Origin of the sequence: Nitrosopumilus maritimus SCM1, assembly GCF_000018465.1 — an archaeon.
Taxonomy (GTDB): Archaea; Thermoproteota; Nitrososphaeria; order Nitrososphaerales; family Nitrosopumilaceae; genus Nitrosopumilus; species Nitrosopumilus maritimus.
The window spans coordinates 396303-453842 of record NC_010085.1 but is presented as its reverse complement, the minus strand read 5'-3'; the positions used below and the strand labels follow the sequence as shown (position 1 = coordinate 453842).

63 protein-coding genes and 2 tRNA genes (2 of these 65 running past the window's edge) are annotated in these 57540 nt (G+C 34.5%); 19 read left to right on the top strand and 46 right to left on the bottom strand.

The genetic code is table 11. From position 1 onward, the window contains the following. Together NMAR_RS02695 and NMAR_RS02690 are read right to left on the bottom strand one after the other, a co-directional pair. Nucleotides 1-561, bottom strand: partial view of a hypothetical protein gene (locus NMAR_RS02695; RefSeq protein ID WP_012214887.1) — the 5' portion only. The gene continues 45 nt to the left of window position 1, outside the view; the window shows 561 of its 606 coding nt (coding positions 1-561); it begins with the start codon at nt 559-561; its stop codon lies beyond the left edge, outside the window. 62 nt (nt 562-623) lie between these two features. Further along, nucleotides 624-1565 carry a coiled-coil domain-containing protein gene (locus NMAR_RS02690; protein ID WP_238523192.1) on the bottom strand — a complete coding sequence of 314 codons (942 nt, stop codon included), beginning with the start codon at nt 1563-1565 and terminating at the stop codon, nt 624-626. A 137-nt stretch (nt 1566-1702) separates the two neighbouring features. Here NMAR_RS02690 and NMAR_RS02685 point away from each other — a divergent pair, with 137 nt between their 5' ends. Next, entirely contained in the window at nt 1703-2014 is a 312-nt protein-coding gene (locus NMAR_RS02685) for a hypothetical protein (protein WP_012214885.1), read from the top strand. Here NMAR_RS02685 and NMAR_RS02680 read toward each other — a convergent pair. After that, on the bottom strand, nt 2003-2671 hold the full coding sequence (locus NMAR_RS02680; protein WP_012214884.1) for a phosphatase PAP2 family protein: 669 nt from the start codon (nt 2669-2671) through the stop codon (nt 2003-2005). The genes NMAR_RS02685 and NMAR_RS02680 overlap by 12 nt on opposite strands. A 118-nt stretch (nt 2672-2789) precedes the next feature. Between NMAR_RS02680 and NMAR_RS02675 the strand changes: the two genes are divergently transcribed. Continuing rightward, complete coding sequence (locus tag NMAR_RS02675) at nt 2790-4016, top strand: phosphoglycerate kinase (protein ID WP_012214883.1); 1227 nt, start codon at nt 2790-2792, stop codon at nt 4014-4016. Here NMAR_RS02675 and NMAR_RS02670 read toward each other — a convergent pair. The 12 genes from NMAR_RS02670 to NMAR_RS02615 all read right to left on the bottom strand — a co-directional run bounded on the left by NMAR_RS02670 (nt 4009) and on the right by NMAR_RS02615 (nt 14045). Then, entirely contained in the window at nt 4009-4353 is a 345-nt protein-coding gene (locus NMAR_RS02670; RefSeq protein WP_012214882.1) for a hypothetical protein, read from the bottom strand. The two genes, NMAR_RS02675 and NMAR_RS02670, sit on opposite strands and share 8 nt — an antisense overlap. A 1-nt stretch (nt 4354) precedes the next feature. Further along, a complete protein-coding gene (locus NMAR_RS02665; RefSeq protein ID WP_012214881.1) occupies nt 4355-4798 on the bottom strand; it encodes an iron-sulfur cluster assembly scaffold protein in 444 nt (147 codons plus the stop codon). Beyond that, nucleotides 4795-6039 (bottom strand): cysteine desulfurase, encoded by a 1245-nt coding sequence (locus NMAR_RS02660; protein WP_012214880.1) that lies wholly within the window; start codon nt 6037-6039, stop codon nt 4795-4797. Before NMAR_RS02660 ends, NMAR_RS02665 begins: the two co-directional genes overlap by 4 nt. Nucleotides 6040-6052: 13 nt before the next feature. Beyond that, nucleotides 6053-7453: a Fe-S cluster assembly protein SufD gene (sufD, locus tag NMAR_RS02655; protein WP_012214879.1), complete on the bottom strand. Its 1401-nt coding sequence runs from the start codon at nt 7451-7453 to the stop codon at nt 6053-6055. Between the two features lie 19 nt (nt 7454-7472). Beyond that, nucleotides 7473-8873 (bottom strand): Fe-S cluster assembly protein SufB, encoded by a 1401-nt coding sequence (gene sufB / locus NMAR_RS02650; protein ID WP_012214878.1) that lies wholly within the window; start codon nt 8871-8873, stop codon nt 7473-7475. Nucleotides 8874-8958: 85 nt separating this feature from the next. Continuing rightward, a complete protein-coding gene (locus NMAR_RS02645) occupies nt 8959-9147 on the bottom strand; it encodes a hypothetical protein (RefSeq protein WP_012214877.1) in 189 nt (62 codons plus the stop codon). Between the two features lie 41 nt (nt 9148-9188). Then, a complete protein-coding gene (locus NMAR_RS02640; RefSeq protein ID WP_012214876.1) occupies nt 9189-9992 on the bottom strand; it encodes a uroporphyrinogen-III synthase in 804 nt (267 codons plus the stop codon). Further along, the gene (gene cobA, locus NMAR_RS02635; RefSeq protein ID WP_012214875.1) at nt 9992-10732 is read right to left on the bottom strand and encodes a uroporphyrinogen-III C-methyltransferase; all 741 of its coding nucleotides are present in this window, start codon (nt 10730-10732) and stop codon (nt 9992-9994) included. The genes NMAR_RS02640 and cobA overlap by 1 nt, the downstream gene beginning before the upstream one ends. Then, nucleotides 10729-11664 (bottom strand): hydroxymethylbilane synthase, encoded by a 936-nt coding sequence (gene hemC, locus NMAR_RS02630; protein ID WP_012214874.1) that lies wholly within the window; start codon nt 11662-11664, stop codon nt 10729-10731. The genes cobA and hemC overlap by 4 nt, the downstream gene beginning before the upstream one ends. Next, a complete protein-coding gene (hemL, locus tag NMAR_RS02625) occupies nt 11661-12938 on the bottom strand; it encodes a glutamate-1-semialdehyde 2,1-aminomutase (RefSeq protein WP_148680286.1) in 1278 nt (425 codons plus the stop codon). Before hemL ends, hemC begins: the two co-directional genes overlap by 4 nt. Nucleotides 12939-12960: 22 nt before the next feature. Next, nucleotides 12961-13644, bottom strand: a complete 684-nt coding sequence (locus NMAR_RS02620; protein ID WP_012214872.1) for an MIP/aquaporin family protein — start codon at nt 13642-13644, stop codon at nt 12961-12963. Between the two features lie 2 nt (nt 13645-13646). Next, nucleotides 13647-14045, bottom strand: a complete 399-nt coding sequence (locus tag NMAR_RS02615; RefSeq protein ID WP_012214871.1) for an arsenate reductase ArsC — start codon at nt 14043-14045, stop codon at nt 13647-13649. Nucleotides 14046-14085: 40 nt separating this feature from the next. Here NMAR_RS02615 and NMAR_RS02610 point away from each other — a divergent pair, with 40 nt between their 5' ends. Beyond that, nucleotides 14086-14385 carry an ArsR/SmtB family transcription factor gene (locus tag NMAR_RS02610; protein ID WP_012214870.1) on the top strand — a complete coding sequence of 100 codons (300 nt, stop codon included), beginning with the start codon at nt 14086-14088 and terminating at the stop codon, nt 14383-14385. On the opposite strand, the gene NMAR_RS02605 is transcribed toward NMAR_RS02610, so the two are convergent. Genes NMAR_RS02605 through pstC form a run of 6 tightly spaced genes read right to left on the bottom strand, consistent with a single transcriptional unit; the run spans nt 14382 to nt 19205 of the window. After that, nucleotides 14382-14684 carry a DUF3240 family protein gene (locus NMAR_RS02605; RefSeq protein WP_012214869.1) on the bottom strand — a complete coding sequence of 101 codons (303 nt, stop codon included), beginning with the start codon at nt 14682-14684 and terminating at the stop codon, nt 14382-14384. The two genes, NMAR_RS02610 and NMAR_RS02605, sit on opposite strands and share 4 nt — an antisense overlap. After that, nucleotides 14684-15763, bottom strand: coding sequence for a sodium-dependent bicarbonate transport family permease (locus tag NMAR_RS02600; RefSeq protein WP_012214868.1), 1080 nt, complete (start codon nt 15761-15763; stop codon nt 14684-14686). The genes NMAR_RS02605 and NMAR_RS02600 overlap by 1 nt, the downstream gene beginning before the upstream one ends. A 46-nt stretch (nt 15764-15809) precedes the next feature. Next, nucleotides 15810-16469 (bottom strand): phosphate signaling complex PhoU family protein, encoded by a 660-nt coding sequence (locus NMAR_RS02595; RefSeq protein WP_012214867.1) that lies wholly within the window; start codon nt 16467-16469, stop codon nt 15810-15812. Next, complete coding sequence (gene pstB / locus NMAR_RS02590; protein ID WP_012214866.1) at nt 16469-17302, bottom strand: phosphate ABC transporter ATP-binding protein PstB; 834 nt, start codon at nt 17300-17302, stop codon at nt 16469-16471. Before pstB ends, NMAR_RS02595 begins: the two co-directional genes overlap by 1 nt. Then, entirely contained in the window at nt 17299-18231 is a 933-nt protein-coding gene (pstA, locus tag NMAR_RS02585) for a phosphate ABC transporter permease PstA (protein WP_012214865.1), read from the bottom strand. The genes pstB and pstA overlap by 4 nt, the downstream gene beginning before the upstream one ends. Then, nucleotides 18228-19205, bottom strand: a complete 978-nt coding sequence (gene pstC / locus NMAR_RS02580) for a phosphate ABC transporter permease subunit PstC (protein ID WP_012214864.1) — start codon at nt 19203-19205, stop codon at nt 18228-18230. The genes pstA and pstC overlap by 4 nt, the downstream gene beginning before the upstream one ends. A gap of 145 nt (nt 19206-19350) precedes the next feature. Here pstC and NMAR_RS02575 point away from each other — a divergent pair, with 145 nt between their 5' ends. After that, entirely contained in the window at nt 19351-19611 is a 261-nt protein-coding gene (locus NMAR_RS02575) for a hypothetical protein (RefSeq protein ID WP_012214863.1), read from the top strand. An 18-nt stretch (nt 19612-19629) separates the two neighbouring features. Here NMAR_RS02575 and pstS read toward each other — a convergent pair whose 3' ends face one another. The 6 genes from pstS to NMAR_RS02545 all read right to left on the bottom strand — a co-directional run bounded on the left by pstS (nt 19630) and on the right by NMAR_RS02545 (nt 27117). Then, complete coding sequence (gene pstS / locus NMAR_RS02570) at nt 19630-20883, bottom strand: phosphate ABC transporter substrate-binding protein PstS (protein WP_012214862.1); 1254 nt, start codon at nt 20881-20883, stop codon at nt 19630-19632. Between the two features lie 402 nt (nt 20884-21285). Beyond that, on the bottom strand, nt 21286-22917 hold the full coding sequence (locus tag NMAR_RS02565) for a hypothetical protein (protein ID WP_012214861.1): 1632 nt from the start codon (nt 22915-22917) through the stop codon (nt 21286-21288). A gap of 97 nt (nt 22918-23014) precedes the next feature. Beyond that, nucleotides 23015-24592, bottom strand: a complete 1578-nt coding sequence (locus NMAR_RS02560) for a hypothetical protein (RefSeq protein WP_012214860.1) — start codon at nt 24590-24592, stop codon at nt 23015-23017. 71 nt (nt 24593-24663) lie between these two features. Beyond that, a complete protein-coding gene (locus NMAR_RS02555; RefSeq protein WP_012214859.1) occupies nt 24664-25449 on the bottom strand; it encodes an ABC transporter permease in 786 nt (261 codons plus the stop codon). Next, nucleotides 25446-26444 (bottom strand): ATP-binding cassette domain-containing protein, encoded by a 999-nt coding sequence (locus NMAR_RS02550; protein WP_148680051.1) that lies wholly within the window; start codon nt 26442-26444, stop codon nt 25446-25448. Before NMAR_RS02550 ends, NMAR_RS02555 begins: the two co-directional genes overlap by 4 nt. Before the next feature lie 220 nt (nt 26445-26664). Then, nucleotides 26665-27117 carry a PRC-barrel domain-containing protein gene (locus tag NMAR_RS02545; RefSeq protein ID WP_012214857.1) on the bottom strand — a complete coding sequence of 151 codons (453 nt, stop codon included), beginning with the start codon at nt 27115-27117 and terminating at the stop codon, nt 26665-26667. An 88-nt stretch (nt 27118-27205) separates the two neighbouring features. Between NMAR_RS02545 and NMAR_RS02540 the strand changes: the two genes are divergently transcribed. Then, a complete protein-coding gene (locus NMAR_RS02540; protein WP_012214856.1) occupies nt 27206-27523 on the top strand; it encodes a nitroreductase/quinone reductase family protein in 318 nt (105 codons plus the stop codon). On the opposite strand, the gene NMAR_RS02535 is transcribed toward NMAR_RS02540, so the two are convergent. Continuing rightward, the gene (locus NMAR_RS02535) at nt 27520-28239 is read right to left on the bottom strand and encodes an ArsR/SmtB family transcription factor (protein WP_012214855.1); all 720 of its coding nucleotides are present in this window, start codon (nt 28237-28239) and stop codon (nt 27520-27522) included. The two genes, NMAR_RS02540 and NMAR_RS02535, sit on opposite strands and share 4 nt — an antisense overlap. A 119-nt stretch (nt 28240-28358) precedes the next feature. Here NMAR_RS02535 and NMAR_RS02530 point away from each other — a divergent pair, with 119 nt between their 5' ends. After that, entirely contained in the window at nt 28359-30584 is a 2226-nt protein-coding gene (locus NMAR_RS02530) for a beta-propeller domain-containing protein (protein ID WP_012214854.1), read from the top strand. 8 nt (nt 30585-30592) lie between these two features. Here NMAR_RS02530 and NMAR_RS02525 read toward each other — a convergent pair whose 3' ends face one another. Then, nucleotides 30593-31234 (bottom strand): hypothetical protein, encoded by a 642-nt coding sequence (locus tag NMAR_RS02525; RefSeq protein WP_012214853.1) that lies wholly within the window; start codon nt 31232-31234, stop codon nt 30593-30595. Between the two features lie 82 nt (nt 31235-31316). Between NMAR_RS02525 and NMAR_RS02520 the strand changes: the two genes are divergently transcribed. Then, nucleotides 31317-31793 (top strand): hypothetical protein, encoded by a 477-nt coding sequence (locus tag NMAR_RS02520; RefSeq protein WP_012214852.1) that lies wholly within the window; start codon nt 31317-31319, stop codon nt 31791-31793. A gap of 2 nt (nt 31794-31795) precedes the next feature. Here NMAR_RS02520 and NMAR_RS02515 read toward each other — a convergent pair whose 3' ends face one another. Together NMAR_RS02515 and NMAR_RS02510 are read right to left on the bottom strand one after the other, a co-directional pair. Beyond that, nucleotides 31796-32155, bottom strand: a complete 360-nt coding sequence (locus NMAR_RS02515) for a tetratricopeptide repeat protein (protein ID WP_012214851.1) — start codon at nt 32153-32155, stop codon at nt 31796-31798. A gap of 46 nt (nt 32156-32201) precedes the next feature. Then, nucleotides 32202-33647 (bottom strand): peptidase, encoded by a 1446-nt coding sequence (locus NMAR_RS02510; protein ID WP_148680049.1) that lies wholly within the window; start codon nt 33645-33647, stop codon nt 32202-32204. 74 nt (nt 33648-33721) lie between these two features. Here NMAR_RS02510 and NMAR_RS02505 point away from each other — a divergent pair, with 74 nt between their 5' ends. Further along, nucleotides 33722-33937, top strand: coding sequence for a hypothetical protein (locus NMAR_RS02505; RefSeq protein WP_148680048.1), 216 nt, complete (start codon nt 33722-33724; stop codon nt 33935-33937). Between the two features lie 35 nt (nt 33938-33972). Here the strand turns inward: NMAR_RS02505 and NMAR_RS09665 are convergent, their stop codons facing one another. Both NMAR_RS09665 and NMAR_RS02500 read right to left on the bottom strand, forming a co-directional pair. Next, the gene (locus NMAR_RS09665) at nt 33973-34116 is read right to left on the bottom strand and encodes a hypothetical protein (protein WP_187146555.1); all 144 of its coding nucleotides are present in this window, start codon (nt 34114-34116) and stop codon (nt 33973-33975) included. A 53-nt stretch (nt 34117-34169) separates the two neighbouring features. Then, complete coding sequence (locus NMAR_RS02500) at nt 34170-35051, bottom strand: hypothetical protein (protein ID WP_012214849.1); 882 nt, start codon at nt 35049-35051, stop codon at nt 34170-34172. A gap of 110 nt (nt 35052-35161) precedes the next feature. Here NMAR_RS02500 and NMAR_RS02495 point away from each other — a divergent pair. After that, nucleotides 35162-35239: transfer RNA gene (locus NMAR_RS02495), tRNA-Glu, on the top strand. 33 nt (nt 35240-35272) lie between these two features. Here the strand turns inward: NMAR_RS02495 and NMAR_RS02490 are convergent. The 3 genes from NMAR_RS02490 to NMAR_RS02480 all read right to left on the bottom strand — a co-directional run bounded on the left by NMAR_RS02490 (nt 35273) and on the right by NMAR_RS02480 (nt 37499). After that, nucleotides 35273-35659, bottom strand: coding sequence for a response regulator (locus NMAR_RS02490; RefSeq protein ID WP_012214848.1), 387 nt, complete (start codon nt 35657-35659; stop codon nt 35273-35275). Between the two features lie 231 nt (nt 35660-35890). After that, nucleotides 35891-36490 carry a hypothetical protein gene (locus NMAR_RS02485; protein WP_012214847.1) on the bottom strand — a complete coding sequence of 200 codons (600 nt, stop codon included), beginning with the start codon at nt 36488-36490 and terminating at the stop codon, nt 35891-35893. 109 nt (nt 36491-36599) lie between these two features. Then, nucleotides 36600-37499: a DMT family transporter gene (locus NMAR_RS02480; RefSeq protein ID WP_187146554.1), complete on the bottom strand. Its 900-nt coding sequence runs from the start codon at nt 37497-37499 to the stop codon at nt 36600-36602. Nucleotides 37500-37707: 208 nt separating this feature from the next. On the opposite strand from NMAR_RS02480, the gene NMAR_RS02475 reads away from it, so the two are divergent. Continuing rightward, nucleotides 37708-38217 (top strand): HEAT repeat domain-containing protein, encoded by a 510-nt coding sequence (locus NMAR_RS02475; protein ID WP_148680047.1) that lies wholly within the window; start codon nt 37708-37710, stop codon nt 38215-38217. On the opposite strand, the gene NMAR_RS02470 is transcribed toward NMAR_RS02475, so the two are convergent. Further along, complete coding sequence (locus NMAR_RS02470; protein ID WP_012214844.1) at nt 38214-38990, bottom strand: hypothetical protein; 777 nt, start codon at nt 38988-38990, stop codon at nt 38214-38216. The two genes, NMAR_RS02475 and NMAR_RS02470, sit on opposite strands and share 4 nt — an antisense overlap. A 94-nt stretch (nt 38991-39084) precedes the next feature. Between NMAR_RS02470 and NMAR_RS02465 the strand changes: the two genes are divergently transcribed. After that, the gene (locus NMAR_RS02465) at nt 39085-39324 is read left to right on the top strand and encodes a hypothetical protein (protein ID WP_148680046.1); all 240 of its coding nucleotides are present in this window, start codon (nt 39085-39087) and stop codon (nt 39322-39324) included. Between the two features lie 96 nt (nt 39325-39420). Further along, entirely contained in the window at nt 39421-39654 is a 234-nt protein-coding gene (locus NMAR_RS02460) for a hypothetical protein (protein ID WP_148680045.1), read from the top strand. Between the two features lie 17 nt (nt 39655-39671). Here NMAR_RS02460 and NMAR_RS02455 read toward each other — a convergent pair whose 3' ends face one another. After that, the gene (locus tag NMAR_RS02455; protein ID WP_012214843.1) at nt 39672-41474 is read right to left on the bottom strand and encodes a CHASE3 domain-containing protein; all 1803 of its coding nucleotides are present in this window, start codon (nt 41472-41474) and stop codon (nt 39672-39674) included. A gap of 198 nt (nt 41475-41672) precedes the next feature. On the opposite strand from NMAR_RS02455, the gene NMAR_RS02450 reads away from it, so the two are divergent. Both NMAR_RS02450 and NMAR_RS02445 read left to right on the top strand, forming a co-directional pair. Next, complete coding sequence (locus tag NMAR_RS02450) at nt 41673-42308, top strand: hypothetical protein (protein WP_012214842.1); 636 nt, start codon at nt 41673-41675, stop codon at nt 42306-42308. A 53-nt stretch (nt 42309-42361) separates the two neighbouring features. Beyond that, a complete protein-coding gene (locus NMAR_RS02445; protein ID WP_012214841.1) occupies nt 42362-42808 on the top strand; it encodes a hypothetical protein in 447 nt (148 codons plus the stop codon). 14 nt (nt 42809-42822) lie between these two features. Here the strand turns inward: NMAR_RS02445 and NMAR_RS02440 are convergent, their stop codons facing one another. Both NMAR_RS02440 and NMAR_RS02435 read right to left on the bottom strand, forming a co-directional pair. Further along, the gene (locus NMAR_RS02440) at nt 42823-43083 is read right to left on the bottom strand and encodes a hypothetical protein (RefSeq protein ID WP_148680044.1); all 261 of its coding nucleotides are present in this window, start codon (nt 43081-43083) and stop codon (nt 42823-42825) included. 146 nt (nt 43084-43229) lie between these two features. Continuing rightward, a complete protein-coding gene (locus tag NMAR_RS02435) occupies nt 43230-51524 on the bottom strand; it encodes a beta strand repeat-containing protein (protein ID WP_012214839.1) in 8295 nt (2764 codons plus the stop codon). A 135-nt stretch (nt 51525-51659) separates the two neighbouring features. Here NMAR_RS02435 and NMAR_RS02430 point away from each other — a divergent pair, with 135 nt between their 5' ends. Further along, complete coding sequence (locus NMAR_RS02430; protein ID WP_148680043.1) at nt 51660-52283, top strand: hypothetical protein; 624 nt, start codon at nt 51660-51662, stop codon at nt 52281-52283. A 23-nt stretch (nt 52284-52306) separates the two neighbouring features. Here NMAR_RS02430 and NMAR_RS02425 read toward each other — a convergent pair whose 3' ends face one another. Continuing rightward, complete coding sequence (locus tag NMAR_RS02425) at nt 52307-52588, bottom strand: hypothetical protein (protein ID WP_012214837.1); 282 nt, start codon at nt 52586-52588, stop codon at nt 52307-52309. A gap of 57 nt (nt 52589-52645) precedes the next feature. Beyond that, the gene (locus NMAR_RS02420) at nt 52646-53251 is read right to left on the bottom strand and encodes a hypothetical protein (RefSeq protein WP_012214836.1); all 606 of its coding nucleotides are present in this window, start codon (nt 53249-53251) and stop codon (nt 52646-52648) included. Nucleotides 53252-53285: 34 nt separating this feature from the next. On the opposite strand from NMAR_RS02420, the gene NMAR_RS02415 reads away from it, so the two are divergent. Together NMAR_RS02415 and NMAR_RS02410 are read left to right on the top strand one after the other, a co-directional pair. Further along, the gene (locus NMAR_RS02415; RefSeq protein ID WP_012214835.1) at nt 53286-53678 is read left to right on the top strand and encodes a response regulator; all 393 of its coding nucleotides are present in this window, start codon (nt 53286-53288) and stop codon (nt 53676-53678) included. 69 nt (nt 53679-53747) lie between these two features. After that, nucleotides 53748-54404 carry a phospholipase D-like domain-containing protein gene (locus NMAR_RS02410; RefSeq protein WP_012214834.1) on the top strand — a complete coding sequence of 219 codons (657 nt, stop codon included), beginning with the start codon at nt 53748-53750 and terminating at the stop codon, nt 54402-54404. Here the strand turns inward: NMAR_RS02410 and endA are convergent. Continuing rightward, complete coding sequence (endA, locus tag NMAR_RS02405) at nt 54394-54957, bottom strand: tRNA-intron lyase (RefSeq protein ID WP_148680042.1); 564 nt, start codon at nt 54955-54957, stop codon at nt 54394-54396. The two genes, NMAR_RS02410 and endA, sit on opposite strands and share 11 nt — an antisense overlap. Nucleotides 54958-55055: 98 nt before the next feature. Between endA and NMAR_RS02400 the strand changes: the two genes are divergently transcribed. After that, nucleotides 55056-55565, top strand: coding sequence for a 50S ribosomal protein L16 (locus tag NMAR_RS02400; RefSeq protein WP_012214832.1), 510 nt, complete (start codon nt 55056-55058; stop codon nt 55563-55565). On the opposite strand, the gene NMAR_RS02395 is transcribed toward NMAR_RS02400, so the two are convergent. Continuing rightward, nucleotides 55557-55820, bottom strand: coding sequence for a hypothetical protein (locus NMAR_RS02395; RefSeq protein WP_012214831.1), 264 nt, complete (start codon nt 55818-55820; stop codon nt 55557-55559). The genes NMAR_RS02400 and NMAR_RS02395 overlap by 9 nt on opposite strands. A gap of 63 nt (nt 55821-55883) precedes the next feature. On the opposite strand from NMAR_RS02395, the gene NMAR_RS02390 reads away from it, so the two are divergent. Beyond that, nucleotides 55884-55960 (top strand) — tRNA-Gly (locus tag NMAR_RS02390). Between the two features lies 1 nt (nt 55961). Here the strand turns inward: NMAR_RS02390 and NMAR_RS02385 are convergent. Continuing rightward, nucleotides 55962-56390: a hypothetical protein gene (locus tag NMAR_RS02385; protein WP_012214830.1), complete on the bottom strand. Its 429-nt coding sequence runs from the start codon at nt 56388-56390 to the stop codon at nt 55962-55964. Next, a protein-coding gene (locus NMAR_RS02380) for a cation:proton antiporter (protein WP_012214829.1) crosses the window boundary here: on the bottom strand, nt 56383-57540 show its 3' portion. The gene runs 168 nt beyond the window's last position; only the last 1158 of its 1326 coding nucleotides appear in the window; its start codon lies off the right edge, out of view; it ends in the stop codon at nt 56383-56385. The genes NMAR_RS02385 and NMAR_RS02380 overlap by 8 nt, the downstream gene beginning before the upstream one ends.

The following is a 57540-nucleotide window of genomic DNA, read 5'->3' as shown; positions in this document are numbered from 1 at the left end:
CACTACAATTACACCAATTATTGAAACAGTGATCCCTAAAACAAGCAAAATACCAGAAACCATCAAGGGTACAACCATACTCATAACAGGAGAATCAGGATTTGTAAAGGATTCAGAGTTTTCTGGATCTTCAGAAAACATTGTGATGATAGTAACATCACGAGCACCTAAATTTTCGATTTCAAGATTTAATGTATCAGATTGAGATATTTGTAATACTTCAAAAAGAATAGGTTCATTTTGAATGAATGTTCCATAATCATCACCAAAAATATTTGAAATTGTTATGGATAATTCATCACCAGCCTGATAATCAATGATTTGAATTCCCCACAAAATTGGGACGTCGGAAGAATATGTTGTGTAAGAAAAATGTGCAGAATCTTGAGGCATAATGTGAATTTCATTAGAAATTTCATCAAACATTTCTTCAAATAATGAAGATACAAAGAAATCACCAGGGCCAGTAACATTAGTAGGAATTGCAGAAGCAGCAATTGAAAGAGAAATTATCACTAAAACTATTCCAGATATAGCAATGATTGGTCCTCGTTTTTTCATTGTAAAAATTCACATAAAACCTACTTTAATGTTATAGGAAAGTAAAGAGAAACTATTTTTCTTTAACGTCTAGTTTTCTTTTTAGCTGCTTTCTTCTTTGTTGTTTTCTTTTTAGTTGCAGTTTTTCTTGCTGGTTTCTTTTTAGCTGCTTTCTTCTTTGTTGCTTTCTTTTTAGTTGCAGTTTTTCTTGCTGGTTTCTTTTTAGCTGCTTTCTTCTTTGTTGCTTTCTTTTTAGTTGCAGTTTTTCTTGCTGGTTTCTTTTTAGCTGCTTTCTTCTTTGTTGCTTTCTTTTTAGTTGCAGTTTTTCTTGCTGGTTTCTTTTTAGCTGCTTTCTTCTTTGTTGCTTTCTTTTTAGTTGCAGTTTTTCTCTTAGCCAACAATTCTTTTAATTTTGAAGAAGCTTTTTCCAATGTTTTCTTTGCAGATTCTTCAGATTTTGTTCGTCTTTCTACTTCTTTGACAAATTTTTCTGCTGCTTTTTTACTAGAAATCATTGTTTCACGTAAGGATGGTTTTGATTGTGATTGTTTTTGTATTTTAGTTGAAATTTTGGATTTTATACTATCAAATTTAGTAACATCTTCAGCAATTTTTTTGGCAGTTTTTTGTCTACTTTTAATCTCATTAGTTAATTCTTCAACATGGTCTCGTAGTGAGCGTAATCTGGACTCTGCGTATTGTTTTTCCTCAGGATTTTCAGAAAACTCGATTTCCTGTTCAGTTTGTTCAATAGCTTCTTTTTCTCTAGATAAACGCTCTTCAGCAGCCTGAACTAATCTTTCAATACTTGCTAATTGGGAATTTTTTTGATTCAAAACACCTGAAACGTCTGAAACATCCTCTCTCTCAGATTCTATTTTTCGGTCAATAGAGTTAAGACCAGAAGTAGAACGTCTTTGAGCTGAAAGAACTTCTTTGAGTTGTTTTTCTGCTCTTTTTCTTAGCTTAGTTGCTTCTTGTTGTTTTTTTCGCAATTGCAAAACTGTTTTTTCTAATGATGCCAATGATTCAAACAAATCAAAAGAGTCGATTAAGTTGTTAATATAATCAGGATTTGACTTGTCAGTTAAGAAAATTAACTAATATTGATCGCAAATAGCATTTTTTTAAAAAATATTAGTCAATATATCTGACAATTATCATGGATTTTCATCCAAAAGACTTGCCAGTTTCAAAAACATATGATCTCAAAGATGAGAAAGATGCATCAAATGCAGTTGAAGATATGGTAAGTATTGGATTTCAAGGAAAAAATGAAGGATTTAGAGTTTTGATGCCAAAAGAATCAAAGATTGCGAAAAGAATTGGGTATACAGTGACTACAGGAGTAACTCATGGGTTAAGACAGAAAAATGAAATTCGAGATGTGAGGTATTGGACATATCATCATGATGATGACCATTATGCAATAGTTTTGATTAGCAATACTGCATTAACAGAATTAGGTTTTTGATTTATCAAAAATTTTGTAAAGTTTTGTTCTGTTTGCCATAACACCAGCTAACATAATTCCAATAACTGTTCCGCCTATCACATCCATAGGATAGTGTTGTAAAACATAGACTCTACTCAATGAGATCATTACAGGATACAAAAGCATTAAGTAAGCACCTCGTGGGAACCGCTCAGACAAAGCATATCCCAAAATAATTCCAAATATCACGGCCCTAGCAGCATGACCAGATGGGTATGATGCATCAAATCCACCCTCACAGAACAAAGCAAAGGTATCACGGCTAATTTCTACAGGGAATTCTACACCCTCATAATCAAAATCAGGCCTATCACGGTCAATTCCACATTTTATGTATCCAGTTAGAAGGGTGGATAATACAATCAATATCATAAGAGTAATTCCTATCCTTCGAGTTTTTGGAATAATTAACATGACAATTCCAAATACCAGCATGTTAAAGACATCGCCACTTTCTGTGATATACTGCATTACGATGTCAAGGGTAGGATTTCCAACATTTTCAGCGAAAAACAAAGTTATACTTTGATCAAAACTTTCAGTAATTCCAGAATAGACTAACCAAGTTAAAATCAAAAATAAAATTGTCAGTAATACAAATGAACGAGACCTGATATCAAAAAGCCAACTTTGCAATTAATCAAACTCCATATACACATCTTTTAATTTTTGTCAATAGATAAGTTTTGGAAATCATTATTTTTGAAATTAGAGTTAACAGAATAATTCTGATCGGCTCAAAGAATTTAACCAAGTGCATAATAGAAAAGGCGTGAAGGTACTCACACTAGATGATTTTGATTTAAAAGGTAAAACTGTTTTTTTAAGAGTGGACATGAACTGTCCAATCGACCCAGAAACAATGGAGATTTCAGGGACTAAAAGAATTGAAGAAGCCATAGAAACACTACAATCACTAAAAGATGCCAAAGTAGTTGTTGCATCACATCAGGGAAGAGTTGGAAATAATGATTATACTGGAATGGACAAACATGCAAAAGTTCTTGAAAAATTAATGAATCGTGAAATAAAATATGTTGAAGACGTAATTGGAGAAGCTGCACAAAATGCAATTAAAAATTTAGAAGATGGAGACATCCTACTTTTAGACAATCTCAGATTATGTGCTGAAGAAAATTATGAGTTCACCCCTGAGAATGCATCTAAAACAATCATGGTTACTCGATTAGCAAAGTTGTTTGATCTATGTGTGTTAGATTCATTTCCTAGTGCACACAGATCACACCCATCAATCGTTGGATTCCCACAAGTACTACCTGCATGTGCAGGAAGAATTGTAGAAAGAGAAGTCAGAAACCTAGATGAAATCATGACTGTGGCAAAAGCACCACATGTAATAGTCTTAGGAGGATCCAAAGTTCCAGATAGGCTTGAGGCAATCAAATTACTTATTCAAAACGGTAGAGCAGATCACGTCTTACTAACAGGATTAATTGGAAATGTGTTCATGCGAGCACAAGCCAGAGTAAAATCATCACTTGGAATCAAAAGAGAAGAAGAAGTTGTTGCAAAAGCTCACACATTGATAGGAGAACATCCAGATGTATTTGCAACACCAGTGGACATTGCAATTGACAAAGATGGTGAAAGAGTAGAGATGGATGTAAGAGAGATGGGTAAAGGAGATAAGATTTTTGATTTAGGTCCAAAAACTGTAGAATATTATTCAAAATTAATTGCAGGTGCAGGAACTGTGTTTATCAGTGGACCAGCAGGATTTTTTGAAAAAGAAAATTTCAGTTATGGAACAAAATCATTATTAACTGCAGTAGCAAATTCAATGGCAACAACAATTGTTAGTGGAGGTCACTTGACAACCGCATTAAAACAGCAAGGATTGGCAGAAAAAATTAATCATATCAGTACTGCAGGTGGGGCATTAGTTCTCTATCTTACAGGTGAAAAATTGCCAATGATAAAAGCATTAGAAGATGCTAGAACAAGACACCAATCTAAATAGTGGATTTACATGAAGAGTTTGGACAGACTCTGTCCTCAGATTTTGCAAGAAACACATCTTGATTACAAGCATTACAATGTAGTTTTTCAACTTCATCAAACAATTTGAGATGGATGGTAGTAAAATTCTGAGCAACATTTCTTGCAAGACCTGAATCACAAAGGTTATTGACAAAAGATTCGATATCATCAATTATCCATGAAGGGTCAATATCACCATTCTCTTTGAGAATTTCAAAAATAGAATCATTTGTAAAAATAGTGTCTACCTCATTGAATTTTTCAAAGATAATTTTTCTAATTTGAAGTTCAACTGGGATTTTAGGCGTAAAACTCATACTAGTACAGGTTTGCTGCCTCTTCTTTTAATTTATCTACATCCTCTGAACTTTCAAGATGTTTTGCAAGATATGTGTACAGAGCAGATTTGAGTACCTTTAGAGAAAGCAGAGCACATTTGATTCTGACTGCTTGCAAGTGTTCCAACCCTAATTCGCTTAGAACATCATTTTTTTCGATGTTTTTTACATCTTCAAGACTTTTGCCTTTAGTGATTTCAGTTAAAACTGAAGAGCATGCCATACAAATTGCACATCCTTTACCATGGAATTTGATATCAGTAACTTTGTCGTCATCAATTTTCATATCAATGTCAATACTATCACCACATAATGGATTTGCATCATGAAATGTTACATCATGATCTTCTATCTCACCATAATTTACAGGATTTCGTGAATAATCCACAATCATTTCATGGTAAATGTCTGCATTACTACTCATAACTTGAACACCTTTGCCACAGTATTTAATGAATTAACTAGTACATCAATGTCTTCTTTAGTATTGTAAATGTAGAAACTTGCTCTTGAAGTAGCAGCTACATTTAGTCTCTCCATCAATACCTGTGCACAGTGATGACCAGAACGCAATGCAATTCCCTCTTCATCAATAATTTGTGCTACATCATGAGGATGCACATCTGCAAAATTAAATGAGATGACGCCACCACGTTTTGAGACATCTTTAGTTCCATAGATTTGTAGTCCTTTAATATTAGAAAGCTTTTCCATAGCGTATTTTGTTAGTTCAATTTCATGTTCACGAATATTGTCCATTCCAATTTTAGTCAAATAATCAATTGCAGCTCCAAATCCAACAACATCTGCAATGTTAGGAGTTCCTGCTTCAAATTTGTAAGGCAAATCATTCCAAGTAGTCTCATACTTGTGAACTTCACGAATCATGTCACCACCACCATGGAAGGGGCTCATTGTATTGAGAACTGATTTTCTGACCCATAGAACACCAATTCCAGTTGGACCTAACATTTTGTGGCCTGAAAATGCAAAGAAATCACAGTCTAAATCTTCAAGATCAACTTTCATGTGAGGAACTGCCTGAGCACCATCAACTAAAGTAGGAACGCCTGCAGCTTTACATTTTTCAATAATTTTTTTGGCATCAGTAATTGTACCAAGTACATTTGACATTAGACTAAATGTAACAAGTTTCACTTTACCTGTTGCAAGATGTTTATCAAGATCATCTAGAATCAATTCACCATTGTCATCCATTCCAATGTATTCTAGTTTGGCACGTTTTTCTTGTGTAAGAAGTTGCCATGGAACAATGTTACTGTGGTGTTCATATTCAGTAGTGACAATAATATCACCTTCACTAATGTGAGGTCTACCCCATGCATATGCAACTAGATTAATTGCTTCAGTGGTTCCTCTAACAAAGATAATTTCTTGTCTGTCTTTAATGTTAACAAAATTTGCAATTTTGTCTCTTGTTTTCTCATAAGCTTCTGTTGCTTCTTCAGCTAGAGCATAAACTGCTCTGTGAATATTTGCATTATGATTTTGATAGTAATCAGTAATAGCATCAATTACTTGATTTGGTTTTTGTGTAGTAGATGCATTATCAAGATAAACTAGATGTTTGTTATCTCTAACAGTTCGTTCAAGGATTGGAAAATCTTTTCTTAAGTTTTCAAATGAAGATTGAGTACTTTGCAAGTTCTAGTTTCACCTATCTGTATTTGTAGTGTTGTTCAATTTCAGCATCTTCGTTGTATCTTGTCTCTTCAATCTCAACGAATTTTGCTAGTTCTTCATCAGTGTTAATTGTTAATTCACGGTTTTCCCATTTGGATTCAATAAGATATGCAATCCAGGCTCTTACTTGGAAAGACATTTTTCTTGATAATGGCTCCAAAAAGCCTTCAACAATAGTTCTTTCAGCCTCCTCGTGGCTCAAACATCTGCTTTTCAGATAGAAGATTTGTTCTTCATCAATTTGTGCAACAGATGCAGAGTGAGTTGCTTTAACATCGTTTGTTAGAATTTCAAGTCCTGGAATTGCATCAGATTTTGCATTCTTATCTAAGAGAATAGAACGACCTGACAAAAATGAGTTTGATTTTGCGGCATTTTCTTTAATTCTGATCATTCCTTTGAAGAGGGATTTTGATCTGTTTTTAAGAATAGATTTTTCTACAACTCTGGCTTCAGTTGCAGGACTTTGATGATTCATGTTTGTTTGAATATCGAAATGTTGATCATTATTTCCAAATACAACTTCAGATTCATTTGAAGATGCACCAGTTCCATTAAGATAGTAATCAATTTTGTATCTAGACAATACAGAACCAAATAGGCCAGAATACCAATTTACAGTAGCGTCTTGTGCCAAATCAGTTCTCCTAGTAGAAAAGTTAACAGAGTTTTGATCCATCATTTGTAAAGTTGTAAGGCTTAGTTCTGCATTTGCAGCAACATTTGTGTTGAGTAATTCAAGATATGCTTGTTGAGTTTCAGTCTTTGGAGAGTATAATTCTTGAACAATGGATGCTTTACTACTTTCATCTGCAAAGATCACATTTCTAGAGATTGTAGATAATCCATCATCAGACAAACAAGACAAGAAGTGAATTGGTTTTTCTAAAACAAAGTTTTTTGGAATATGGATAAAAACTCCAGAGTTAAATGCAGCGTTATTCAAGGCTGTAAACTTGTCATCATTAGAATTTGATGCCTCTAGGGCTTTTTTTACAAGTTCAGAGTTATTTTGAATTGCATCAGAGATAGAAGAAATCACTAATCCCTTAGATTTTAGATCATCAGGAAGGTTGATTTTGTGAATGTTAGTTCCGATTTGAATAATACAAATTTCATTTTCTAATTCACCTAGTCTTTTTTGAAGAAAATCTGGAATTGTGTCTTTGGTAGAAGATGCAATGGATATTTTTTCAGGATTTAGTCTTTTTGCATCAGTGTATTTGTTGTAAAGTGGAGACATCTCAATTGGAAGAGTAGAGTAAATTGAAAGAGAATCTTTTCTGTAATCTTTCAACCAATCAGGTTCATTTCTTGATGAAGAGATTTCATTGATGTGAGATTCATCAATTTTAGATAGTGTTTCTTGAGACATTTTACCACAACCAATAGGACTATCCTACAGAATCATCCATCTCAAGTTTGATGAGACGGTTTAACTCAACTGCATATTCCATTGGAAGTTCTTTTGTAAATGGTTCCATGAAACCATTAACAATTAGGGATAATGCTTCTTCTTCAGAAAATCCTCTACTCATCAGATAGAAGATTTGTTCATCTCCAATTTTTCCAACTGTTGCTTCGTGAGTAATTGTTGCATCTTCTTGATTGATTTCCATGTATGGATAAGTATCAGTCTTTGATGTGTCATCAAGGAGTAATGCATCACATCTTACAGTAGACTTTACGTTGGTAGCACCTTTTGCTACATTTAGTAATCCTCTGTAAGTTGAACGACCATCCAATCTGCTTACGGATTTGGATGTAATTTTAGAGGTAGTGTTTGGTGCCATGTGAACCATTTTTGCGCCTGTGTCTTGGTGTTGTCCTTTGCCTGCAAATGCAATAGATAGTGTTTCACCATAAGCACGTTCGCCCATAAGGTAGACTCCAGGATATTTCATTGTAAGTTTACTTCCAATGTTTCCATCAATCCATTCAACTGTTGCACCTTCATATGCATAAGCACGTTTTGTTACAAGATTGTAGACATCGTTACTCCAGTTTTGGATTGTTGTATATCTTAGATGTGCATCTTTGTGTGCAACTAGTTCAACAACTGCAGAGTGTAATGACTCTGAAGAGTAAACAGGAGCAGTACAACCTTCAATGTAATGTACATCTGCACCTTCATCAACAACAATCAATGTTCTTTCAAACTGACCAATGTTTTCAGCATTAATTCTAAAGTATGCTTGAAGTGGCATGTCAACTTTGACACCAGGTGGAACGTAGATGAATGAGCCACCACTCCAAACTGCACTGTTTAGTGCTGCGAATTTGTTATCCTCTGGAGGAATAACTTTTCCAAAGTATTTTTTGAAAAGTTCAGGATGTTCTTTTAGAGCTGCGTCAGTATCTAAAAAGAGAACACCTTGTTTTGCTAAATCTTCTCTTAAGCTGTGGTATACAACTTCTGATTCGTATTGTGCACCAACACCTGCTAAGAATTTCTTTTCAGCTTCTGGAATTCCTAATTTGTCAAAAGTGTTTTTGACATCTTCTGGAACATCATCCCAGTTCTTTTCTGTTTTCTCAGATGCTTTTGCATAATAGTAGATATTTTGAAAATCAATTAGACTAAGATCTCCACCCCAAGTTGGCATTGGTTTTTTCATGAAGACTTCGTAAGAACGTAATCTAAAATCAAGCATCCATTGTGGTTCATCTTTCATTTTACTGATTTCGATTACAGTTTCCTTAGTCAGGCCTTTCTTGCTAAGGTGGACATACATTTCTGTAGAGTCCTTAAAATCATATTTTGAATAATCCATGTCAAGGTTTTCAGTTGCCATGAGCGAAATAACCCCGTTATATTATAAATACATGAGGAAAAATAGGCAGAGCTAAATAGGATGAGCTAAATTTTTCAGGTTTAGATTATTTCTTTGATTTCTTTTTTGATTTTTTCTTATCCTTTTTCTTTTCTTTCTTGTCTTTTTTCTTATCTTTCTTCTTGTCTTTCTTTTTCTTCTCTTCGATTTCTAGCTCGATTTCAATTTCAGTCTCTATTGCTTTTTCACAATGAGGACATGTGATATGGATCTTCTTTTTAATTTCATACTCCATGATTTGAAAGGAATTTCAAAGTATTAGAATTTGATCATTAATTATGCAATGGTAAGAGTATTTTTCATTGCTTCAAAGGCACCCGCAACAGTATGAACCTCAGCAACGGTATTCTTAACTTTGAATTTCTTTAATTCATCAGAAGTGAATGGTCCGATGGAAACTACAGAAAGTTTGGCTAGATTATCTAATAAAGAATTTTCATCATAATCTTTAGTCATTATCTCAAAGAATCCTCGAACTGAGGATGCACTCGTAAACACCACACCATCAACTTTGTTTTGTGAGAATAATTCTCTAAATCCATTCCATTGAGATGTATCTCTAAATGCACATACGTCATAGAGATGAATTTCAGATACATCTATTCCAATTTTGTTTAGTAATTCTTTGAGAAATGGTGTAGATGCACCACTTCTAGGCACTATAACTTTTTTCCCAACTGCATTGAGTTGCGTAAATAATTCTCCAACACCTACAGAAGAGAATGTTTTTTCAGGTTGATGATTAACTTTGATGCCTTGTGTTTCAAGAGCAATGGTTGTTTTTGGACCAACAGAGATTACAATGGTATTTGCAATTGCCAATTGAAGGGTTTCTAGTTTTCCTGATTCTTTTGCAGTATCAAAGAGTAGTTTCACAGCCTTTGAACTCATAAAAACAGAATAATCAGGATTGTATGTTTCTACAGAATCCAGAAACTCATCAACAATTTTCTCACCCTTACTAACAAGTTCAATTGTCGGTAAGGCTATTGGTGTTGCATTGGTTTGTTCTGCAAGAGAGATAAATTCAGAAGCATCATCAGATGAACGAGTGATTGCTATAGTCTTTCCATCAAGCATCATTTCCACCCAATAGTTTCTGACAAATCAACAACATTTCCAATGATAATATTAGCAGGAGGAGTTATTTTATTTTCTTTGACTTTTTTTGCAATGTTTGTAACAGTTCCTTTAATCATTTTTTGTTTAGGAGTAGTTCCGTTTTGAATTACTGCAACAGGTGTTTTTTTATCCATTCCACCTGCAATGAGTTGTTTACAGATAATATTGATTCTAGATAATCCCATCATAATTACGATAGTATCTACTGACTTTGCAAGTCGTTTCCACTTTACAATTTCTTGTTTCTTTTCAGGATCCTCATGACCAGTTACAAAGACTACTGATGATGCATGTTTTCTGTGAGTGAGTGGAATTCCAGCATAAGTGGCAGAACCAATTCCAGAAGTGATACCTGGAACGATTTCGTACTTTACCTTGTTTTCTTTAAGAAATTCTGCTTCTTCTCCGCCACGTCCAAAGATTATAGGATCTCCTCCCTTTAGTCTAACAACATTCTTTTTTGATTTTGCATATTTTACCATCAAATCATTTGTAGTATTTTGATGAGTGGTATCATCACCTACTGCACGACCAACATAGACTTTTTTGGTCTTTTTTGGAATCATTGAGATGATTTTTTTGCTTACCAATCTATCATACAATACAACGTCTGCTTTTTTCAATAGTTCAACTGCACGAAGTGTGATTAGTTTACTGTCACCAGGTCCTGCTCCAACAAGATACACTTTTCCTGTCATGTCTTATTCCATTCCTCCACTTTTTCTCTCCAATTTAATGCAAGATCATTTACTCCCTTCTCACGTAATTCTTCTCCTGCACTTTGACCAAGAGATTTTGGATTGTTTTTATCGCCAGTTTTACTTACGTGAAGAAATTGCTTTCCATCAACAGAAAATGCTGTTACAGTCAAAGTCATCTCAGAACCATTAGACTTTGCATATGCACCAACAGGGAATCTACAACCAGAATCAACAAAGTCAGAAAGTGCACGCTCTGCTTCTATTTCTAAACGAGAATCAGGATCTTCTATCTTTTTGAGCATCTCAATTGTTTTAGAATCATCTGCTCTTGCAACAATAGCAATTGCCCCCTGACCAGGAGATGGAGAAAAATCATCAGTTGATAATTCAGTATACTTTACATCAACTCCCAATCTAGAAATTCCTGCCTTTGCAAGAACGATTGCATCATAGTTTTCTCCAGATGCTTTTTTGATTCGAGTTTCAATGTTTCCACGAATTGGCTTTACTGTAACATCAGGTCTTTTTCGTGATACTTGGACTGCTCTTCGAAGTGAACTTGTGCCAATTACTGAACCAGGTTTTATAGAATCAAGAGTGGAACCGTCTGGAGAAATAAACACATCATTGACTGTTTCTCGTTTAGGAATGCAAGCTAATACCAAGTTATCGTCTAGTTCAGATGGAACATCTTTTAGACTATGTACTGCAAAATCAACTTCTTTTTGTGCAACTGCTCTATCAATCTCTTTTTCAAAAATTCCTTTTTGGTCTATTGTAAATAATGGTCTACTATCAGTGTCCCCCTTTGTTGTAATTGTTTTAATTTCATATTCTGTATCGGGATGTGCTTTTTTCAGCTCTGCAATTACCAAGTTTGTTTGAGCAACTGATAATTGACTTCCTCTAGCCCCTACAATGTACTTCAATTTTTCACCGATTTTAGTGCTAAATGATATGCATCAAGGGTCTTGTTTAGATCGTTTTCAGTATGTGCATCAGACAAGAAGACTACTTCGAACTGAGAAGGTGCAATGAATATCCCTTTTTTGAGTAGTGTACGGAATAATTTTTGGAATTTCTTTGCATTTGCCTTCTTTGATGTTTCATAGTTTGTAACAGGCTTGTTTGTAAAGAAAATCTGGAACATTGAGGCTGTAAAGTTGATTTGATGAGGAATTCCCATGTCAGTTGCCATATCATCAAGGGCAGTAGAAAATAGAAGATTGAATCTCTCAAGTTTAGAGTATAGTTTGTTTTTGAGTTTGTTTATGGTCTTAATTGATGCAATTGCAGCACTAACTGATATTGGATTGCCTGCAAAGGTGCTTGCTTGATAGACCTTACCACCTGGAGAAAGTAAATCCATTATCTCCTTTTTGCCCCCAACTGCAGAAATTGCAAATCCATTGCTTAATGCTTTGGCCATTGTAGTAATGTCAGGTTTTATTCCAAAGTGTTCTTGTGCACCACCAGGGGCAACTCTGAATCCAGTGACGACTTCATCAAAGATTAGTGGAATGTTATTTTCTTTAGTAATTTTTCTTAAATCAGATAAGAAATTTTTCTCAGGTAAAATCAGTCCCATGTTAGCAAGAATTGGTTCAACAATAACTCCTGCAATGTCTTTGTTTTTCTGAATTGTTTTTTGTAAATCTTCAATGTTGTTATATTGTACCACCAAAGTATTCTTTGATACTTCATCTAATCCACCATCAGAAACTGAAATTCCATTGTGTGCTGAACCAGATCCAGCTTTTACTAAAACAGAATCATGAGCACCATGATAACATCCTTCAAATTTGATTATCTTTTTCTTTTTTGTAAATCCACGAGCTAATCGGATTGCAGTCATTGTTGCTTCACCACCAGTGTTCATTAATCGAACTTTGTCAATTGATGGGAAATTACCAATGATTAATTTTGCAAGTTCAGTTTCTCCTTCAGTAGGAGTACAGTAAAGAGTACCTTTGGTTAATTGTTTTGAAACAGAATTAATAATCTCCTTTCTTCTGTGTCCTAAAAGTAGAGCACCATAACCATTACAAAAATCGATTAATTTTCTATTGTCTACATCCCAAATGTATGCACCATTTGCTTTTTTTGTGAAAAATGGATATGGTTCAAAGTATCTTACAGGACTATTGACGCCTGAAGGAATTACTTTTTTGGCATCTGAGAACAGTTTAGAATTGCTCAATATGAGAGAGTAATTTTGGTTATTATTATTCGTAATTTGAGGCTCGTTGGGCTTGGAATTTGCCACGAAATAGAAAAGCCACAATCATGGTTCCAATAAAAGGTGCAGTCCAATATAGCCACAAATCACTAAAAGTACCAGATAGTAATGCAGGAGCAAGTGCTCTTGCAGGATTCATAGAAGCTCCTGAGATAAATGCTAAAAACAAAATATCCAATCCGACAATTCCACCAATGGCAACTCCACTAAATCCTTTCAGTCCTTTTGTATACACCACGTAGAAGATTACACCCATAAGCATTGCAGATGCCAATACTTCAACTGGAAAAATCAAACCTAACGAAAAATCATAGTTTGGTGCATTGGCTCCAAGATTTGCTTTTTCTCCAATAACTTTCATGACAAATAGAGAACCTAATAGTGCACCAATAATTTCAGCTGCAAAATAATACAAAATCTGAATTTTGGTTATGTGTCCTGTGATATAGTATCCAATGGTTACTGCAGGATTGAAATGTGCAAGAGAAATTTTACCAAAAGAATAGACACCAATTAGTAGTGCAATGAATGGTGCAATGGCAGCAAATGGAATTCCTAATTGTCCATCAAAAAATTCTGCATCATAAACAATGGAACCAGTTGCAAAGATGACAAGAATAAAAGTTCCAATTAATTCCACAGTAAAAATCTGTAAATTTGAATACGCCAAAATTATTCCTCAAGGGATTTTACAAGATCCAAAACTTCTTTTAAGATTTGATCACGAATTTCTCTTACATCATCAATTGACTTTTCTTTAGGATCTAAAATATTCCAATCAAGAACATCTTTTACAAATAATGCAGGACATGATTCTTTATCCATGCATCCCATGTTGATTGTTTTAGAAGAATTTTCAATCATTTCATTGGATAGTGTTTTTGGAGATTGTTGAGTCATGTCAATGCCAACTTCTTTCATAACCTCAACTACTACAGGGTTTAGTTGAGAAGACGGAGTTGTGCCAGCGCTAATCACATTGTATTTTGCAGGACCATATTTTCGAAAAAATGCCTCAGCCATCTGACTTCTGCCCGCATTTTCTACGCACACAAATAGCACATTTTCCATATCATCACATAAATAGCAGTTTATATAAATCTAAATTGATATGAATGGAGTCAATCTACTAAAGTGTATTTGCGATGAGACAAGGTTTGATATTTTAGAATTGTTACAAAAAAACAAAGAATTGTGTGTAAATGATTTTGTAGAAAAATTAGAAAAAGATCAACCATTAGTATCACATCATCTCAAGACACTCAAAAAATGCGGAATTGTAAAGTCTAGAGATGAAGGAAAAAAGGCAATGTATGCAATTTCAAACAACCAGTTATCAGAATTAATATCAAATGTCACAAACGCTAGCAAAAAGATGCCAGTTTTGTGTTCAGATGATTCTTGTTGTTAGAATTTTTCAGGTCGCAGTACGCCAACGTCACTGACATAAAGAACAATAGCATAATTTGCAAATAGAGTTCTAGATATTTCTTCTACAATGTCTTGTAGTTTTTCTTCCCTCATAATCACTTCTACCTTGACATTCTTTTCGGTTTTCAATCCTTGGCCACGTAAACCACGTGCACCATTTCCATCAACTTCATAGGTGGTATATCCAGTGATTTCATGTTTTTTGAGAATCTCTATAATATTTTCTTGAGCTAAAATCTCACAAGTAATTGTTAGTAGTTTAACATTGTATAGTTTCATTAGAATCCCTCCGTAATGAAATTGAATAAGTCTATCGCTCCTTCTCCACTATGAAGGAATGTAGATAATGTAAACAGTATTGGTAATGTTACTATGATGTTAAATGGGAATGTAATTCCTAATGCAGATGTGATATACAAACTTGGTTTTGCTTGAGGAATAGCATGGCGTAAAACTGCTGGAGCTGCAATAAATGAAGCACTGGCCATCAGTAATCCAAACATAACTGCACCACCCACGCTCAATCCTAGTGCAGTTGAGACTAGCACACCAATGGTTCCATTGAATAGAGGAATAATTATTGCAAATGCAGTAAGAAATACACCTACCTTCTTGATGTCATCTAGTCTTTGACCAGCAATAATTCCCATCTCAATCATGAAAATTACTATAGCTCCAGTAAACATGTCATCAAATACAATCTTGATTGGCTCAAATCCATCCTTGCCAATGATATAACCAATCACAATACTGCCAAGAAGAATTACGATTGCTTTTCCAGTGATTGATTCATGTAAGACTTTGGAGAGTTTTGTTTTTGTTTGGTTTAATCCAATATCGATTTCTGTAGAATCATCAGAGAAAGACTGTTTCTTTGTTTTGATCTGTTTTGCAACTGCCATGTTTGTCATGAAAATTGCCAAAATGAATGCTAATGGTTCTAGTACTGCAAGTATTGCTGCAATGTATCCTTCAGAGGATACGCCTTGATTTTTCAAGAATGAAAGGCCTACTGAAAAGTGTACAGCACCTACTGCACCGTATGTTGATGCAAGTGCATAAGAATCAAAGAGATTGAATTTTCCTAATCGTCTAAGAATTTGATAATGATTTAATGTAAACAACAATGACAATCCAATTGCAACAAACATTGGAATCAACATGTTTTCAAATCCAGTGTTTCGCATTTCTATTCCACCATGAAGACCGATTGCAGCTAGAAGATAGATTGGCAAAAATTCTGAAATTGCTGCAGGTATCTTCAAGTCAGATTTTATTCGAGCTGCAATAATTCCAAACAAGAAGAAAAGAATTATTGGAGTAAGAAGATTAGCCTGGATTAGTTCTAGTATTTCCATTTGAATATTTCAGCCAATTTTTGCTTGAATAAAAACCAAGTTACGCCTAGTCAGACTTTGTGTGTGAGGCTATTCTTTCTTCACTTGGTCTGTGTTTTCCAGTAACGATGTAATTGATTGCATCACTCATAAACACAGCATGATCACCAATTCTTTCCAAATATCTCAAAAGCAATGCTTCAGCTAGAGCACATTTTGTATTATTTGATTCAATAAGTTTTGGTAATCTATCTTTGTAGATTTGATCAATTACCTTTTCATCTTCGCGGATTTTAACTGCTTTTCTCACATCAAGTTCTGCAAATGACATTACTGCTTCTTTGATCATATGCTTTACTTTTTTTGTTGATTCAATTAGGGATGCATTTGTACATTCAGAAACATCTCCAAACAAGTCACGTACTTGGGTGATATCATATGCGTATCTACCAAATCTAGAAAATGCATAAGAGATTTCAGTTGATGAACGAATCAATCTAAAGTCATCAGCTACTGGTTGAAATTTCAATAACATATCAAAAGTCAAATCTTCTACTTCATAGTATTTGGAACGAATAGAATCAGATAATGCAAGGACTTTATCCATTGTATTTGTTCCATCAAGATACGAATCAATTGCAAGAGATATGGATTCAATTACCATATCACCCATCTCTGCCATGATAAAAGACAGTTTTTGTAAAGATGGATCAATTAAACGAGTCATTATCCAAACTGGCCCTGAACATATTTTGCAGTAAGTTCATTTTTAGGATCTGTAAAGAGTTTCTTTGTTTCTCTAAACTCTACCAAATCTCCAAGATACATGAATCCAGTATAATCAGAAACTCTAACAGCTTGTTGCATGTTATGTGTTACAATAATTATGGTGTACTCTTTTTTGAGTTCAGTAATTGTCTCTTCAATTTTTTGAGTAGCAATAGGATCAAGCGCAGATGCAGGCTCATCCATTAGTAGAACTTCAGGCTGGATTGCCAATGCTCTTGCAATACAGAGACGTTGTTGTTGGCCACCAGATAGTTCAATTGCAGATTTTTTCAAATCACCTTTTACTTCATCCCAAAGATATGCCATCTTTAGTGAATCTTCTACAATTTCATCAAGAATTCTCTTATCTTTAACACCATTTAGTTTTAGTCCAGCAGTTACATTATCATAAATTGACATTGTTGGGAATGGGTTTGGTTTTTGAAAGACCATTCCAACTTTTCTTCTGTGATAAATTGGATCTATTGATTGATCATATAGATCAATGTTATCAATCATTACTTTACCGTCAACTTTGGCATTTTTTGTCATATCATGCATTCTGTTTAAACATCTAAGGAAAGTTGTCTTTCCACATCCAGATGGACCAATCAAAGCAGTAACGGATTTTTCTTTAAATTTCATAGTGATGTTTTTTACGGCTTGAATTCCATCATAACTGATTGTCACATTCTCAGCAATCATTTTGTATTTTTCAGAATCAATTGTGTCAGAAGGATCAGAGATTATCTGTTTTTCAATGTTTTCAGATTTTGTTGCCAATGCTGTCAATTTGTTCCACGTACTCCTTTCTTAATTAATTGTCCGAAAATTCTTTGTTTTCCTTTTTTACTTGAGAAGTAATATCGAACACCAAGATTAATTCCAAGAATAATAATTATCAAAACCAGTGCAGCCCCCCATCCCTGTAGTTGTGCACTATCATAAGGCAACAAAGACAGTCTCCAGATTCTTAATGGAAGGGCATCCATTGGGACATCCATGCCACTAAAGAATTGACTACTACCCAGAATCGTCATGATTAATGGAGCTGTCTCACCACCAATTCTAGAAACAGACAAGAGAATTCCAGTAATCATACCATTTTTTGCAGCAGAAATGACAATTCTTGTAGTGATAACCCACTTTTTGAGCCCAAGTGCAGTTCCCGCCTCACGATAAGTCATTGGAACCATTTTCAAAGATTCTTCAGTAGTTCTTGCAACTATAGGGAACATAATCAAAGATAATGCAAAAGCTCCAGCCCATATTGAGAAATGACCTAAAATTAAAACAATTACCAAAAATGCAAAAATTCCCATTACAATTGAAGGGAATTCCATAAAGACATCATTGAAGAATCGGATGTTCTTTGCAAGTTTGTTATCACCATACTCTGAAAGAAATACCCCAGACATAACACCAATCGGGACACCAATGAGACTGGATAATCCAATTATGATCAAAGTTCCTTGAATTGCAGGTCCAATTCCACCATCACCAGTACCAACTGCTCCAGGAACTTCAGTTAGAAATTCATAGCTAATAGCTGCAGCCCCATTTTTGAAAACTTCTAACAAGATACTTCCAAGAGGAACAATTGCAATAATCACACAGGCAAATACTACTATTCTAACAGCTTTGTCAACCATTAATCGTCTCTCAACATTTTGTTTGAATAATGCACGATATTCTAATCGTCTTTCTCTAGTGGTGGTCAATTGTTGATAGCACCCTCCTTGACTTTTAGCATTCTAGTTACAAGAATATGTGCAACCACATTGATTGCAATAGCAATTAACAACAACACCACTGCAACACCAATTAACGCAGGAAGATGTAATGTTCCTAAAGAGGCTTCATTGAATTCATTTGCAATAATACTAGACATTGTTTGGCTTGGATCAAACAGAGAATCAGCAAATGCATTTGGTCCAGTTGCATTTCCAATCAACATTGTAACTGCCATTGTTTCACCAACTGCTCTACCAAGACCAAGAATAGATGCACCAATCAAACCAGTTTTAGAATATGGGAATACAGCTAGTTTGAACATCTCCCATTTTGTAGCTCCTAACATGTATGCTGCTTCTTTTTGTTGTTGAGGAACAGCTTTCATTACTTCTCTAGAGACTGCAGAAACTGTGGGAATAATCATTATCGCTAAAATTACACTGGCAGTAAGGATGTCAAGACCAAAAGGTGTTCCTGAAAAGAGCCATATACTATCACCAAATGTGTTATGCAGAGGTTTTTCAACCCAATCAACAAAATATACACGAAATACAAACAATCCCCACAAACCATAGATTACACTAGGCACAGCAGCCAAAAGTTCTACAAGAAAACCTAATGGACCGCCAATTTTTGAAGGAGCATCTGAAATGAACATGGCAATTCCAATGCTTAGAGGGACACCAATTACCATTGCCAGGGCAGAAGTGACTAGTGTTCCAAATATGTAGGGCAATACGCCAAAGTCTTGACGATCGTCAATAGCATTCCATTCTGATTTTACAATAAAGGACAAACCATATTCATCCCATATTGGAGCAGATTCTGAAATTAATTGAAACGCTAACAAGACAATCACAACTAAAACATAAACTCCAGCTACAGTTGCTCCAACTTTAAAAATTTTGTCAGATATTGGTCTTCGTCCCACTTTAGGTGGATTTAGTTTAGGTCTGCCCACAAATTTTTGGCGTGGAAAATTGCATATCTAAGATCCTACCATATTTTATGAGAAGAAAATAGTTCTATATAGTTAGATTAAAGATCGCTGCAAAAATTAAATTGATTTCAAATACGCTTTTTACTGGTAATTTTTACCAAATAGCATGAAAGCCACTGCTAAACAAATAGCAGGAATAAGTATGGTAATTTTGTTTTCAATCTTTTTTGTTTTGTCATTTGTTATTTTTCCTGAAACAGGAGAAAAAATTCTATATGGAAAACATCCACCAAATAAAAAATCAGAACCATTAGAATATAGTCAAATTATTACATCAGGGAATTACCAATGTATGGAATCTGCATCTCTAAAAACAAATGGAGATTTACCAAATTTTGTAACAGAATTCAACAAATGTAATTCATAAAAAAATAAAAGAAAAAATTTAGATTTTGAGAATACCTTGTGTGATGAGGTATTGAAGTCCATTGATGTAGTCTTCATCAGTTATCAAACCTTCTGACCACCATTTTGCATTGTCTCTAATCCACTGAGGAATTCCCAAATCAGTTTCTTTCACAACTGATTCATAATCCCAAAGAGATTCTCCATCAAAAGTTACTTGAGACAATCCATTCTTACCTATCTCTATGACTTTGTCTGCTAATGGAACATAGAGAAGAGATGGTGCAAAGTCTTGTCCATCAGTAATCATCCAATGAATCATGTGAATCACAACTTTTGCTTGTTCCTTGTTGTCAGTGACTGATTTTAGATCATCATACACAAGCAAGTATGTGAAACTTGCAAGGGGATAAGAATCAGAACCTGGTGCATTGACAATAGAAACTTCACTCCAACTTTCATCAGCTGAAGGTAAAGAGTCTGCAACTCCACTTGATGCAGCAGAAATTGTGTCTAAAGTAGGCTCAATGAATCCACTTTTGTCAGCATTTTGAACAAATGCATAACTCATTCCGGTTTGGAAAGCATATGCAAGTTCAATGTATCCAATAGAGTATTCTGTGGATTTTACAATACCTGCAACACCTTCGTTTCCTGCAGCAGCAAGACCGGTAGGCCATGGTACAGATTTACCCTTTCCAACTTGGTCATACCAAGTAGGACTCACAGTAGAAAGATAATCTGTAAAGATGAACGTTGTTCCAGAACCATCAGATCTGTGTGCTGAGACTATATTTTTGTCAGGAAGATTCAAACCAGGATTTTCATCTGCAATAACAGGATCATTCCATTTTGTAACTTCACCTAAGAAGATTTTAGAAACTGCATTAGCAGTTAGTTTCAGCCCTTTTTCAGGGACTTCAGGAATGTTGTACACTAGAACTACACCTCCGATTGATTCAGGGATGTGTAATGTTCCAGGAGCTAATTCTCTTTCAGAGTTACTCATTGGTTTGTCAGATGCTGCAAAGTTTACAGTTTTTTCAATGTGCTGTTTGATTCCACCACCACTACCAATTGATTGATAGTTGAGATTTACATTGTTGTATACTTTGTTGTATTCAACTCTCCACAAATCAATGAGTGGGAATGGAAATGTTGCACCAGCTCCAGTGATAGTAAAATCTACATTTTCTGGAGGAGCATCAGGCATTGAATCAGCGTTTGCATTTAATGGCGGTACGATTGCAACAAGAGTTGCGATCAACAGTATTGAAGTTATTTGTTTTCTCATTAGTGAATGGTTGTTTCTAATTTAGTTATAATTATCAATTATAGAATATGGAGTTACAATGTGACTATATTTACTATATAGCATTGGGCTCAAACAGTTCGATCACTTTTAGAAATAAGCTAATTTGTCAACAATTTAACAAACAAAGATGATTTAACAAATTACTACCTATATACTGGACAGTGATAGAGTGGTTCTCTCAAGTATTGTGTTGGAAACATGAAGGAATTATAGACTCATCAACGATTGCAAATGCATACATCTGGTTGACTGCACACTTTGGCGAAGTTGCAGGATATGCTAGCTGTAACGCAAATTACATAATGACTATCTAGCAGCTAAACTAAAACAAGTAAATAATTTTTCTAGTGTAAACTAAAAATAAAAAAAGAAAAGACGAATCTACTGTGCGTAGAAACCGTTACCCCAGTTTTGGGTATCTCGAAGATCTGCTGAACTAATGTTGTCTGCAGAATCTACTTCAAACATTGCGTCATACATTGGATTGTTTGGAGTGTATCCTTGGCATTCAAAATCAAAAACGTTTTCTAATGCAAACTTGTTTTTGACATAACTTTCTTCAGTATTTGGATCTGTTTCAACAGTATAATCTGTTGCTCGACAGTTAGAATAGTTGAATCCACGAATTGTTTCACCATTAGATACAATTTCAACATCAATGTCTACAAGATCTTTTAATGCTGTACCCTTAACAGTTTGGAATTGAATGTTATGATCTACATGATTATACAACATCGGATAATCACCAAGAATTCCTCTTAATTCCAAAGTTGGAGCAATTGTTTTTCTTGTAAATTTTTGAGCAGCAACATCTTTGTCGCCATTTTCATTGTCAACATTTTCAGTTGCAGTCAATACTTCACCTTGTTTGAACATTGAAAATTCTATTGTTTCAACACCATCGGGGAAAGTAATTGTTGTAATTACATCTAATCCCTTGTCAGTATTGTCCATAGATTCCATGTAAACATTTGAAAGATCAGTAACTTTCCAGATAGGAGTATCTCCACGTAATTCATCATAATACATGTTTATTGGAGAAAGTCCAGAACAGGTAAAAGCCATAGTATTAACTACGGCAAATCCACTCTTTCCGGTAAAACCTTCTTCTTTGTCAGTAACTGTATGAACTTTGGCATCATCTACAAGACAGTCTCTAAAATCAAATCCTCTCAAGGTTTTTTCACCATTAGAAAATTCTACGGTAGCATCAAAATCTTCATTTGATGCATAACCAGTTCCAGAAATTGCTCTCGCATTATCAATTGCATTAAAAAGCAACGGATAATATTCCAAAATTCCTTCTACTTGAAATTGTGCAACAACATTTTCAGAGGAGTCTTCATATGCAGAAACTAGATTAAACACAGGAAATTGTATTTTTTCTACACCGTCATCAAATATGAAAGTTACAGAGGTACTCATGTCTTTTGCAAATTTGAATCCAGAATCACCAAAATCAGTAATTGGTTCAGTTGGCATTACAAATTCATGATTTGAAGTTATACCACTACATACAAAATCTATCTTGTCAACAACAGCAAATCCAACCTCTTTGAAATAGCTTTCATAGTCATTTGAATCTAAAGTTTCAACTTGATAGTTATCAACTCTACAGTTGTTATAATCAAAAGACAGTATGGACTCTCCTTCTTTAATGAAATCAGCAGTTACATCAAAGTATTTCAACTGATAGTCAAATGCAGCATTTGAGAATCGGTATTTGTATGCCTCATCCATTGCAGCATGTAACAATGGAGCATCAGTAACAGTTCCTTGAACTGAAAAGGACACGCCAGAATCAGCTACGATGTTCTCACCCATATCAAAGGAAGGGAATGAATGTATTTCAACACCATCTCTAAAGGTAAAAGTTAGCACAGGTACAACATCACCAACCATTTTGTATTGTCTTTCTTCTTCTGCAAAAACATTAGAAGTTCCAAATGATGCTAAAGTAATTGTTGCAATAATGCTAAACATTGCAATGTTTTGGATGTTTTTGATAGTCATTAAGGTGCAAAAGGTGGATTAATACTATAAGCTAAAACATTATTTTCTATTTGTAGAACATAGTGGTATTATATGAAATAGATTCTATATAGAAATTCTATTCGTTGCAATTAAGAACAACATTTTCTAGTGAATCATAGCAGTTGTCATTCTCAGAACCGCCATCAAGTACATCAGAGCCTGATCCACCATAGATTACATCAGATCCAGAATCTCCTTTGAGGACATCATGTCCACCGTTTCCACTAATGGTGTCATATCCATCATCGCCATAGACAATATCATCACCATCACCGCCAAAGATACAGTCATTTCCTTCTAACCCACTAATGATATCATTTCCTTCTAACCCAAAGATTAGATCATCACCAGAGGTTCCCAGAAGAACATCATTCTCATCAGTTCCAACTATCATGTTGTAATCAGAATAGACATGACCACATGCAAAGACTGTAACTGTTTGATAGTCTTCAGCAGTGTTTCCAGCATTATCAAATGCTACCCAAGTTACCTTGTTTACACCCAAAGAGAATGCCTCAGGAGCATTATTCAAAATAGTTTTGATTCCACTCTGCAAGTCATTTGCAACAGCATCACCAATAGGTACAGGAGTAAATAGATCAGTTGCTTCTAATTTTATGTCACTTGGAGCCATAATTGTTGGATCAATATCATCAGATTCATAACCTTCAGTTATTTCTGGTGCAATAATTTCAGTTGTTTGAAAAACTTTTGTTTCATCATAAAATGGGGTTTCAAAGGATTTTACTTTATGAGCAGCAGAATCTACTATCAACAAGTTACCTTGAAATCCAAAGGTAAGATCAGTTGGAGCAATAAAGGAGTTACCAAATGGTCCAAGTTGCTCAAATACACTTAGACGTAAATTATCATCAAGTTCAAGATACAAAATCCTGTTTTCTGCAGAGTTTATGACAAATATTTTCCCATCAGAATCAACAGTGATTCCCGTAGGAGCAAATACATAGTTTGTACCAAATAGTGGATAAGATTTAATCAAAATTCCATCAGAAGTAAATTTTTCAATTTTACGGTTTCCTTTGTCTGTGATGTAGATATTTCCATCATCATCAACTGCTATTCCAGATAAAATAAGAAATTGATCATGATTCATACCACCAGAACCAAAAGATAATACAAATTCTCCATCAGTAGTAAATTTCTGGATTCGATAGTTATCAGCATCTACAACATAAAGAAAATCAGAGTCTACTGCAATATCTTTTGGGGACTTGAATTGACCATCTTGGTTACCGTATTTTCCCCATTCATCTACAAACACTCCATCAAGGGTAAATTTTTGAATTTTATGCAAATTTTGATCTGCCACATAGACAAAATCAGAATCAACTGCAACACCGGAAGGGTGATGGAATTGGCCAGAGGATTTGCCACTTTCTCCAAAGTTAAGAATAAACTCACCAGAGCTGGAGAATTTTTGTACACGTTTATTTCCTAAATCACTAATGTATGCATTCCCTTCATCATCAACTGCGATAAATTGTGGGTGTGAAAGGTGTCCAGGAGTAGATATTCCAAACTCACCCCATCCAGCAAGAAAATCATAATCACCTAATGCATATGAAGATGGAGCAAAAGTTCCAGATAGCAAAATTGCAGTAATTACGGCTACAGCAAGTGAAATTGTTTTCAACAGATATAGATTTCAAAATTTCTCAAAGATCAACAGAGTTAACAATTGTTTGATTTTTTGTCAACTTTATCTCAAAATGGCTTGTTTACCTCACGAGTAAACACATAGCTTGCAAGCCCAACCATCACCAATACAAAGACAAAGATAATGCCAAGGCTGAGAAGAACAGACACGCCTCCTTCAGACACACCCGTCATCATCTCTCTTACAAGCAATACAGTATACGTGACAGGGTTTAGTTTTGCAACAGTTGCAAGCCAGTTAGGCAGCAACTCTAATGGGAATAATGCAGGGCTCAACATGAATAATGGCATTCCAAGGAAATTGATTATTCCCCAAAAGGTTTCTTGAGACTTTGCAGTAGCTGCAACCATCACAGAGATTCCAGAAAATCCTAAAGAAAACAAAATAACAATTGCCATGATTGGAGCAATCATTATTGGATTTGGAAATGTTACACCAATCGCCAAAGCAATTCCCAAAATCAAACTAGCTTGCAGAGCTGCAATTAATGAGATTGCAGACATTTTTCCTAATGCAATTGCAGAACGAGAGATTGGTGATGTTAATGCTTTATTCATAAAACCATAGCGTCTATCCCACAAAGTGTTTACACCACCAAAAATACTTGTAAAAATTGCAGTAAGTATAATGACACCAGGTGCCATAAATTCAATGTATTCACCTTCAAAACCAACTGACTGTATCAGTGGTTGAGTTCCTGAAAACGTATTTCCTATAACTATAATCCAAATTGCAGGTTGTATCAGTCTGATTAAAACACCACTTCGAGATTTTTTGTATCTCTTTAGCTCTCTCCAAAAAATTGTGTAAGAATCATACATCAAAGTATTCATGCACGTAACCTCTTCATTTTTGCATGTTCTCGTTTTCGATTAAAAGTTCCATCATCATCTCGAATTTCATGTCCAGTGTAAGAGATAAAGACGTCATCAAGTGTTGGTTGAGTCAACGAGATAGAAGTAATTTTGATTCCAATGTTTGATGAAATCTGAAAGACTTTGGGAATTACTTCAGTTCCATTTGAGACAAAGAGAGTAAGTTTTGAATCATCTTCATTGATTTTGTTTACAGATTCTATTTTGTGTAGTTCAGATAAGAAAGAATCTCCAGAGTCACTCTCTTCAATTACAATTGAAATGACTTCATTTCCCATAGCATTTTTCATGTTTTTAGGAGAATCAATTACTTGGATTTTTCCACCATCAATAATTCCAATTCTATCACATAGTTGATCAGCCTCTTCCATATAGTGAGTTGAAAGGAATATTGTCATCTCAAACTCATCATGAATCCTTTTGATATACTCCCAAATTTTTCTCCTCGTTTGAATATCAAGGCCAACAGTAGGCTCATCTAAAAACAAAACCTTGGGACGGTGTAATAGCCCACCTGCAATATCCAATCTTTTTCTCATTCCACCAGAGTAGGTTACAACTGACTCGTTTTGTTTATCAGATAATTCAATTAAATCTAAAACTTCATCAATTCTTGAATCAATCTCATTTTTTGGAATATGATTGAGTTTTGCTTGTAGGATAAGATTTTCACGCCCTGTAAGATATTCATCAACAGTAGTTTCTTGTTGGACATATCCAATGTTTTGACGAACATTTTTTGGATTTGCCATTACATCATACCCAGAAATCAAAGCTTGTCCTGATGTTGGTTTTAGTAAAGTTGTTAGAATCATCATTGTTGTACTTTTTCCAGCACCATTAGGTCCAAGAAATCCAAAGATCTCACCGCTTTCAACAGTAAAGGAAACATCGTCTACTGCAGTAACATCACCAAATGATTTTGTTAGAGATTTTGTTTCAATTGAATACAACACATAGATCGCATTTTTCAATTATAAATTGCTAAGGATCTGATTTCAAACCATAAAAAAATTTAAGGAGTAATTTTAGAGTTTTTTTATGAAAGGATTATGTCAGAAATGTCACTCATCAAATGTTGAGGTTACAGTAATGGAAGGAATTCCTGTTTGTGAGAGCTGTGCTAAGAAAACAGAATAAGTGAATTTTTGAAAAAAGAAATTAAAAAAAGAATCATTCAAGATTCTTGAATTCTTCTTTGGTCATTCTTAAAATGACTTTTTCTCCAATTCCCCAAATTTCTGATTTGGATAGAATCTTGGAATGCATCAATCCATCTGATACTTCAATTGATTCTAGCTCATTGGTATCAGGATGTCTATGCAGTCTCTTTACCTTACCAATTTTATTTTGGTCAATATCAGTTACAGGAATTCCTGTTCTTACAGGAGGTCTACTAAGAAGTAGTGTCTCTTCAGAGAATTTGTCAATGTAATCATCTGAGAGAAAGTAATCCTTGTTAAATCCCTGGTGGATTGTAACGCCAGATACGATAAGTGTGTCTTGATTGATGTGAATATGTTTGACTTTACCGTACTCTATTCCTTCTCTGTCTATGACTTTTTTTCCAGTAAAGGTATCTGCAGTAGCCAAGTTTGATGGCATGCCTTCTAGTTTTACTGACATGGTTTGAAATGATGAGATTTGCTTATCAGACTCGATATCAGAAATTTCTATCAATGGGGTTAAATTACTTGACAGAAGAAAATTACGCATGAAGATTTCAGAAGAATTGTTTCGACCAATCTTAGTTACAAAGGGAAGAAAGACAGGAAAGGAACACAGCGTAATGCTTAGAGCAGTAAACCACAATGGAAAAATCTATTTTTCAAGACATAGACCTGATGGAGACTGGTTTCAAAATGCCATCATAAATTCTCAAGTAAAAGTTCAGTATAATGGTACAGTTTTCACAGGACATGCAAAACTTGTAGAAGATGAAGAGTTGAATAAAAAAATTTCAGAATTAAAGTATCCTGGAGAAGAAAGAGCAAAAGAAAAAAGAGTTACAATTGAAGTAACATTAGATTAAATGTTTTTTCTTGATTTGAGAAAATAATACAATGTTAGTCCACCCAAGATTATTGTAATTATTACAAAAGGTATAGACAAATCAATTCCAGAAACACCTGAATCAATTGCTTTTTCAGTAATTTCCATACCTGCTGAAAGATCTTCAGATTCAGTATTAAGATTAGGAGCAGATGTAACAAAGGATTCTGCAGATTCGTCAAATGATTCCATACGCATTGATGGTTCTTTAACTGCTGCAAATTGTCTTGCACTTTGAACTGGAATGGGTTTGTTTTGAATTTGAGATAAAGAGAACATCCCTGAAATGCCGGTTGCAATAGCAAGTCCTGCAACTTTGTAGATATGTCTAAATGAACGAACCAAAAGTTTGCTTTCTTTAGTTTTTTCAGACAGTTTTGGAGGAACGATGACAATACTGAATTTTGTTGCAGAGTAAACTTTCATGTCTTGAGATTTTGAATTCTTTTCAACTTTTGAAATCTTTACAACTCCTAAATCCTGCAATTTGTTGAGATGGTATTTTACTAGTTGAAGTGAGATGTCTGTCTTTTGTGCAATCTGATTTGCAGTCATCTCTTCGTTGAACAATAACTGTAAGATTTCACGACTAGAATCATTCGTAAAAAGCTCTCCAAATGACTTTATTTTCTCATCATCGGTGGCTAGAATTTTGATTTTTTCAGTTAGTACGTCATCTGGATTTTCAGCAGACATTAAGATTGATTATGAGAATCTTGAATATGTAAGTTGTTTGGTAAAATCTCAATTTCACTAATCCTTTTATCCCAAACTACCAAAGAATAGTAATCACTAAAACTGATAAAACAAAAAAGATGATAAAATTGAGTTCAAAAATAATAATCCCAATTGCAGTAGCCATTTCGGTAATAGTAACAGCAGGAATAATGTATGCAATTGGTTTTGAACAAGAACCACAGATTGTAGAAGTTCCAACTCCTGAAATTGTCTATGTAGACAAATCAGCTTCAGAGTTTTTTGAAGGAACAAACGACATCAAACAAATATCATCACAAGAAGAACTAGTATCAATTCTTGAGGCATCATCATTGTTTGGTGGGGGATTTTATGATACAAGATCCATCAGAACTATGGTAGTAGCAGAATCTGCAATGTTTGATAGTGTAGAATCTGTTGCAGTATCAGCACCACAAGCAGAATTCAAAAGTGATGACGGAGGATCAGATTATTCAACAACTAATGTTCAAGTAGAAAATGTAGATGAGCCAGACTATCTGAAAAATGATTCAAAATATGTATACATTGTTTCAAGAAACACATTATCAATAATTGATGCATATCCAGCTGAAGATGCAAGATTAATTCTAAAAATTGCATTAGACATTGAATCACAGTACATCCAAAACATGTTCCTCAATAAAGACAGACTAGTGATATTTTACAATGGACAAAGTGATGAGGAGATAATCCCACAGTTTGACTTTATTCCAAGACCATCATACAATCCAGTCACTCACGCATTAATTGTAGATGTGTCTGACAAGGAAAATCCAACCATTCTCAAAGATTACTCTATTGATGGCCATTTTAGAGATGCCAGAATGATTGGAGATTATGCATACTTTGTTACAAATAATCACATCAACCACCAGAATCCCAGACTTCCAATAATAATGGAGGATTCTGTTAGAATTATGACTCCAGACGCATTTTATTTTGACAATGTTGAAGAGTTTTCAAACTTTAACACACTAACTGCAATTGACATATTTGGAGATACAATAAACTCTGAAACCTTCTTGATGGGTTATTCAGGAACATTTTACGTATCTGAGAATAATTTCTACTTGACTTATCAGCAAAACATGCCATTTGGATATTATGAGAATTCATCACGCGATAGATTCTACGATGTAATAGTTCCATTACTTCCAAATGACATCCAAGATGAAATAAAGAGCATCCAAAATGATTCTTCATTGAATTCATCTGAACAATGGGTAAAGATTTCAGAATTGATGCAAAATTCCTACAATGAAATGAGCAAAACAGACAAGGAAGAATTGTTTGAAAAGATTAGAGAAGCACTAAATGAGTATGATGCAAAGATTCAAGAAGAAAATAGAAAGACAATCATTCACAAAATTTCAATTGATGAAGATAAAATAGAATATGTTGCAAAGGGAACAGTACCAGGTAGATTACTAAACCAATTCTCAATGGATGAATCAGGAGATAGATTCAGAGTTGCGACAACAATAGAGTATTACATTCAACATGAAGGAACAATCCGCTCAAATGCAGTATATGTCCTAGATGAACAACTCAACATAGTAGGAGAACTAGAAGACATTGCACCTGATGAGAGTATTTTCTCATCAAGATTCATGGGAGACAGGCTCTATTTGGTAACATTTGAGCAAATCGACCCATTCTTTGTAATTGATCTATCAAAGGATACACCAAAGATTTTGGGAGAATTAAAGATACCAGGATTCTCAAATTATTTGCATCCATTTGATGAGGATCATGTAATTGGAATTGGACGAGATACCAAAGTAGATGAAAATGACAGAGTTCAACAATTGGGAGTAAAGGTTGCATTATTCAATGTGGCAGATGTGAGCAACCCCAAAGTGTTAGATGACTTTGTAATTGGAGACAGATCAAGCCATTCTGAAGCACAATACAATCACAAGGCATTCTTCTTTGACAAATCAAGAAATGTATTATCAATTCCAATAAGTGGAGATTCAGATAGATTAGAGCACATTACATCAAAGATGTTTGCACCAGAATACAACCGTTGGAGTGGATTCTATGTATTTGATGTTGATAGTACAAATGGATTCTCCATTAAAGGAACAATCACACATTCAGATAGTGACTCCAGATACTATGGAATGGGAGATGCAAGAACATTCTACATTGACGATGTATTGTATACAGCATCTCAAGGATATCTAAAGATGAATTCATTTGAGAATCTAGAAGAAATCAACACAATCAAACTTGAAAACACTGGCAAGTTTATTGATTATTTAGAAGAACCAATGATGGAAGTAGAACCTGTTAGATAAATTTCAAATCAAACAATGTGAATTATTGTACTGAGTCCTCGTTTTTCCATTTCAACATCATTTTCCATCTCATAGATAGTTACAGTAAATGAAATGACATCTCGTTGTTTTGCATTTTCTGCATGAATTTTTAGGTGAATGTCCATGAAATCAAAATCATCTAGCGGTAGATTTGTTTCATCCATGTATGCTCCACAGGTAGACTCGATTCTAAATCGGTCATCTTTGAAATGATATCCTAGCTTGACTTTTCTTCCTTCTCTTCCACTTGCCTTTACATTTACATCAATAACACCAGGCTTTGATTCAGTATAACTAGGAGTTTTGTTTACAAAGACTCCAATTTGCAATGGCTTTCCAGCAGTGGATTCAGCCATCTTTTGAATACCGTCATTCATCACAACATCAATTGCAGGAATGGAAGTTGCTACTTTGGCAATCCAGGTGTTTGTTTTGCTAATGGTTGCACGGATTCCTTCTCTTCTTCGTTTGTCTTCATCTTCAGGCAGTTTGTAATAATCAACCCAAGCCTCATAATCATGAGAGATATCCTCAATGAAATCCATGCATGTTCGTTGATACGAGTTTACATCAGTTGTTCGTTCTGATTCATCATCAATCCTCATAGAGTCATCAGTTGGCATTGCCATACTCTAAGCCAATTAAAGTTCTAAAAAAACCAATCTGGGAGGAGATTAATGATTATAATAGGAATTTCTTTTCAAAGTAATTATGATATTTTCAGAATTAATTTCAGACCTTCAAGATGCATTGAAAAAAGACTTGGCACAGATTAGATTTCTCTTAAAGAAGAATCCTGCAATGGGATATACAAGAATTGTAGAGATTGGAAAAGAGGTAGGAAAAAAGTACAACATCAAACTTGTTGTGAATTTTCCAAAAGAAGGTAGAATTGAAGAGTTTGAGATGTATGGAAAAAGAGATTTGAGTTTAATTGTAGATTATGAAAGAAAGAGATTTCCAATTGATAGAGAGCAAATCAAACAAAAGGCATTAGAATTCTTAGGAAATGTTCAGACTGAAGATGCATACATGTATGAGAATAAAGAGGGAGTACGAGTCTTTGGAGAAAATTGGAAGATAGACATTTTGCCTCATTCAGTACATATCTGGACAGAGTTTGATGATAAAGTCACAGCATTTTGTGATTGGTTAATGGAAAATGCATACCAGATGAAAAAGAAATAATTTTACAGTCTTTCTAGTTGATCAAGCAAATCATGGGCTTCATCATTTTTTGGATCAATTTTTAGAATGTGTTCACAACAATCAATGGCTTCAGATTTTTGCTCCAAAGCCAAGTGGACATTAGTTTTGAGTCTAAGCATCTCAAGGTCATCAGAATTTAGTTGGAAAGCTTTTTCAAAATATGGCAGAGCATTTTTTGGTTCATCTACTAAAAAGTAGACACTGCCCATGATGAACATAAAGTCAGAATCATCAGAATATTCAGATTCCAAACTTTTTCCTAATTTTATGGCATCTTCATAGTTTCCTTGTGCAGTTAATTTTCTAATTTTTCGTTTAGGATGTTTGAAAAGACCAACCATTTTTCTTCAAAAATTTTTCCAGTATTCACAATTTGAATGTAGGTAATTAAGAAGAGATACTCATTATTCCTTCTTTGATTAAGAATTGGATTCCTTGAACAAATGAACCATCATCAATTGCACCTTCTGCCCACCATGCAGCATTTTGCTTTATCCAAGAGGGAATTTCATTAGAAGAACTAGTTCCTTGTGTAGTTGGAGGAATTTGCATAATTCCTTCTTTGATTAAGAATTGAATTCCTTGAACAAATGAACCATCATCAATTGCACCTTCTGCCCACCAGCCTGCATTATTCTTAATCCATTCAGGTATTTCCTGAGATGTTGTTTCAAAAGGTGGAGAAACTACCGGAGTACTTCCTTCACTGGCAAAAACAGTTACAGGAATTTGTAAATAATCTGCAGCAGAACCAGGTACTATTCCTTCAGGAGCTAATCCATAAACCCAAATAACATAGTTTACTTTGCCAGGTGGTTCTTGGACTACCATATCAAGAATGTATTGTCCAGATGGAGAGTAGAGATACTGTCTTCCTTCATCTTGAGCCATTGAACGTAATGGAGTCAAGTTATCATCTACTACTAGAAAATCAAATTGGACTTGGTTCAAAAATTCAGTATCGTCAAATTTGCTGATAAATTTTATTAGCCATTGCATCTCACAACCTTGTACTGGTTCTTCAGGTCCATAGAATACATGAATTTGATAATCAAAGTTGTTTGTAGGTTTTTTTATAGTGACATCTCGTTCAAAATCAGTATCACATCCTTGTTCTGAAAAAGTGTCAACAGTAGATACAATTCCTGAAAAAGGGCTTGTTGAAACGTTTTCTTTGTAATCTAGTAATTCAAATTTGTATTCAGCTGGAGGAATTCCCTCTGAAACATGAGTTAACGTATGGGCTTTTACAGGAAATGGAAATTCATCTACAATCCAAACTTTGCTTGTTTGTCCACCAGTACGCCATCCCATTTGTACAGTTTCCCAAGTTCCAGATGAAATAGTAATTGTTTCAATCTTCATGGGAAGTACTTGTTCTCCACCAATGTTTCCAATCTTTCCCCATGAAGTTGCACTAAATGCCTTTGGTCCTTTTCCACTAGTTCCAGAATCAGATGTTGCAAATGCAGATAACCATGCAACTGAAGATTTGAATGCACCTCTATACACACCTAGTTCTTCACTTCCACCAGTTGGTTCAGGAGCAATCTTTCCTAATTCCATTTCACCGACAACAACTTTGTTGCCATCATATACAACAACTTCAGCTAACCACTTTGTTTCACTGCCAGATTGAATATCTCCTTTAATCCACATATCTAGACCAAATTCAGCACATTCCTTATAGTCAACATGACAAAGATTGTAAGAAAAATAATCGCCGTGTTTGAGGCCTTCACCAACATACCATGTTCCAGGCATATCTACACCTCCAGATTGAAATTGTGCAAAAGCTGAAGGCATCATCAAAGTACCCAAAAATACCGTCATGAAAATTGGAAGAATTAACAGTTTATTCAAATCTAAAAAAAATTATCAAAAGAGATAGTTAAACGTTATTCAACTTGCTTCAAATAAGCAAATATAGAGGAAAATTTAGAGACTGGATAGACATGTGCGAATGCTCCAAAGTTCACTTGTATGAAGTGGAATTCAAACTAGATGGAATGAACGTTGTTCCAACACACAAGAACTGTGGATACGCACTAGATGCAAAACAGAATGACAAATTCCAAAAAGAGTTAGTAAAATCTTGGGGATTTGAGGAAGAGGAAGAATAATTTTAAAAATAAAAGAAAAAATTGGAAAAATCCAATTACATGTCTTTAGTAGCTTCTTTACAAACGTCAGTACCACATTTGCAGTCTGCGCTACAGATACAATGACCTTGCATTGCACAATCACATGAGTAATCAGGATCGCCGCTATCAGCTTCGCATCCACATGCTTGATCTGTCATGAGAAAACATAATCATACTTGTTTTAAAAGGTTAGTACATGAATTAAGAAAATCTATTTGGATGCAGCCTCAAGAATTGCATTACATGATTTTTTAATAAGATCAGATTGTTGTTTTAATAATTCTAAATCAGCTTCGACATCAAATGCCGTTTTTAATACATGAATGAGATCATGATTTTTGCTCAAAGTATTTTTGATTTTTATGAAATTTTCTTTATTGACATATCCCAGGTAAAAATAACAATCAGAAAGCATTGAATTTTTCACAAAATAGTCATGTGTTTTTTGAATAATCTGAGAATGATTGTTTTTTTCAACCATATCAGAAAATCCCACGGTAGACTTTACCATACGCTCAAGTAAAACAGGAGTTGCTCTCTCTATTCCGACTGTCTGAGTTACAACAGAGATGTGTTCATTAATTGGGCTTTTTGCAAACTTTCTCAAAAAATCAAGCATATGTGAGGCACCCAATCTTTTGTTATTTAGCGAAGTAATTGCATCAGCCAGATAAAATGATGCACATTTTTGCCAACAGGGGGCAAAGTCATCAGAGTTGTCAATGGATTCTTTTGCCTTTTGGCAGCAAAACATAGATTCAATCAAAGAGTTTTTTGCATAGTCAGCAAACAGTGCTGAGTGCTTTTCTTTAATTTTTGATAGAAACATTCGAAGATCCCAGGAAGCATCTTGAATTATTTTCAAATTATCATATTGCAAAAGTTTCTTTGAATTTGTTTCAGAAAATGTTCCATGATGAAGAACAAACATTTCATTATCAATTGAGACAATTTTATCAGGCTCATCTTTTTCATCAAAGACAACAACGTCATATCCACAGGAATCAAAAAAATGGTCAGAAATTCTACAACCACCTAAACCTACAGGAAAATCAGACAACCCTAATTTTTCAGGAATTTTTTGCAAATCCATGGAAAATAATATGACAGATTTTCTATAAATGGCCTAACTCACAAAGTTTAACAAATTCATGTAAAGTCAAAACATTTCCTTTAAATTGAGACAGGATTGTTTTTGATTAAGCTCCCATAGTGTAGTCCGGTTAAGCATACAGCCCTCTCAAGGCTGTGACCCGGGTTCAAATCCCGGTGGGAGCACCATTCTGTTTAATCCAAACTATGAACGAAAAAGGATTATGCTTTTTGGATTACTATAGAAGTTGCATTTTCTAGTTCAGTAATAATTTCATTTATGATTTTAATGTCAAAGGGTTTGTGAATTATTGCCGATGCACCATATTTTTCCAATGTATCTTCCATAGATTTTGACATATCCCCAGTTACCATTACTACCTTTACATCCTTGTCAATTGTTCTAATTTCTTTTAGTGCTTGATCTCCATGCATTTCTTCCATATGCACATCCATGAAAATTACATCTGGTTTGAATTTTTCATACATTGTTATAGCATCGCCGCCATCATATCCTTTAGAAATAACATCAAATTCTAGCATCTCTAAAAGGTCAGAAAATACCTCAACAATATCATGATCGTTATCTACAACAATTGCTGTCTTCATGGTATTATTTCCATATCTGGAAATGATATTTAACCGTTAGTCATTTTTTACTGCGTAGTAATAGATTATTGGTTTCATACGGTATAATCTTAAGAATTCAACAATATTTGATTGAATTTAGGAATTTCAGGTATCTAATTAGGATAGTTTTGTGTTAGATTAGATGGAATCAGATAATGAATTAAAATCAGTTATTTCTCTATTCCAAAATCTGTAACAATGAATTTGTATCTAAGCTTTGATGGTTTGAACAAATAAGCTCTGCTCATTATCCATTAACTGTAATTCCACACTTGTCTTTTTATTTTCAATATTAATTCGAAGATTACTAAATGAGCAGACATACTTGTTGATTTTTTTATTGTCACGAACAATATGTCCTGTTTTATAGAGTAAACCGTCATCGATTAAACTGTTAATTTTTCTGTAACCAGATGTCTGAGATAGATTACAATCTTTAATGATGTCAGTGATTATTTTTGGAGTTTCAGTAGCTGATTCTAAAATTGCCTTTTTTTCAGGATCACCAAAAGACTGTAGAATCATTTGTGACAAGTTTTCATCACGTAATTGGTACCATCCATCCTTTGAGTTCTTTGATTTTGATTGAAAGATTGTTTCAAAGAATTTTTTCTCTAAACCATCTGTTCCCTTGCCAAAGAATTCCCTTAGAACTAGATCTAATTTATCAAAATTCTCAATTGACTGAGCAAATGAAATACCATATTTTTCAAACAAACGATCTTCGATTTTTTTAACCATACCTTTTCCAAGATCTTTTGTAATGGATTCCTTCAAGGAGTTAGCAAGAAGACTGTCTAATCCAGGCATACTATTGATATTTTGTTATTAGTTATTAATATTATGCAAGGGAATCAGAGTTATTCTTATAAGATAGTGGTTCCCGAATTTGGGAATATAAATATAAGAACATCATACCTTAATCAGACCCCACCCTATTACGAAGAACAAACAACCCAATTAGCACGCTAGATGTAGATACAATATTCAAAATTGTAAGCCCTTCAGATAAAATCAAAATTGAATAGACTATGCTAAATATAGTCGTAGATGAGTAAATTAGAACAGTCCTTACAGCACCAATTAATCTTAATGCAATGACAAAAAACATCATAGTAACACCAATTCCCAAAAATCCAACAAAAGACATTACAGATAATTCCTCAAACGAAATATCAAATGGGATTTCAAAGAACAACATTAATCCCAAAGTCATTATTGCACCAGTGCAGGACATAATGTGGACTATATGACGAGTTTTGATGGAATCATCTAGTTTTTTGGCAATAAAGGTGTCAAGACAGTAAAAAAATCCAGACATAACAATAAGTAAATCACCCATCATGAAATCAGACAATTCCCATTCGTTGTTTTGAATATCAGCACCAACGGGAATCAAGATTGAACCTGCAACAATTAGGAAAAATGGCAAAACTTCTTGTTTACTTAATTTTTCTCTAAAGATCATAATGCCTAGTAAAATGGCAAAAACAGTTTCAGAATTTACTAAGATAGAAGCATTTGTTGCACTAGTTTCTTGGAGTCCAAATGTATAAGTTAATGTTCCTGAGGCCTCTACTGCTCCAAGCAATATTAACAAAAACAAAGTCATTCGACTTGTTTTTTTTACTTCATGTTCTCTTTGAGACTTACGAAATGGAGAAAACAGTAAACTGTTTACAACATAAATCACAAAAACCAACATCAGGGGATTTGGAATTGTTGAAGTATCTACAGCATGTGCATCCAAAAATGACTTTGGTATAACATTAGGTAATGCCGAAAATGCAGCAGCTAAAATAGCAAATAAAAAACCCACACCGACGGTTTTACTTTTTAATTTTGAAAATAGGGAAATTTTATTGATTTTTGATTTTCTTAAGTTTTCATAGGTGGGCTGGAATTTAGATACCACGCTCATTATTGATTTGACCCATGAGTTCCAATAATGGGAATAAGCATATATCTATATCCTAATAATTTGCCAAAAATTGAAATAGTAGTAAATTCACATGTTATCACCTACCATGAGTACAGTCAATATTCCAGACGAGTTTGATAAAATTATCAAGGCTATGCCACTTGAAGAGAGATTTTTGAAATTAGAAGAGATATTCAAGACATCAAAAGATGAATCTGAAAGATGGGATGCCGTATGGCTTGCAGGAGAAATACCAGTGGAGGTTGGTCTTAAAGGACCACTGTTTGAAAAGACGACAGATTTGTTTGCATGGGTTTTGAAAAATGATGATAATGATGTTGTACGCCATGAAGTATGTTATCAGATAGCAGCTAGAAACATGAGAAGAATTATTCCAGAACTTGCATATGCTGCAAATTATGATCCTAGTCCACTAGTACGTCATGAAGCAACTGAGTGTTTAATGATCATCAGAGCAACTGATCAGATAGATGCAATGAAAAGATCATGTCAGGATGAGAATGAAAGTGTCAGAAATACTGCAGAGTTAGTGCTAAAAAGAATGAGGAGATACAAATCAAAATTCAATGCAGAATCTGAATGGGTATCAATCTAGGTAGTTTTAAGCTGTTTCCATAAAGCATAGATGATGAACATATTTGCAACATACCAAACAGTAGTTACAGGATGAGCATCAAAATACAGGCCAAATATTTCTAGATGATAGTACCAAACATCTCCAGCAGCATTAATCATCAGTCCAATAACGAGTAGCAACCAAACTGCGCCCAATATTCCTTGTCTAAAAATAGAAGCCCCCAAAATGGTAAAAGATAATGTGAAAGATGCGCCAGTTACAAAAATAAAACCATAGTAAAAGTCAAAATTCAATTCAGCATCAGGGATGCTTAGAGACAAAGCAACATAGACAATTAATGCAATAATAGGGATTATCGGAATCCAGATTTTTTCTAAAGTGGTGTAACCTGAATGAAAATATCTGATGTTTAAGAGCAGATGGCCTAGAACAAAGGGATAGAGAGCAAAAAAGAAGATATCAGCAATTGAAGGATAAGCCTCAATTCCCAGGATTAAGTCAAATGTATAATACAATAATTCAGCCACAAGATAGGAAGTAAATCCTAAGCCCAAGGAAAGATAAGATTTGGCTAAAAGGCCTGTTTCGTGTTTCTTTGATACAATGAAGCAAAATATAGAAAGACAGATTGTAAGTGAAACCGAGATAACAAATGCAAAAATGCTCACATCATCTTCATTGAACACATTCATTGATGTGAAAATGATAACTCCCGCTACCAAAATTCCAAAAATGATGTATCGATTTAGAGGATTTGATAGTCTTTCAGGTACAACATCGGGTTCACCCATAATTTATCAATCAATAACTGATTCAAGTATGTTTTCATTATCATAAGTTATGAAATACATAATCCCTATATACAAGTCAAAATAGTATGAGCATATGCCATTGAGGATAAGATATAAGTTCAAAGGCGATCCTCAGTCCTACTCTTGTGCAGTAACATACCCACAATACATCAATTTTAGAAATTTATCTGCAATTGATGAATGTGAAATAACAAACAAGGATGAAGTATTACAGCAAAGTATGCAAAATGAAATAGAAGAGGCATTATACATGGCATGTAAAAACGAGTTAACACCCATCAAGAAACTGTCATGTCCTGAAAAATACGTCTAGCTACATTCTCAAAAAAAAGAATAAAGTGCAAGTATAATTAATAGCACAAGTTAATTAATAGCGAAACTAAATATGTTAATATGAGGCTCATATGTTATGGCATTTAAAATAAAATATAGATTCAAAGAGGAAGACAATCATTATACTTGTACCGTCACATATGAACAATACAAGAATTTTCAGTCACTGCCACTAGTTGAAGAATGTGAGATAATTAAAGGAAATCAGAAAAATGTTGAAGCATATCAAAAAGAGTTGCAAAGAGCATTAAATCTGGCAAGTGAGCAATCAATAAAAAGCCATATCAGAAAATTGTCTGAAAATGCCTAAAGTCCCAAACCTATCAATTACAGAGTCTTTGATAAAGTTAGAGATATGACAGTAGGATTGGTTTTTGCTGAAATTTCACCACGATGTTGTTCTACAATATTTTTACAGCTTGCAAGCCCTAAACCAGTACCAACTTGTTTTGTAGTAAACAATGGTTCAAACATTTCTTCAAGAATGTTAGGAGGGATTGGAGATCCAGAGTCTTCAAGCTCTATCTTCACATGAGACGTTTCATCAAAAAAGCGGATTTTGATTGTTCCATTTTCTTTAACAGCATCAATTGCGTTAGATAGTAAATTTACAAACAAAATATCCAGTTTATGGGCATCACATCGTAGTTTTATGTCGTTTTCAGGCAATTCAATTGTAATTGAATCATTTTTAGTTGTTCTAGATATGGAGGACTGTAAGAGTTCCAATAAGGAATGAGTTTCGATTTGAAGATTTGAAACTCGTACAAAATCCATTACGTCATTGATTTGATGAGTCATTCTCAAAATTGCCGCATCAATCATTCTAAAGCGTTTATCAAGACTTTCATCTTTTTCTTGCAAATCAGTTTTCATCAAATTTACTGCACCCTGAATAACAGCTAGGGGATTTCGCAAATCATGAGCGAGTCGAGTTGCCAGCTCACCAATGTTTTTGAGTTTTTCTTTTTTGATTAAAATTTCTCTAATCGCATCAAATGATTTTGAAAAATCTCCCAATTCATCATTAGAATTGATATCTATTTTTTGGGCATAATCTCCTTCTTTGAACTGTTGAATGACTTTTTCTAATTTTGATAAAGGGTTTAAAACAGAATTTAGGATAAGAAATGCCAAAACCACTGCAGATACGACACTAGCAACAAGCACAATAATGATTACATTTCGAACAAGTTCTTGATTATTCAAAGAGTTTTCCAATCGTTGTTGTGTGTTTTCATTTTCAATTTGAATAAATTCAGAAAATTCCGTTCTTATCTCATCAAGAATTCTCTTTCCAGTTTCTTTTTCAAGTAGGATTGAGGCTTCATTCAAATTGTAATTTTCGACAATATTTCTTCTAGACTCAATGTTGGGATAAACGACTTCTTGATCCCATTTTTGATATAGTTTACCAATGGAGTAAATCAACTGGAGGTTCTCTTCATCATCTTTTAGAATATTTTCTAAATTCTGAATATTTTCACGTAATTCTATTTTGACACTATTAAATGAGACAAGAAAATCTTCGTTTCCTGAGATCAAATATTCTCGTTGAGATACCTCAGTATCATAGATATCTGCCTTGATTTTTCCAAGTAGCAAAAATCCATCCACATTTTCAGAATCTCGTAAATTTCCTTCCAATAACAAAATTATTTGATATATTTCATCTAAAATTATATCAGATTCATTAGACAATATGGATTCCAGAGCATCATCTTGGGAAGAATGGATTTGTCTTGCAAGTTCAATTTCAGGAGAACCAGCAGATTCTATCCAATCAGAAAATAGTTGAGAAATATGTTCTAATTTTTCTACTTGTGATGGATTGTAAGACACCAGGTTTTTTTCTTCTTCAAGTAAAACAAAGAATTCATCTACACCTCTATTGTATGGTTCCAGAAATGATTCATTGCCAGTAATGATAAATCCTCTTTGACCATTCTCAGAATCTACAGCAAGTCTTTGTAGTTTTTCAGCATTTTGTATAACTAAAAGATCGCGTTCGGCAATGGATTTGAAATCATCTGACGCAATATTTGATTGAGAGTTTGTCAATATTCCTAAAAATAATGTGATTGATACAACTACTGCAAAACCAAAAAATAGTTTTGACTTTATTTTCATTAAAAAAAATCTACATCAATGTTATTTATCTTGAATTATTTTTCAAAAAAAATGAAACATATTTTTCAAAATTAAACTCAGAAGTATTTCCCAATGTTGGGAAATATTTGAAAAATAATTTTTAGCCACAGATTGGATTTTTCCATCAATGGGAAATAGAAATTAACTATATTAACAACAGTACAAGTTTTTTGTTTAATGTACAAGATAGCTTCTATGGGACTACTAGGATTAATTGCAATTCTAGTAATTCCCGCAGGAACACAATCAATGACTAACGATGGCTTTAACCTATACGGACAAGCCACAATGACATATCACGATGCAAATGGAAATGAAATGCTTTCACAAACAGTACACAATCAATTGTTTGATGAAGGTGAAGATCTTCTAATTGCTAATGCATTTACCGGAGTAACAGATATTGGTACTGACGCTACACAAATTGGTGCAATCTGCCTTACAACTGCAACAGCTGCAGAATCATATGCTGAATCAACCTCAAACACTACATTCAACACAGACCATGATGCAGCAGAAGGTGGTGCTGATGATGAAGAAAACTGTAAAACAGATGGTTCTGTTGACAGTACTTCTCAAATTGCAACAATAGGACCATTAACATTTACAGCAGGTACTGGTACTGGTAACAACCTATTTGCAGGCAGCACTGTTGAAGCAATAGGAATTTGTGATGCAGACTCTTCAGATAATGATGTTCGTGATTGTACAACAACATTGTTTGCTGTAGTTGACACATCAGATGTTACTTTAGCAAGTGGTGAGACAGTAGATATCACATACACATTTAATCTACAGTCAGATGGAACTTAGTCAAAATACATTTTTTTTATATTTTTATTAGTACCAAGTAAGAGGACAGTACGTTGAGCTCAAAAAATGACAAAATCGTCTTAATAGGATTGGCAATAGCAGCGGGATTAATTTTGATTTTTGCTACAAATGAAAATAGTCTTGTGTTTTTGTTCTTTAACCAATACACACCAGTTGTTTGGGAGGAAGTGATTGAAAGAAATATTGTTCGTTCATCCATCCCAATTGAAATTTTAGATACAGAGAACGACAATTGTATAGTTTCTGCTAAAAATTTTGATAAGATAGTCGACCATCAATATTTTGTAAAATCTGAAAATATCATTGAAGAACTAAAGTATGATAGAAATGATGAAACATTATCAATACCATGTGATCTATTAGAGGGAGACAAATCTAGACTCAATGTTTGGTTTGTGGTAGAAGAATCACCAAAACACCCAAACAAATACGAATATTTTGTTTCACCATGGGAAGAAATAACAGATTCTAAGTCATAACTTTTAGACTATATTTAAGGAGAAACTACAGGAGATGTTTCTGCCACTAAAGTATAATGACGTTTACCATCTTCATTTACAGCATAATTTTCATTTTCAATACCAACAAGTGCACCATCATCAATATGAGGACTGCTAGGTTCAACGGTCATATCTACAACTGATTCAAATTTTTCAGAGTCAGATGTATTCACAGAAGAATATGAAGCTGCAAATGCAATTCCAACAGATACTGCGATTGCAAGTCCAACAAAGATTCCAGTCCTACTATTCATCATCAGTAAGGACCATCGGCATTATTTAAATGCGATTTGTCATTTTTTAAGCACGTGATTTTTGTAACCAAATTCATTAACGAATTCACAATATAGGGATAACAAGATGTCAACTACCAGTTTATCCATATCTTATTTTCACAAACTTAGAATTTCAACAGTTTTGTGAGAACCTCAAAGAATTCAGATATTGAATCCAACAAAGATTTTGGTTTGTTTACATCAATACCAGGTTCTGGGTCCATCTGCAAGTTTACATCAATACCAGGTTCTGGGTCCATCTGCAAGTTTACATCAATACCAGGTTCTGGGTCCATCTGCAAGTTTACATCAATACCAGGTTCTGGGTCCATAGGAATTCCTACATACGTTCCAAGTTCAGGTTCAGATGGGATTTTAATTTTTTCTGATTCAGGTGGAAGTTCTGTAGATATGATTTCAGATTCTGATGGGTCTGCTGGAGAGACAATTTCAGATTCTGATGGGTCTGCTGGAGAGACAATTTCAGATTCTGATGGGTCTGTTGGAGAGACAATTCCGGACTCAGTGACATTGCGTTCTTCAGAGGATGATTCTCCTTTTACCACCATTAATGCATCAGACAAATGTAATTCAACTGAATTTCTATTTTTGTCCCATACTCTAAACAAGACATCAGATTGTTCAATTTCTTCTTCAAAGAACACTTGGAAATAAAATTGAGATTGAGTATCTAAAAGTGTAGGCAATACAGTCGCATCAGAAATTAGACCATATGGGTCAAGAATTTCAATGCCAGTAAATTTGTCATAGATAATAGCAGTCTCAGTTCTGTCATTAAGGACTCTAGGACCGAAATGATTGACATACATTTCTACATGTTCAATATTTTGAGCACCTGAATTTTCATAAAGACTCAAAATTACATTCAAGGGTTGCTCTGTTTCAATGACTGCAGTATGAACAGAATTAAAGCTATTCTCATCATAGCCAATTCCATCAAATACAAGTGGATAGTTTTTGATTTCTGCTCCAGGAACTAATGGTTGATCAGTATTTCCTATAATTCCTCCAAGACCACTATCAGTAATAGAAGGTCCAATACTAGTAGTTATAGAAGGAGCAGAATTATCACCACTGGAACCCCCTCCTGAACTAGAACTAGTCGAGGTAGAGGATAATGTACCAAATACTGTAAAGTGAGTAGTCCAGATTATCATATCAGATCCATCTACAAAGTAACATTCTCTTGTACCATCACTAGATATTGAGACTCCATTGACTTCTGCAGTGTTAGCAGCATCACAAAGTGTAGATATCGCATTCCAAGTAGTATTATCAGTACTGTAATAAGGTGTCAAAGAACCTTCGCCAGGAATTGTAATCTTTACAGCCTTGTTGAAAGTTAATTCGTCATCAGACAATCCTATAGCAATACAACTTACTATTTGACTACCATCAGGGTTTATTGGACATGAATTGTTTGTCTTTGGTTCAGGTAAATCTATGGAGCCAGTAAATTTATCTTGAGGACCAGATACCAAAACATCTTTTGGAATAACTATCTGAACTTCTTCATCAGTTCCATCTGAGGAAGTGATTTTCATTTCATTTGTAATTTGAACTCTATTCTTAGTTACACTGTTTTCTGTTACGGTAGTTTTTGTTGGAGATTTACTAAGATCAAGTTTTGCCTTGACATTTGTTTTGACCAGAATTTCTTTAATTTCAATTTCTTCAGTTGTAATTACCAAATCTGTAAAATCTTCATCTAATTCTACAGGAGCTTCCTCAATATTGGATATTACAGATACAGGATTGTGGTTAGTGTTAAATGAATTACCATTTGTGTCAGTCAGACCAGATGAAATCGTAATAGTGCCATGAGCACGTGCAGTTATATCTGCAGAATTTACTGTTAAGGTCACCACATTATCTGAAGCAGTATGACCAGAGATTGTCTTGGAAGTTCCTGTTGGAATTTGTAGAGAGGAATAATCAGATAGTTGTGAAGTAACATTCTTGTCAAATATAATCACTATACTAGACTTTGTTGTAGCATAAGCTTTCTTTACTTTTGGTGGAACTTTGTCAACCGAAGTAACAGTTACACTATCTACAGTGTTTCCATCCGTATCTTTGACAGCATTACCAGCAATTGCAATTGTTGGGGTTTGGCCAGATGTGATTGCCGAATCTAGTCTTAAAGTTATTACATTGTTTGTGGTTTTTACACCCTTTATTGTAGCGGATGGATCGGTCAAAACAAAATTAGCAGGTTTTACAGATTTACGATCTATGTTTCGTTCAAAAGCAATATCAATTTGAGTAGTAGATGTAACATTGGCAGATGTTATTCTAGGAGGGATATTTCCAGAATGAGATATTTCTGGGATCGAAGTTGTTTCAAGTGTATAATGTCCTGCGATTAATCCAAATTCTGTAATTCTAGGTGTTGAGGTAGCCAATAGTTTAGAGTGTTTTGGTTTTCCAACAGATTCTGAAATAACAGGTACATCTATTGCATTAATTGCATATCTCTCAATTTGATCAATTGATTCTGTAAGACTTGGGGCATCAGATGTTAGTAAGGCAAATACTGTATCACTTGTTGCATTGTCAGATAGTACAGGAGTGGAGTTTGCGTTGATGGTGAACATTCCAGTGACTTGAGCATTGTCAGATAGTACAGGAGTGGAGTTTGCGTTGATGGTGAACATTCCAGTGACTTGAGCATTGTCAGATAGTACAGGAGTGGAGTTTGCGTTGATGGTGAACATTCCAGTGACTTGAGCATTGTCAGATAGTACAGGAGTGGAGTTTGCGTTGATGGTGAACATTCCAGTGACTTGAGCATTGTCAGATAGTACAGGAGTGGAGTTTGCTGAGATGTTAAACATTCCAGTTATCTGTGCATCATCAGATAGAACTGGTTCAGATGTTGCGTTAAGTATTCTCATGACAGTTGATGTTGCGTTGCTTGATAGTACAGGAGTAGAGTTTGCTGAGATGTTAAACATTCCAGTTATCTGTGCATCATCAGATAGAACTGGTTCAGATGTTGCGTTAAGTATTCTCATGACAGTTGATGTTGCGTTGCTTGATAGTACAGGAGTAGAGTTTGCTGAGATGTTAAACATTCCAGTTATCTGTGCATCATCAGATAGAACTGGTTCAGATGTTGCGTTAAGTATTCTCATGACAGTTGATGTTGCGTTACTTGATAGTACAGGAGTAGAGTTTGCTGAGATGTTAAACATTCCAGTTATCTGTGCATCATCAGATAGAACTGGTTCAGATGTTGCGTTAAGTATTCTCATGACAGTTGATGTTGCGTTACTTGATAGTACAGGAGTAGAGTTTGCTGAGATGTTAAACATTCCAGTTGTAATTGCATTACTGGAAACAACCGGACTGGAGTTTGCAGATAATATGTGCATCACAGTTGATGTTGCGTTACTTGAGAGGAATGGTGTTGATGAACCAGATAGTGATACTGTTGCGTTACTTGAGAGGAATGGAGTGGTGTTAGCTGATGCTACAAGTGTTCCATAAGTTGCGTTACTTGATAGTACAGGAGTAGAGGATCCAGATAGCGATACTGTTGCGTTACCAAATAGTGATGGAATTGATGTTGCGTTAAGATTGAACATTGCAACAGTGGTAGCGTTACTTGATATCACTGGTTCAGATGTTGCGTTGAGTATTCTCATGACAGTTGATGTTGCGTTACTTGAGAGGAATGGTGTTGATGAACCAGATAGTGATACTGTTGCGTTACTTGAGAGGAATGGAGTAGAGTTGGATGAGATGTCAAACATTCCAGTTGATGTTGCGTTACTTGAGAGGAATGGTGTTGATGAACCAGATAGTGATACTGTTGCGTTACTTGAGAGGAATGGTGTTGATGAACCAGAGATGTCAGCTGATGATGTTGCGTTACTGAATAGTGATGGGATGGATGTTGCGTTGAGTATTCTCATGACAGTTGATGTTGCGTTGCTGGATAGTACAGGAGTAGAGTTGGATGAGATGTCAGCTGATGATGTTGCGTTACTGAATAGTGATGGGATGGATGTTGCGTTGAGTATTCTCATGACAGTTGATGTTGCGTTACTTGAGAGGAATGGTGTTGATGAACCAGAGATGTCAGCTGATGATGTTGCGTTACTGAATAGTGATGGGATGGATGTTGCGTTGAGTATTCTCATGACAGTTGATGTTGCGTTGCTGGATAGTACAGGAGTAGAGTTGGATGAGATGTCAGCTGATGATGTTGCGTTACTGAATAGTGATGGGATGGATGTTGCGTTGAGTATTCTCATGACAGTTGATGTTGCGTTGCTGGATAGTACAGGAGTAGAGTTGGATGAGATGTCAGCTGATGATGTTGCGTTACTGAATAGTGATGGGATGGATGTTGCGTTGAGTATTCTCATGACAGTTGATGTTGCGTTGCTGGATAGTACAGGAGTAGAGTTGGATGAGATGTCAGCTGATGATGTTGCGTTACTGAATAGTGATGGGATGGATGTTGCGTTGAGTATTCTCATGACAGTTGATGTTGCGTTGCTGGATAGTACAGGAGTAGAGTTGGATGAGATGTCAGCTGATGATGTTGCGTTACTGAATAGTGATGGGATGGATGTTGCGTTGAGTATTCTCATGACAGTTGATGTTGCGTTGCTGGATAGTACAGGAGTAGAGTTGGATGAGATGTCAGCTGATGATGTTGCGTTACTGAATAGTGATGGGATGGATGTTGCGTTGAGTATTCTCATGACAGTTGATGTTGCGTTGCTGGATAGTACAGGAGTAGAGTTGGATGAGATGTCAGCTGATGATGTTGCGTTACTGAATAGTGATGGGATGGATGTTGCGTTGAGTATTCTCATGACAGTTGATGTTGCGTTGCTGGATAGTACAGGAGTAGAGTTGGATGAGATGTCAGCTGATGATGTTGCGTTACTTGTTAGAAGTGGAGTAGAGTTTGCTGACAAAGTGAATGCAACAGTTGCAGTACTAGATACAGATGGAATAGTTGATGGATCAAGTACGAACATTGCAACAGTTGTGGCATTGCTAGAGAGAAGTGGAGTAGAGTTGGATGAGATGTCAGCTGATGATGTTGCGTTACTTGTTAGAAGTGGAGTAGAGTTTGCTGAAAGAGAAAATGAAATTATTCCACTACTTACAATGTCGGGTGTTGTTGAATTTGATATAGTATAATTTTTAAATTCAGTATTTTGTTCTGCAACATCTAAAATATCAGATGCAGTTCTTGTATATTGTGCAACAGTATTTCCAGAATCAGAAACATTTGGAGTTGAATTTGCATTTAGGAAATATCCTTTTAGTGTAATAGCAGAAGAAACTACTAGTGGAGTTGAATTTGCATCATCGATTATAGAATTGCCAGTTGTTATTACTGAATGTTCAAATATAGGAGCAGAAGTTCCAAATATTGCATATTTTTTAATTAAATCTACAGATTCTACAACATCCAAAGTATCTGAATCAGAAAATGCTAATTCGTTTGATGTGTCAATAGTAGTAATGAAACCATCTTCAGCATTTCCTCTATGTGCAATTGCAAATGTATTAAGATCAACTCCAATTAAGCTAGGGAAATATCCATTTGATGTGTTGTATTCAAGTGATTCAACAACAGAGTTTCCAATGTTTCCTGCATCATCAATTGTTACAATTACAAAAAATCCATCATTACTATTACCACGATAAGCTATTCCATAATTACCAGAACCAAGACTAACCATGTCAGGCTCTCTGCCGTTTCCAGTATCAAACTCAAGTGAATCAGTGATTGAATTGTTGATGTTTCCGGAACTATCAATATCAAATGTTTTGACAAATCCATCAGAGCCTGGACCTCTGTATGCTACTGCAAATGTGTCATCATCAATCTTTACGAGAGATGTTTCATAGGCAGTGGATGTATCAAATTCCAAGGTGTCAATTACACTGCTAATTACACCTGCGCCAGTAATGTCAACCGTTTTTACAAATCCGTCATTTCCGTTACCAGTGTAAGAAATCACAAAAGTGTCTGAATCAACTGCAAGGATATCAGGAAATATTCCAGTTCCAGTATCAAATTCTAAGGAGTTTCCAGTGTCAGTGATCGCACCTACTCCACTAATATTTAAGGTTTTAATGAATCCATCAGTATCTGTTCCAGTATATACGATCGCAAATGTATCTGAATCAACTGCAACAATATCAGGATAAAGCCCATCTGCGATATCAAATTCTAGGGAGTTTCCAGTGTCAGTGATCGCACCTACTCCACTAATATTTAAGGTTTTAACGAATCCATCACTGTCAGTTCCATTATACACAACTGCAAATGTATCAGTGTCTACAGGCACAATATTTGGTGTCCATCCATCTGCAGTATCAAATTCTAGGGAGTTTCCAGTGTCAGTGATCGTGCCTGTGCTTGTGATATCTACTGTTTTGATGAATCCATCATTATCAGTTCCCTTGTATACTACTGCAAACGTGTCTGTGTCCACCTGAACCAAATCAGGTGTCTCTGCATCGGCAGTGTCAAATTCAAAGGTATCATTGGTCTTGATAGTAGAAATTGTCACTTCATGGGCAGGAATAGGCGTGGATGAGGCATAAATTCCCATTTCAAATCCATGTGTAGGATTAACGGTGGATGCAGGGAATAACTCCGGATTTATAGAATTTAGACCCTCACTGACGACTACAGGCGTAGAACTAGCCATAATTATGGCAGTTTTTGATGAATCATCAACCTCTACAAAAGAAGGAGTATCTGTGCCTGCAAGTTCAACATCGATAAATATGGTATCCAAGAAACCATCATTTCCTCCACCACGGCTAGCAATTGCTACTGTATTTCCATCTATACTGATTATTGATGGGAAACGACCGTTTCCAGTATCAAATTCATAGGTATCAGTTACGGTTCCGATATTACCGGAGGCAGTGATAGGAATTGTTTTGATAAATCCATCACTTCCTGCTCCCTGATATGCAATCACAAATGATTTGTCATCTAATCTCTTGATGTCAGGATGTTGTGCAGTGTTCGTGTCGTATTCATATGTCTCAACTAGAGTAATAGAGCCTGAACTAGTAACATCAAGCGTGGCTAGTCGACCATCACTGTCAATGTCTCTATATGCAACTACAAATGTGTCTGAATCTACCTGGGCAATAGCATTATGATATGCATCAAAGGTAGGCTCAAACTCTAATGTGTCTTCTACAGAATTAATCGTACCATCAGTTGAAATGTTGATTGTTTTTGCAAATCCGTCAGCTTCAACACCCCTATACACAATCAAAAATGTGTCTGAATCTACCTGTATAATGTCATTGTCTCTACCTTCATTTGTATCAAATTCAAAACTATCTTCTTCTGAAATGGTTAGTCCATCTGAAGATATGTTTAGTGTTCGCAACCAACCATCAGCACCACCACCTTGATTCACAACTGCAAATGTATCTGAATCTACTGCAACTATTTGAGGATCAGTACCTGCAGTAGTATCGAATTCATAATTTGTTCCGTTTGTAATTACACCAGCTCCAGTAATGTCTACTGTATGAATAAAACCATCAGCATCAGTACTTCTGTAAACAATTGCAAACGTATCTGAATCTACTGCAACTAATTCAGTGTATACAATTGCATCAGGATCAAATTGTAATGTGTTTAGTGATGAAATGTTTCCTAGACTATCAATATCAAAAGTTTGAATGTATCCAGAAAGAACACCAGATCCTTGTCCCTGATAAGATATTGCAAATGTATTAGAATCTATTTGAATAATATCAGGGTATGAACCTGCTTGATTATCAAACTCAAATGAATCAACAAGAGATTTTGTAATATCACCAGAGGCTGCATATGCATGATTATAAACTGGAACAATTAAAACAACAAACAACAACAAAACAACGATAATTTTTTTAGAAACAAAGAATTTCTTGGAATTTATTAATACATTAGAACAATTTCGATACAAAACAGTTGAATTGTTTTGTAATTTTGTATTTGATGAAGATAAAATAACAAAAATTTCTTTTAGATTAATTTTGTTCTCTGAAAATAATGTTTGTGCAAAATTATTTTTCAAAAACAAATTGATGTAATCAGATGCAAAGGTTTTTAGTACAGATTGTTTTACTTGCAAAACGAAATTGCTACGATACAGTAAAACTAACAATAACACGAACAAAAAGAAAACAAAATACGGATCTTGTTCATCAAAATCAACTTCACGATTGTATTTAGAAAGAGACGTTGCAACAACATCAAATGATGAAATATTTTTTTCAGGAGTTAGAACATAATGTTTCAAACCATTTTCATCAATTGTAAAATTACTATCAACGACGGGAAATGACGAAAAAATTCCGAGCAAAAATACGAAACTTACCAGTAGAGGTATCTCCCATTTCATAGAAAAAAAAATTTTTTGACGACTAAAAAGGCTTGAATGTACTTTCCACAAATGGAAAATTTTTACAAAAAAATTTCCAAAGTTGGAAGTTCGCCCATAACTATATTAGTAAATTTTCGATTTTCACAAAATATAATGCAAAAAAGAACATCCTATACGATTAGTGCCGCAGTACTTTTTACAGTATTTACAACAGCTGTAATTCCATTTGATTTTGAAAAAAATGATTTTGAACAAAAATTTTACGGGTTTGCAACAATTGAAAAGATAGATGCGAATGGAAACAATGTTTTCACACAACAAGTTCACAACAGGCTAGTTGATACAGGTGAAACTTTTCTCTTGGAACAAACATTTCAAGATTCAAACAGTGCATCAGATAACACACAGATAGGTGCAATTTGTGTTAGTGATGAAGCACAAACACCAGCAGAAAGCGATACAGCTTCAACATTTGATAGCGGAAACTCAATTGCAGAAAATAATTGTAAAGAAGATACTTCAGTTACAATATCATCACAAACTGCACAGGTTGGTCCTTTGACTTTTCAAGCTGGTTCAACAAATGTAGCTAATGGAGATACTATTCGTTCAATAGGAATATGTACAAATCGTGCAGCAAGTGATGCAGATTATAATAATTGTGCAACTGCTTCAGGAATTTTGTTTTCAGTGATTGATACTTCAGATGTTACATTAAACAGTGGTGAAACTGTACAAATTACATATACATTTGACATCACATCAGATACAACATAAAATATTTAGTTAAAAATTATTTTTTATTCTTGAATTATTGGAGTGTCTCCAACTTCAATTGAGTATTGTTTTTTTCCATCTTCATCAACAGTAACAACTACATCAGATTCATCAACAGAATTTGAATGAGATATTACTGGGGAGTCAGGATAAGTTAAACTCAATGAGGTATCATGATCAACTGATAAATTACTTTCAATTGAGGGAGTCATTGATTCATCAAACTGTTGTGTAGATGACATGTATGCAATACCTACAAGAGATATTACAATTACACTAATTACAACAATTCCTTTTGAGTTCACAGTTCTACAAATTAGTACAAAGCTAAAAAATGTTATTATTGATTTGAGTAAAACAGTTTAAAGAATATCAAAAAGGGAGCTTGATTCAAATAATTTTTTAGTGACAAATATTTCTAATGAAAGATCATCTTTCTTTACTTCAAACAGGATTTTATGATAAAATGTTGTGTATTGATCAACAGGACGTCTGTTTTCAACCATTTTACGTTTTGTTTGGATTAAAAATCCATCACGAATTAGTGCATTAACTTTTCTATATCCAGAAGTTGTTGAAATTTTTCTCAATCTTAAAACATCAGAAGTAGTACGATTCTTGTCAGTCATTGCTGTAAGAACTTTTCTTGATTCATCATCACCAATTGTATCCATTAATTTTCTTTTAAGAAAGTCATCCAAGATTGTAATTATGTAATATTTTCCATCATCAGATTTTCTAAAAATACAAATTTTACTCAGATATTTTTTTAGTTGGGAATAATCAGATTCGCCAAGAAGTTCTTTTCGAACTTGATGTAATTTTTCAATGTCTTCTATTGATTGTCTAATGGAAATACCAAATTTTTCAAACATGGTTTTTTTCATCTGATATTCTGCCTCTGCTTTGAGGTTCTTCTTGATTGCAATCTCAAAGGATTCAGATAAGAAACGGTCAACACCGGGCATAATTTAATAACAAAGATTTTGTTATAAAAACATCATGAGTGATTCCACAAAGAGAATAACAGGAATTGTTGTTGATGATGAGCCTGACATAGTAGATGTATTTAGTGAAATGCTAGAAGACAGAGGCATCGAGGTAATTGGAAAAGGAGGCAATGGGAAAGAAGCAATTGATCTTTATTTTGCAAACAATCCAGATATTGTATTTGTAGATATGATGATGCCAGATGGTTCAGGATTCTATGCAATTAAAAAAATTCGTGCAAAAGATTCCAAAGCTGTAATAATTGCAGTAACTGCAGATGTCACATCATTAACTGAAGAAAAACTCAAGAAACTAAAAGTAAATGGTATTGTTTACAAACCAATAGACATGGACAATCTAATGGAAATTGTAAAAATATCTCAGATTTCCAAGATTAGTAAATAATTAAGACAAGTGCGTATGCAAATTTTTGAAAAAATATTTCTTTAAATAACAAATTCAATAGTGAATGCTGTGGGATTAAGAGACATAGAACTAAAAGAAGAGTATCGTTCTGACATTGATGATATTGTTGCAGAGTTTTTCTTTCCATGTCTTGGTCAATGTATAGAATATGACAGATGTGTAGATTTTCTATCAATTCAAACATTGGCAACAATTGCAATGGCATTTGATAATTTTGCAATAGGAAAAGCAAAATTAAGAATGGTTACAGGTCACAGATTCAGAACAGAGGATCTTAATTTGTTCACAAAACTATTTTCTGAAAAATATACAAAATCATTTGAAGGAAAGTTGATCAAAGATTCTAAAATACAAAAGCTGCAAAACATTGTCAACAAAGGACAAATCGAACTAAAGATTGCAATTCCAAATTCTGAACAAGTAGCTGATTCTTTTTCAGAAAGAATTGGAGTATTTAGAGATGACAAAGATGATGCAGTTGCATTTACAGGAACATCAAGAGAATCATTTTCAACACAAACAAGAGACTTTGAATCAGTTGACGTGTTTACATCGTGGAATGATAAATCAAGAGTACAAAGAAAGATGAAAGACTTTGAAGAGTTGTGGGAAAATCAAACAAAACATTTGGAAGTTTATGATTTTATGTATGCAGAGGAAAAAAACTTGCTAAAGTATTCTACAGATTGGGTTCTCAAAGATTAAATGATTCTTCCAGTCTTGCTTTGTTTTCATAAAAGTTCATTTTGTTAATTTTGTAATAGATAACTTCACCACGACGTTCAATAACTGCAATTATTGGTTCTTTTCCCATTTGAGTAATCTCTTGAATCTTTTTTTGTAGTGCACCCATCTTTTCTTGTTGGCCTTCATTTAGACCAAATATCAAAAATTTTGCTCCTTTCTCACCAAAGTGTCCTCTTTCATACACTCTAAAGTCAGAACCAAATCCAAATCCATCTTTTACAACATATCCACGATTCCTAAGGTCACGGTATATCAAAAATTTAGTTAGAATTTCAGAATCATTCTTTTGACAGACATTCATGAAAAAATCAAAATCAATTTCTTTTTTGCCTTTCTTTAGAATTAGTTTGTTAGTATACAGAAGATAAAGAGTTTCAAATTGTTTTAAGAAGAATTTTTCTTTTTCAATTTCCCCATATCCCTTTAGTTCAAGTTCATGAATCATTTTCTTATCAGAAATACAGGCTTGATCTGAAACCAATGTGCCACGGACCAAAGGGGTTTCTTCCATGATGAAAAGAAAACCAAATGATTTCCATATAAGCATTGGAAAATACGAATAAATCTCTTCTAACCGTTAAAATATGGGGATTCAGGCGTTATCATATCATGCATGGAGCCAATTACAGAGAAGGAAATGGCCAAGTCTTTACCAGAAGAAAGTACATCAAAGGTAAACCACAAATCAAAATTGCAAAATTTCAAGGTGGTAAAAGAGGAACTTACCAATATTGTGTACAATTATGCATTAATGAAAAAATGCAGTTAAGACATATGGCAATTGAATCAACAAGATTGGCAGCAAACAAAACACTAGAAAAAACAACTGGTGAGTCAGGATACTATTCCAGACTTAGAATTTATCCACACAACATGTTAAGAGAAAATAAACAAATTGCAACTGCAGGTGCAGACAGAATTTCAGAAGGAATGAGAAGAGCTTGGGGAAAAGCAACCAGTTTAGGTGCAAGAGTAAGAGAAGGTCAATGCATTATGGAACTTTACGTTAATGGTGATGCACATTTAGCAGCAGCAAAGAAATCACTCAAAAGTGCATGTGTAAAATTACCAGGAACACCAACAATCAAAGTTCTTGATTGGAATAAACCATCACCATAGATTTTCCAAATCAGATTTCTTATTTTGAATATATTCTAAAAATTCTTCAAATTCATCTTTTGTTGGTTCCCGATTCAAAATTCGTTTTGATTGATAATAAAATGCATTGTATATCCTACCAACAACAATACCCAAAGCAAAAGATTTGGAATTGTCAATAGTAGACAATAGAGAAATTAATTGTTTAATGTCATCTTTGTTAGAAATTGTTTCTTGAATTTTTTCATCAATCTTTTTTAGAAGAGTTTTATCCATAGTTAATCTTCATTAAAATAGTTAAAAACAGTTTAATATCCAAATTCAGCTTCTAGGTTTGTTGCAGTTATAGTACAGTCTGGTTAGTACTCGTGCTTGCCAAGTACGTGACCCGGGTTCAAATCCCGGTAACTGCACCATCTATTGATTTTTAGGCACAAGAGCAGATTTTATGATTTCTAGAGCATCATGGGCTTTTTCTGGTCTAGGTAATTGAATTGCAATGACATTATCTTTACCATATTGGGATTCAGGAGAATTGAGTACAAACATGGATGTTTGAGCAAGTGTTTCAAAGAATTGCAAATCAGTCTTTGCATTTACAAGATACTTTTCAGAAATATTTCCAATTGAAAAAGTCAAAACAACTTCAACAAAGACATTTCCCAATCCATCTTGTAAGATATTCAAATCAGTGTTTACTGCAAATGGCTGTCCTTCAACTTTGGCTCTAATGTTTTCATATTTTTTTGCATCAATTACAATACAAGGAGTTTCTTTTCCTTCAAAATCAAAAGTAGTAATGCCAGTGTGAACTTGCTCTAGCATTCGTTTTAGTTCATCAGACATCTTCTTCTTCTAATTTCTCTACGACTTTATCTCCTGCTTTTACAAAGAATGGTGAAAGGAATGCGGTAATTATTGAGATGATGCCTATCAATGGGAACAAGAAAGCACTAACTGCACCAATGTCAACGCCAGCTTTTACAATTACAATTGAGAACTCTCCTCTTGGAGCACCTAAAGTAAATGCTGAGCGAAGTGCCTTACCACGCTTTTGTCTGAATATAATATTTCCAATCATGTTTCCTCCAAATTTCATACCTGTTGCAACTGCAATCAATGCAATTGCTATCCAGATGTAATCTCCAAGTTGTGAGATATCCATCAAAGCCCCAACTGAGATAAAGAAGATTGCAACGAACATGTCTTTAATTGGACTAGAAAGGAGTTTTGCTACTTCAGCAGATTTTGATTCTGCTACCAAAACACCTGCCAAAAAGGCACCAATTGCGACTGATAATCCTACAATATTGGCAAATAATGCATATCCAAAGCAAACGCCAAGAACACTAAGAAGTAAAATTTCACGATGCTCTGCAGCAGCAACTCTGTCAATTAATGGTGGTATTACACGAGTTCCAATAGTAAATGTTCCAACAATTAATCCAGTTGCAACTAGAACAACTACAATTATTGATTCAATAGAAACACTTCCGACTAAAGCAATTGATTGTAAAGATGAAATCAAGATAACTGCAATAACGTCTTCTACAATCAAAATACCCAATACAAGAATAGAAGATTCTTTTTTGATCCTCCCCATATCTTCCAAAATTTTGACAATGATTGCAGTACTGGAGATAGATAATGCAGCGGCAATAAATAATGCATCCATAAATTGCAGACCCAAAGCAGTAGCAGTGTAAAATACCACACCCAAAGTTGCGAACAAACCAAGAGTTCCAACCCCAACTGCAACTCGCCCTATACTCTTAATTTTTGCATAAGGGAACTCAATTCCAATTACAAACAAAAGTAAGATCACCCCAATCTCAGCAAAAAGATGTAATGCAGAAATATCAGATAAAATTCCAACACCCTCTAAAACATCACCAGGAGGTCCACCTTCAGGTAGTAACCAAGACCAAAATGGGGAAAGAGGGCCAAGGAGCATTCCTGCAAAAAGATATCCAATGATTAGTGGTTGCTTAATTTT

What these genes read in the sequence shown, in the direction of transcription:
- pstS (WP_012214862.1), bottom strand. Translation starts at nt 20,883, where the DNA reads ATGAGAAAACAAATAACTTCAATACTGTTGATCGCAACTCTTGTTGCA.
- NMAR_RS02555 (WP_012214859.1), bottom strand. Translation starts at nt 25,449, where the DNA reads ATGAATACTTTGATGTATGATTCTTACACAATTTTTTGGAGAGAGCTA.
- NMAR_RS02530 (WP_012214854.1), top strand. Translation starts at nt 28,359, where the DNA reads ATGATAAAATTGAGTTCAAAAATAATAATCCCAATTGCAGTAGCCATT.
- NMAR_RS02460 (WP_148680045.1), top strand. Translation starts at nt 39,421, where the DNA reads ATGGCATTTAAAATAAAATATAGATTCAAAGAGGAAGACAATCATTAT.
- NMAR_RS02565 (WP_012214861.1), bottom strand. Translation starts at nt 22,917, where the DNA reads ATGACTATCAAAAACATCCAAAACATTGCAATGTTTAGCATTATTGCA.
- NMAR_RS02645 (WP_012214877.1), bottom strand. Translation starts at nt 9,147, where the DNA reads ATGGAGTATGAAATTAAAAAGAAGATCCATATCACATGTCCTCATTGT.
- NMAR_RS02430 (WP_148680043.1), top strand. Translation starts at nt 51,660, where the DNA reads ATGCAAAAAAGAACATCCTATACGATTAGTGCCGCAGTACTTTTTACA.
- cobA (WP_012214875.1), bottom strand. Translation starts at nt 10,732, where the DNA reads ATGACAGGAAAAGTGTATCTTGTTGGAGCAGGACCTGGTGACAGTAAA.
- NMAR_RS02595 (WP_012214867.1), bottom strand. Translation starts at nt 16,469, where the DNA reads ATGACTCGTTTAATTGATCCATCTTTACAAAAACTGTCTTTTATCATG.
- NMAR_RS02385 (WP_012214830.1), bottom strand. Translation starts at nt 56,390, where the DNA reads ATGTCTGATGAACTAAAACGAATGCTAGAGCAAGTTCACACTGGCATT.
- NMAR_RS02640 (WP_012214876.1), bottom strand. Translation starts at nt 9,992, where the DNA reads ATGCTTGATGGAAAGACTATAGCAATCACTCGTTCATCTGATGATGCT.
- NMAR_RS02665 (WP_012214881.1), bottom strand. Translation starts at nt 4,798, where the DNA reads ATGAGTAGTAATGCAGACATTTACCATGAAATGATTGTGGATTATTCA.
- endA (WP_148680042.1), bottom strand. Translation starts at nt 54,957, where the DNA reads ATGGAAGAAACCCCTTTGGTCCGTGGCACATTGGTTTCAGATCAAGCC.
- NMAR_RS02500 (WP_012214849.1), bottom strand. Translation starts at nt 35,051, where the DNA reads ATGGATTTGCAAAAAATTCCTGAAAAATTAGGGTTGTCTGATTTTCCT.
- NMAR_RS02545 (WP_012214857.1), bottom strand. Translation starts at nt 27,117, where the DNA reads ATGTCAGTAAAACTAGAAGGCATGCCATCAAACTTGGCTACTGCAGAT.
- sufB (WP_012214878.1), bottom strand. Translation starts at nt 8,873, where the DNA reads ATGGCAACTGAAAACCTTGACATGGATTATTCAAAATATGATTTTAAG.
- NMAR_RS02600 (WP_012214868.1), bottom strand. Translation starts at nt 15,763, where the DNA reads ATGGAAATACTAGAACTAATCCAGGCTAATCTTCTTACTCCAATAATT.
- NMAR_RS02435 (WP_012214839.1), bottom strand. Translation starts at nt 51,524, where the DNA reads ATGAAATGGGAGATACCTCTACTGGTAAGTTTCGTATTTTTGCTCGGA.
- NMAR_RS02610 (WP_012214870.1), top strand. Translation starts at nt 14,086, where the DNA reads ATGAATGGAGTCAATCTACTAAAGTGTATTTGCGATGAGACAAGGTTT.
- NMAR_RS02670 (WP_012214882.1), bottom strand. Translation starts at nt 4,353, where the DNA reads ATGAGTTTTACGCCTAAAATCCCAGTTGAACTTCAAATTAGAAAAATT.
- NMAR_RS02400 (WP_012214832.1), top strand. Translation starts at nt 55,056, where the DNA reads ATGCATGGAGCCAATTACAGAGAAGGAAATGGCCAAGTCTTTACCAGA.
- NMAR_RS02450 (WP_012214842.1), top strand. Translation starts at nt 41,673, where the DNA reads ATGTACAAGATAGCTTCTATGGGACTACTAGGATTAATTGCAATTCTA.
- sufD (WP_012214879.1), bottom strand. Translation starts at nt 7,453, where the DNA reads ATGTCTCAAGAAACACTATCTAAAATTGATGAATCTCACATCAATGAA.
- NMAR_RS02485 (WP_012214847.1), bottom strand. Translation starts at nt 36,490, where the DNA reads ATGCCTGGATTAGACAGTCTTCTTGCTAACTCCTTGAAGGAATCCATT.
- NMAR_RS02575 (WP_012214863.1), top strand. Translation starts at nt 19,351, where the DNA reads ATGAAAGCCACTGCTAAACAAATAGCAGGAATAAGTATGGTAATTTTG.
- NMAR_RS02470 (WP_012214844.1), bottom strand. Translation starts at nt 38,990, where the DNA reads ATGGGTGAACCCGATGTTGTACCTGAAAGACTATCAAATCCTCTAAAT.
- NMAR_RS02415 (WP_012214835.1), top strand. Translation starts at nt 53,286, where the DNA reads ATGAGTGATTCCACAAAGAGAATAACAGGAATTGTTGTTGATGATGAG.
- NMAR_RS02420 (WP_012214836.1), bottom strand. Translation starts at nt 53,251, where the DNA reads ATGCCCGGTGTTGACCGTTTCTTATCTGAATCCTTTGAGATTGCAATC.
- NMAR_RS02605 (WP_012214869.1), bottom strand. Translation starts at nt 14,684, where the DNA reads ATGAAACTATACAATGTTAAACTACTAACAATTACTTGTGAGATTTTA.
- NMAR_RS02685 (WP_012214885.1), top strand. Translation starts at nt 1,703, where the DNA reads ATGGATTTTCATCCAAAAGACTTGCCAGTTTCAAAAACATATGATCTC.
- NMAR_RS02455 (WP_012214843.1), bottom strand. Translation starts at nt 41,474, where the DNA reads ATGAAAATAAAGTCAAAACTATTTTTTGGTTTTGCAGTAGTTGTATCA.
- NMAR_RS02535 (WP_012214855.1), bottom strand. Translation starts at nt 28,239, where the DNA reads ATGTCTGCTGAAAATCCAGATGACGTACTAACTGAAAAAATCAAAATT.
- NMAR_RS02490 (WP_012214848.1), bottom strand. Translation starts at nt 35,659, where the DNA reads ATGAAGACAGCAATTGTTGTAGATAACGATCATGATATTGTTGAGGTA.
- NMAR_RS09665 (WP_187146555.1), bottom strand. Translation starts at nt 34,116, where the DNA reads ATGACAGATCAAGCATGTGGATGCGAAGCTGATAGCGGCGATCCTGAT.
- NMAR_RS02475 (WP_148680047.1), top strand. Translation starts at nt 37,708, where the DNA reads ATGAGTACAGTCAATATTCCAGACGAGTTTGATAAAATTATCAAGGCT.
- NMAR_RS02515 (WP_012214851.1), bottom strand. Translation starts at nt 32,155, where the DNA reads ATGGTTGGTCTTTTCAAACATCCTAAACGAAAAATTAGAAAATTAACT.
- NMAR_RS02395 (WP_012214831.1), bottom strand. Translation starts at nt 55,820, where the DNA reads ATGGATAAAACTCTTCTAAAAAAGATTGATGAAAAAATTCAAGAAACA.
- NMAR_RS02510 (WP_148680049.1), bottom strand. Translation starts at nt 33,647, where the DNA reads ATGACGGTATTTTTGGGTACTTTGATGATGCCTTCAGCTTTTGCACAA.
- NMAR_RS02615 (WP_012214871.1), bottom strand. Translation starts at nt 14,045, where the DNA reads ATGGAAAATGTGCTATTTGTGTGCGTAGAAAATGCGGGCAGAAGTCAG.
- NMAR_RS02465 (WP_148680046.1), top strand. Translation starts at nt 39,085, where the DNA reads ATGCCATTGAGGATAAGATATAAGTTCAAAGGCGATCCTCAGTCCTAC.
- NMAR_RS02540 (WP_012214856.1), top strand. Translation starts at nt 27,206, where the DNA reads ATGAAGATTTCAGAAGAATTGTTTCGACCAATCTTAGTTACAAAGGGA.
- NMAR_RS02440 (WP_148680044.1), bottom strand. Translation starts at nt 43,083, where the DNA reads ATGAATAGTAGGACTGGAATCTTTGTTGGACTTGCAATCGCAGTATCT.
- NMAR_RS02525 (WP_012214853.1), bottom strand. Translation starts at nt 31,234, where the DNA reads ATGGCAATGCCAACTGATGACTCTATGAGGATTGATGATGAATCAGAA.
- NMAR_RS02520 (WP_012214852.1), top strand. Translation starts at nt 31,317, where the DNA reads ATGATATTTTCAGAATTAATTTCAGACCTTCAAGATGCATTGAAAAAA.